General features: G+C 45.4%; 54 protein-coding genes, 1 tRNA gene and 1 riboswitch (1 of these 56 cut by a window edge). Of the genes, 43 read left to right on the top strand and 12 right to left on the bottom strand.

Annotated features, from left to right (window positions below):
- The 5 genes in view from B3L97_RS07740 to B3L97_RS07720 are tightly spaced (at most 14 nt apart) and all read left to right on the top strand, a layout consistent with a single transcriptional unit that may run on beyond the window.
- Positions 1–576: the 3' portion of a DUF917 family protein gene (locus B3L97_RS07740; RefSeq protein WP_286846907.1), read on the top strand. Its footprint begins 498 nt before the window's first position; 576 of the gene's 1,074 nt are visible here — the last part of the coding sequence; its start codon lies off the left edge, out of view; the stop codon is at positions 574–576.
- A 14-nt stretch (positions 577–590) separates the two neighbouring features.
- The gene (locus B3L97_RS07735) at positions 591–1,529 is read left to right on the top strand and encodes a DUF1177 domain-containing protein (RefSeq protein WP_286846905.1); all 939 of its coding nucleotides are present in this window, start codon (positions 591–593) and stop codon (positions 1,527–1,529) included.
- Positions 1,529–2,365 (top strand): hypothetical protein, encoded by an 837-nt coding sequence (locus B3L97_RS07730; protein WP_286934740.1) that lies wholly within the window; start codon positions 1,529–1,531, stop codon positions 2,363–2,365. The genes B3L97_RS07735 and B3L97_RS07730 overlap by 1 nt, the downstream gene beginning before the upstream one ends.
- 7 nt (positions 2,366–2,372) lie before the next feature.
- Entirely contained in the window at positions 2,373–3,044 is a 672-nt protein-coding gene (locus B3L97_RS07725) for an AroM family protein (RefSeq protein WP_286846902.1), read from the top strand.
- 12 nt (positions 3,045–3,056) lie between these two features.
- Positions 3,057–4,010, top strand: coding sequence for an aminopeptidase (locus B3L97_RS07720; protein WP_286934738.1), 954 nt, complete (start codon positions 3,057–3,059; stop codon positions 4,008–4,010).
- 384 nt (positions 4,011–4,394) lie between these two features.
- Here the strand turns inward: B3L97_RS07720 and B3L97_RS07715 are convergent, their stop codons facing one another.
- The 4 genes from B3L97_RS07715 to B3L97_RS07700 all read right to left on the bottom strand — a co-directional run bounded on the left by B3L97_RS07715 (position 4,395) and on the right by B3L97_RS07700 (position 9,661).
- Positions 4,395–4,751 (bottom strand): DUF488 domain-containing protein, encoded by a 357-nt coding sequence (locus tag B3L97_RS07715; protein ID WP_286934736.1) that lies wholly within the window; start codon positions 4,749–4,751, stop codon positions 4,395–4,397.
- 180 nt (positions 4,752–4,931) lie between these two features.
- On the bottom strand, positions 4,932–6,101 hold the full coding sequence (locus B3L97_RS07710; RefSeq protein ID WP_024821943.1) for an FprA family A-type flavoprotein: 1,170 nt from the start codon (positions 6,099–6,101) through the stop codon (positions 4,932–4,934).
- Between the two features lie 93 nt (positions 6,102–6,194).
- Positions 6,195–8,696, bottom strand: coding sequence for an ATP-binding protein (locus B3L97_RS07705; RefSeq protein ID WP_286934735.1), 2,502 nt, complete (start codon positions 8,694–8,696; stop codon positions 6,195–6,197).
- A 170-nt stretch (positions 8,697–8,866) separates the two neighbouring features.
- Positions 8,867–9,661, bottom strand: coding sequence for a potassium channel family protein (locus B3L97_RS07700; protein ID WP_024821945.1), 795 nt, complete (start codon positions 9,659–9,661; stop codon positions 8,867–8,869).
- Positions 9,662–10,224: 563 nt separating this feature from the next.
- Here B3L97_RS07700 and B3L97_RS07695 point away from each other — a divergent pair.
- The 7 genes from B3L97_RS07695 (at position 10,225) to B3L97_RS07665 (ending at position 18,737) form a co-directional block, all read left to right on the top strand.
- Positions 10,225–11,430 carry a hypothetical protein gene (locus tag B3L97_RS07695; protein WP_286934734.1) on the top strand — a complete coding sequence of 402 codons (1,206 nt, stop codon included), beginning with the start codon at positions 10,225–10,227 and terminating at the stop codon, positions 11,428–11,430.
- 16 nt (positions 11,431–11,446) lie between these two features.
- Positions 11,447–12,343 (top strand): ABC transporter ATP-binding protein, encoded by an 897-nt coding sequence (locus B3L97_RS07690; RefSeq protein ID WP_286934733.1) that lies wholly within the window; start codon positions 11,447–11,449, stop codon positions 12,341–12,343.
- Positions 12,319–13,701, top strand: a complete 1,383-nt coding sequence (locus tag B3L97_RS07685) for an ABC transporter permease (RefSeq protein WP_286934732.1) — start codon at positions 12,319–12,321, stop codon at positions 13,699–13,701. The genes B3L97_RS07690 and B3L97_RS07685 overlap by 25 nt, the downstream gene beginning before the upstream one ends.
- Positions 13,698–14,972, top strand: a complete 1,275-nt coding sequence (locus tag B3L97_RS07680) for an ABC transporter permease (RefSeq protein ID WP_286934731.1) — start codon at positions 13,698–13,700, stop codon at positions 14,970–14,972. The genes B3L97_RS07685 and B3L97_RS07680 overlap by 4 nt, the downstream gene beginning before the upstream one ends.
- A complete protein-coding gene (locus tag B3L97_RS07675; protein ID WP_286934730.1) occupies positions 14,969–16,099 on the top strand; it encodes an outer membrane lipoprotein-sorting protein in 1,131 nt (376 codons plus the stop codon). The genes B3L97_RS07680 and B3L97_RS07675 overlap by 4 nt, the downstream gene beginning before the upstream one ends.
- A 452-nt stretch (positions 16,100–16,551) precedes the next feature.
- The gene (locus tag B3L97_RS07670; RefSeq protein WP_286934729.1) at positions 16,552–16,710 is read left to right on the top strand and encodes a hypothetical protein; all 159 of its coding nucleotides are present in this window, start codon (positions 16,552–16,554) and stop codon (positions 16,708–16,710) included.
- Between the two features lie 350 nt (positions 16,711–17,060).
- Positions 17,061–18,737: a SulP family inorganic anion transporter gene (locus tag B3L97_RS07665; RefSeq protein WP_286846887.1), complete on the top strand. Its 1,677-nt coding sequence runs from the start codon at positions 17,061–17,063 to the stop codon at positions 18,735–18,737.
- Positions 18,738–18,807: 70 nt separating this feature from the next.
- Here the strand turns inward: B3L97_RS07665 and B3L97_RS07660 are convergent, their stop codons facing one another.
- Positions 18,808–20,202, bottom strand: a complete 1,395-nt coding sequence (locus B3L97_RS07660; protein WP_024821952.1) for an MATE family efflux transporter — start codon at positions 20,200–20,202, stop codon at positions 18,808–18,810.
- Between the two features lie 222 nt (positions 20,203–20,424).
- On the opposite strand from B3L97_RS07660, the gene B3L97_RS07655 reads away from it, so the two are divergent.
- Positions 20,425–20,676 carry a zinc ribbon domain-containing protein gene (locus tag B3L97_RS07655; RefSeq protein WP_024821953.1) on the top strand — a complete coding sequence of 84 codons (252 nt, stop codon included), beginning with the start codon at positions 20,425–20,427 and terminating at the stop codon, positions 20,674–20,676.
- 257 nt (positions 20,677–20,933) lie between these two features.
- On the opposite strand, the gene ribB is transcribed toward B3L97_RS07655, so the two are convergent.
- Positions 20,934–21,578: a 3,4-dihydroxy-2-butanone-4-phosphate synthase gene (gene ribB, locus B3L97_RS07650; protein WP_286934728.1), complete on the bottom strand. Its 645-nt coding sequence runs from the start codon at positions 21,576–21,578 to the stop codon at positions 20,934–20,936.
- A gap of 104 nt (positions 21,579–21,682) precedes the next feature.
- A riboswitch (FMN riboswitch) is annotated at positions 21,683–21,827 on the bottom strand.
- A gap of 214 nt (positions 21,828–22,041) precedes the next feature.
- On the opposite strand from ribB, the gene B3L97_RS07645 reads away from it, so the two are divergent.
- Positions 22,042–23,340, top strand: a complete 1,299-nt coding sequence (locus B3L97_RS07645) for a hemolysin family protein (protein WP_156923341.1) — start codon at positions 22,042–22,044, stop codon at positions 23,338–23,340.
- A 193-nt stretch (positions 23,341–23,533) separates the two neighbouring features.
- On the opposite strand, the gene B3L97_RS07640 is transcribed toward B3L97_RS07645, so the two are convergent.
- A complete protein-coding gene (locus B3L97_RS07640) occupies positions 23,534–24,982 on the bottom strand; it encodes a copper resistance protein NlpE N-terminal domain-containing protein (RefSeq protein ID WP_286934727.1) in 1,449 nt (482 codons plus the stop codon).
- A gap of 494 nt (positions 24,983–25,476) precedes the next feature.
- Between B3L97_RS07640 and B3L97_RS07635 the strand changes: the two genes are divergently transcribed.
- Entirely contained in the window at positions 25,477–26,952 is a 1,476-nt protein-coding gene (locus B3L97_RS07635; RefSeq protein WP_286846875.1) for a potassium/proton antiporter, read from the top strand.
- Positions 26,953–27,115: 163 nt separating this feature from the next.
- Here the strand turns inward: B3L97_RS07635 and B3L97_RS07630 are convergent, their stop codons facing one another.
- From B3L97_RS07630 to B3L97_RS07620, 3 genes are all read right to left on the bottom strand, one after another.
- Positions 27,116–28,567 (bottom strand): TrkH family potassium uptake protein, encoded by a 1,452-nt coding sequence (locus B3L97_RS07630; RefSeq protein ID WP_286846873.1) that lies wholly within the window; start codon positions 28,565–28,567, stop codon positions 27,116–27,118.
- Positions 28,568–28,569: 2 nt separating this feature from the next.
- Complete coding sequence (gene trkA, locus B3L97_RS07625) at positions 28,570–29,934, bottom strand: Trk system potassium transporter TrkA (protein WP_286934726.1); 1,365 nt, start codon at positions 29,932–29,934, stop codon at positions 28,570–28,572.
- A gap of 239 nt (positions 29,935–30,173) precedes the next feature.
- Complete coding sequence (locus B3L97_RS07620; RefSeq protein ID WP_286934725.1) at positions 30,174–31,223, bottom strand: hypothetical protein; 1,050 nt, start codon at positions 31,221–31,223, stop codon at positions 30,174–30,176.
- Between the two features lie 180 nt (positions 31,224–31,403).
- Here B3L97_RS07620 and B3L97_RS07615 point away from each other — a divergent pair, with 180 nt between their 5' ends.
- The 10 genes from B3L97_RS07615 (at position 31,404) to B3L97_RS07570 (ending at position 40,437) form a co-directional block, all read left to right on the top strand.
- Complete coding sequence (locus tag B3L97_RS07615; RefSeq protein ID WP_286934724.1) at positions 31,404–32,297, top strand: DMT family transporter; 894 nt, start codon at positions 31,404–31,406, stop codon at positions 32,295–32,297.
- A 139-nt stretch (positions 32,298–32,436) separates the two neighbouring features.
- On the top strand, positions 32,437–33,261 hold the full coding sequence (locus tag B3L97_RS07610; protein ID WP_286934723.1) for a UDP-2,3-diacylglucosamine diphosphatase: 825 nt from the start codon (positions 32,437–32,439) through the stop codon (positions 33,259–33,261).
- A 71-nt stretch (positions 33,262–33,332) separates the two neighbouring features.
- Entirely contained in the window at positions 33,333–33,746 is a 414-nt protein-coding gene (locus B3L97_RS07605; RefSeq protein WP_034326259.1) for a hypothetical protein, read from the top strand.
- Positions 33,747–33,762: 16 nt separating this feature from the next.
- Positions 33,763–34,293 (top strand): chromate transporter, encoded by a 531-nt coding sequence (locus B3L97_RS07600; RefSeq protein ID WP_286846865.1) that lies wholly within the window; start codon positions 33,763–33,765, stop codon positions 34,291–34,293.
- A complete protein-coding gene (locus B3L97_RS07595; RefSeq protein WP_034326260.1) occupies positions 34,293–34,817 on the top strand; it encodes a chromate transporter in 525 nt (174 codons plus the stop codon). The genes B3L97_RS07600 and B3L97_RS07595 overlap by 1 nt, the downstream gene beginning before the upstream one ends.
- Positions 34,818–34,851: 34 nt before the next feature.
- A complete protein-coding gene (gene corA, locus B3L97_RS07590; protein ID WP_024821966.1) occupies positions 34,852–35,922 on the top strand; it encodes a magnesium/cobalt transporter CorA in 1,071 nt (356 codons plus the stop codon).
- 42 nt (positions 35,923–35,964) lie between these two features.
- Positions 35,965–36,702: an SIR2 family NAD-dependent protein deacylase gene (locus B3L97_RS07585; protein WP_286934722.1), complete on the top strand. Its 738-nt coding sequence runs from the start codon at positions 35,965–35,967 to the stop codon at positions 36,700–36,702.
- A complete protein-coding gene (locus tag B3L97_RS07580; RefSeq protein ID WP_024821968.1) occupies positions 36,699–37,751 on the top strand; it encodes a hypothetical protein in 1,053 nt (350 codons plus the stop codon). Before B3L97_RS07585 ends, B3L97_RS07580 begins: the two co-directional genes overlap by 4 nt.
- 92 nt (positions 37,752–37,843) lie before the next feature.
- Positions 37,844–39,739: a YgiQ family radical SAM protein gene (locus tag B3L97_RS07575; RefSeq protein WP_286934721.1), complete on the top strand. Its 1,896-nt coding sequence runs from the start codon at positions 37,844–37,846 to the stop codon at positions 39,737–39,739.
- Positions 39,736–40,437: a hypothetical protein gene (locus tag B3L97_RS07570; protein ID WP_286934720.1), complete on the top strand. Its 702-nt coding sequence runs from the start codon at positions 39,736–39,738 to the stop codon at positions 40,435–40,437. Before B3L97_RS07575 ends, B3L97_RS07570 begins: the two co-directional genes overlap by 4 nt.
- Before the next feature lie 2 nt (positions 40,438–40,439).
- On the opposite strand, the gene B3L97_RS07565 is transcribed toward B3L97_RS07570, so the two are convergent.
- The gene (locus B3L97_RS07565) at positions 40,440–41,366 is read right to left on the bottom strand and encodes a DMT family transporter (protein WP_286846853.1); all 927 of its coding nucleotides are present in this window, start codon (positions 41,364–41,366) and stop codon (positions 40,440–40,442) included.
- Between the two features lie 424 nt (positions 41,367–41,790).
- Here B3L97_RS07565 and B3L97_RS07560 point away from each other — a divergent pair, with 424 nt between their 5' ends.
- The 14 genes from B3L97_RS07560 to B3L97_RS07495 are packed head-to-tail and all read left to right on the top strand — an operon-like array spanning position 41,791 to position 50,221.
- Entirely contained in the window at positions 41,791–42,276 is a 486-nt protein-coding gene (locus B3L97_RS07560) for a Na+/H+ antiporter subunit E (protein ID WP_024821973.1), read from the top strand.
- A 14-nt stretch (positions 42,277–42,290) separates the two neighbouring features.
- On the top strand, positions 42,291–42,533 hold the full coding sequence (locus B3L97_RS07555; protein ID WP_034326581.1) for a monovalent cation/H+ antiporter complex subunit F: 243 nt from the start codon (positions 42,291–42,293) through the stop codon (positions 42,531–42,533).
- 1 nt (position 42,534) lies between these two features.
- Entirely contained in the window at positions 42,535–42,915 is a 381-nt protein-coding gene (gene mnhG / locus B3L97_RS07550; protein ID WP_024821975.1) for a monovalent cation/H(+) antiporter subunit G, read from the top strand.
- Positions 42,908–43,171, top strand: a complete 264-nt coding sequence (locus tag B3L97_RS07545; protein WP_286934719.1) for a Na(+)/H(+) antiporter subunit B — start codon at positions 42,908–42,910, stop codon at positions 43,169–43,171. Before mnhG ends, B3L97_RS07545 begins: the two co-directional genes overlap by 8 nt.
- The gene (gene mbhE, locus B3L97_RS07540; RefSeq protein ID WP_024821977.1) at positions 43,168–43,440 is read left to right on the top strand and encodes a hydrogen gas-evolving membrane-bound hydrogenase subunit E; all 273 of its coding nucleotides are present in this window, start codon (positions 43,168–43,170) and stop codon (positions 43,438–43,440) included. Before B3L97_RS07545 ends, mbhE begins: the two co-directional genes overlap by 4 nt.
- Positions 43,437–43,919 carry an MnhB domain-containing protein gene (locus tag B3L97_RS07535; RefSeq protein WP_286934718.1) on the top strand — a complete coding sequence of 161 codons (483 nt, stop codon included), beginning with the start codon at positions 43,437–43,439 and terminating at the stop codon, positions 43,917–43,919. Before mbhE ends, B3L97_RS07535 begins: the two co-directional genes overlap by 4 nt.
- Complete coding sequence (locus tag B3L97_RS07530; RefSeq protein WP_024821979.1) at positions 43,909–44,256, top strand: sodium:proton antiporter; 348 nt, start codon at positions 43,909–43,911, stop codon at positions 44,254–44,256. The genes B3L97_RS07535 and B3L97_RS07530 overlap by 11 nt, the downstream gene beginning before the upstream one ends.
- Positions 44,253–45,818 (top strand): proton-conducting transporter membrane subunit, encoded by a 1,566-nt coding sequence (locus B3L97_RS07525; RefSeq protein ID WP_286934716.1) that lies wholly within the window; start codon positions 44,253–44,255, stop codon positions 45,816–45,818. Before B3L97_RS07530 ends, B3L97_RS07525 begins: the two co-directional genes overlap by 4 nt.
- Entirely contained in the window at positions 45,818–46,159 is a 342-nt protein-coding gene (locus B3L97_RS07520) for a hypothetical protein (RefSeq protein ID WP_024821981.1), read from the top strand. Before B3L97_RS07525 ends, B3L97_RS07520 begins: the two co-directional genes overlap by 1 nt.
- 11 nt (positions 46,160–46,170) lie before the next feature.
- Positions 46,171–46,635, top strand: coding sequence for an NADH-quinone oxidoreductase subunit B family protein (locus tag B3L97_RS07515; RefSeq protein ID WP_024821982.1), 465 nt, complete (start codon positions 46,171–46,173; stop codon positions 46,633–46,635).
- A complete protein-coding gene (locus B3L97_RS07510; protein ID WP_024821983.1) occupies positions 46,632–47,177 on the top strand; it encodes an NADH-quinone oxidoreductase subunit C in 546 nt (181 codons plus the stop codon). Before B3L97_RS07515 ends, B3L97_RS07510 begins: the two co-directional genes overlap by 4 nt.
- 11 nt (positions 47,178–47,188) lie before the next feature.
- Positions 47,189–48,427 (top strand): nickel-dependent hydrogenase large subunit, encoded by a 1,239-nt coding sequence (locus tag B3L97_RS07505; RefSeq protein WP_286934715.1) that lies wholly within the window; start codon positions 47,189–47,191, stop codon positions 48,425–48,427.
- On the top strand, positions 48,424–49,419 hold the full coding sequence (locus B3L97_RS07500) for a respiratory chain complex I subunit 1 family protein (protein ID WP_286934714.1): 996 nt from the start codon (positions 48,424–48,426) through the stop codon (positions 49,417–49,419). The genes B3L97_RS07505 and B3L97_RS07500 overlap by 4 nt, the downstream gene beginning before the upstream one ends.
- A gap of 16 nt (positions 49,420–49,435) precedes the next feature.
- Positions 49,436–50,221, top strand: a complete 786-nt coding sequence (locus tag B3L97_RS07495; protein ID WP_286934713.1) for a 4Fe-4S binding protein — start codon at positions 49,436–49,438, stop codon at positions 50,219–50,221.
- A gap of 110 nt (positions 50,222–50,331) precedes the next feature.
- Here the strand turns inward: B3L97_RS07495 and gltX are convergent, their stop codons facing one another.
- Positions 50,332–51,648, bottom strand: coding sequence for a glutamate--tRNA ligase (gene gltX, locus B3L97_RS07490; protein ID WP_024821987.1), 1,317 nt, complete (start codon positions 51,646–51,648; stop codon positions 50,332–50,334).
- Between the two features lie 317 nt (positions 51,649–51,965).
- Between gltX and B3L97_RS07485 the strand changes: the two genes are divergently transcribed.
- From B3L97_RS07485 to B3L97_RS07470, 4 genes are all read left to right on the top strand, one after another.
- Positions 51,966–53,591 carry a putative manganese-dependent inorganic diphosphatase gene (locus B3L97_RS07485; RefSeq protein WP_286934712.1) on the top strand — a complete coding sequence of 542 codons (1,626 nt, stop codon included), beginning with the start codon at positions 51,966–51,968 and terminating at the stop codon, positions 53,589–53,591.
- A 96-nt stretch (positions 53,592–53,687) separates the two neighbouring features.
- Positions 53,688–56,252: a DNA polymerase gene (locus B3L97_RS07480; protein ID WP_286934711.1), complete on the top strand. Its 2,565-nt coding sequence runs from the start codon at positions 53,688–53,690 to the stop codon at positions 56,250–56,252.
- A 103-nt stretch (positions 56,253–56,355) separates the two neighbouring features.
- Positions 56,356–57,450, top strand: coding sequence for a peptidylprolyl isomerase (locus B3L97_RS07475; protein WP_286934928.1), 1,095 nt, complete (start codon positions 56,356–56,358; stop codon positions 57,448–57,450).
- A gap of 58 nt (positions 57,451–57,508) precedes the next feature.
- Positions 57,509–57,598 (top strand) — tRNA-Ser (locus tag B3L97_RS07470).
- Positions 57,599–57,671: the final 73 nt, after the last annotated feature.

Genomic DNA, 57,671 nt, shown 5'->3' with positions numbered 1-57,671 from the left:
GGTTGTGTTTCTGGAAGTCTAACTGAAACGTCAGCCTTAGTTCGTCAAGCTGCGGTTCAGGCACAAGGTTTAGTAGGAGTGGCGCGGAATCCTGTCCCAGCATCTTACGCTAAAGCGAACGGAGCTCCAGGAGCTGTCTCTATGGCTATTGATTTGGGAATGACCATGTTACAGGCAAAAGGACAAGGAGCGGAGAAACTAGTTTCTTCTGTTATAGAGTATCTTAACGGTGAAATTGTAACGCATGGAATTGTTCAGAACCTAAGTATTGAAACATCTGGTGGTTTTGATGTGGGACATATAGAAGTAGATGGCCATGTTCTTACTTTTTGGAATGAGTATATGACTCTTGAGAAAAAAAATGGAGAGCGCATGAGTACTTTCCCAGACCTTATTATGACTATGGATGGAGAGAGTGGTATGCCCGTTACAAGCGCTGAAATACAAAAAAGCCAATCAATATACATTATTGCAGTTCCTAAAGAACATTTGCGTTTAGGGGAAGGAATGCGATGTATAGAGCTTTTGAGCGATGTGGAACGTGTTGTTCATAAAAACATCATTTCGTATTTATGAAAGAGGGTGTAGATATGTCGTTTACTCGAACACTCGAAGCGATTGATCTTCTTGATCGTTCTGATGCCAGTGGGGATTTAGTAAAAGAAGCGTTTTACAAAGCGGGGATATCTGAAGTTGTAGTAAAAGAAATTAAAGGTCCTAAGGGGCATACAGATTTTATAAAAGCTATTATTCCAGGAACTCATGGAAAACGGGCAGGGGGGGTAGCTCCTACTTTAGGTGTTATCGGTCGATTAGGGGGAATAGGAGCTCGTCCAGAGCGTATTGGGCTTGTTTCTGATGGAGATGGGGCGGTAGCTGCTGTTGCAACTGTATTAAAGTTGGCTCGTATGCTTTTAGTATATGATGTCCTTCCAGGAGATGTTATTATCGCTACTCATATTTGTCCTAACGCTCCGACACAACCTCATGAGCCGGTTGCTTTTATGGGGTCACCTGTAGACATGTCAACGATGAATCAGCAAGAAGTTGATCCAGAGATGGATGCCATTCTAATTATTGACACAACTCGCGGTAATCGCATTATTAATCATAAAGGGTTTGCTATCTCGCCAACAGTAAAAGAAGGATATATCTTGCGGGTAAGTGAAGATCTTCTTTCCATCATGGAAATAGTCACAGGAGAGCTTCCCGTTGTTTTCCCTCTTACTATGCAGGACATTACTCCGTACGGTAATGGTCTTTACCACTTAAATAGCATATTGCAACCTTCAACTGCAATAACGGTGCCTTGCGTTGGTATTGCTATTACCTCTCATTCAGCTGTTCCTGGATGTGCAACGGGAGCTACTCATGTTACTGATATCGAGCAAGTTGTTCGTTTTAATATTGAAGTGGCAAAAAGTTTTACGAGAGGGAAATGTGCTTTTTATAACGCAGAAGAGTTTAAGTTGCTTCTTGACTTATATGGACCAATGACCCATCTTCAGACACTTGGTAGAAAGCAATAATGTATAAAGCACAAATAACACTTTCTGTTCCTATGGGGAAGCGGCTGATTGCGAAGGCTATCGCCGCTCTCCCGGATGTAAAAAAAGCGTTACGGGAAGGAAATATCCTCCTAAAAGGAGGAACGACCGTTTCTGCAGTATCCGAAGAGCTCATAGGCTCCTCTTTGAGGGTGAGTGGGCGAATCACACTCCGAGGGACAGTGTCGTGTAATAAAAATATTTTGACATATCCTCATAGTATACTTGTTCATAAAGGAGAAGCTCAGAATGTCGATAGCTGTTTGCCACAGGTAGTATCAGAAATGAGGTCTTCAGATATTGCCGTATGCGGCGCCAATCTTATTGATGCTCACAGGCGAGCTGCCATGATGGCGGGATCGCCTTTAGGAGGTGCTCCGGGACAGATTGTTTCAACGCTTGAAGCAGAGGGAATTACGACATATATTGCTGTAGGGCTCGAAAAATTTGCTCCTTGTTCTTTAGATGATGCTATTCTTGAATGTGGGCGTAAAAAAATAGACACCTCTATGGGAATGTCTGTCGGGCTTATCCCTATTCCCGGTCGATTAATAAGTGAAATAGAAGCTCTTTCAATTCTTGCTCATGTGAGGGCCTGTGTTATCGGCAGGGGGGGAATCAGAGGTGGAGAAGGTTCCACTACGTTTGTAATAAGCGGGGAAAAACCAGAGGTTGAGAAAATTCTTCATCTTATCTCTACTCTGCTGATGGTTTCTGAAAGTGGAGTAGAAGAATCTCTTAATGAGTGTTCTAGTGGCGGACCTGGTTGCAAAACTCATTTAGGTTGTTGGTATCGTAACTGCTTGATGAAAGGGTGATACATAAGTGAAACGGTATTTAGGAACTGTAACCATAGGTCAAGCTCCGCGAACCGATATTATTCCAGATATTATGCCTATTCTTGGCGAGAATGTAGAAGTGGTAGAGTCTGGTGCTTTAGATGGTTTGACAAAAGATGAAGTAGCTGAAATGGCACCGAAAAAAGACGACTATGTTCTTGTGACACGGATGCAAGACGGCTCTTCTGTTACTGTTGCTGAACGTTATATTACTGCAAGAGTGGAACAAAAGATTCAAGACCATTTTGATAATGGAATTCCCGTTGTTCTCCTTCTCTGTACAGGGGAATTTCCTGCTTTCAAAGAAACAGGATTGCTTATTCGTCCCCAGAGGATTCTTTATCAAGTGGTGCGGGCGGTAGCAGAAAATAAGAAATTAGCAATTATAACTCCGTCTGAAAGTCAAATAGCGCAGTCTAAAAGAAGGTGGGGATCTGTATCAAACAAATTATCCATAGTCTCAGCCTCTCCGTATGACGATCGTTCTCTGTTTGATAATGCTATAAATAAATTAAAAGAATGTGACCTTGACGTAATTATCATGGATTGCATGGGCTATACCATAGAAATGCAACAGAAAGTAAGGGAGTGCGTTGGGAAACCTGTCTTTCTTGCCCGGAGCATTGTCGCCAGAGTTATTAAAGAAATGTTTGGATAGAAGGTGATTTTTATGGATTTCGGGAAAATGGTCGATGTATCAAAACGTTTGCTCACTGATAACATGGGACTATTGAAAGAGGAAAACCTTTTAGTTATCTGTGATTATAAAACAGTAAATATTGCTCAAAGTCTTTTTGAGGCAGGGCAATTGCTAGGGTGTGAATCTCTTTTAGTCCAAATTCAGCCCATGAAAAAAAATGGAGAAGAACCACCAGCACGAGTCCGAGAATTAATGATTGCTTCAGATGTTATTGTTATTCCTACCAGCAAGTCAATGACCCATACTCACGCTAAAAAAAACGCTTGTGTAGCAGGAGCACGCATTGCAACTATGCCTGGCATTACTGAAGATATGTATTTTAATGGTCCTATTACAGCTGATTATAAAGAAGTTGAATTTTTAACTAAAAAACTTACAGCTCTTCTAGATCAGGCGAAGCAAGCTGAGATACGGAAAGATGGTTGTTCTCTTACATTGTCTCTTGAGGGACGGAAAGGGGTTCCAAGTACTGGCGTATATAGAGAAAAAGGACAGTCTGGCAACTTACCCTCTGGAGAAGCTTTTATAGCTCCAGTAGAAGGAAGTACATCTGGTGAAATTATCATAGATGGTTCTTTTGCAGGGATAGGTGTTTTGGAGGGGCCGTTAAAGCTTTTTTTTGAAAATGGTAACCTTGTAGATGCTCAAGGGGTAGATAGTCAGAAACTTATGGAGCTTCTTGGCGAAAATCCATTAGCGCGGAATGTGGCAGAGCTTGGAATAGGAACAAATAACAAAGCTAGGGTGACAGGTGTTATTCTTGAAGATGAAAAAATATATGGAACGGTTCATATAGCTCTTGGTAGTAATGACACTTTTGGTGGAACTGTAGCGGCAGGCATTCATGTAGATGGAGTCATTCTTAATCCAGAACTTTACCTTGATGGAGAATGTATCCTTTCCCATGGAACCATAAAATTTTAAGGTGTTAAGGCGCATAAATAAAACCCATTCTTTAGGCTTTCTCTATGCGGGGTTTCCTTTCGCTATGGGGGCCTTTGAAGGTTTATATGTTATCAGGATAAAGCAACTGTGCATGAAAATGTAGCAATGAAACTAGCAACTATGTTGGGGACTAGTGCCAGTTTATGGCTTAATTTGCAAGCAAAATACAAGGAGAGATGTGAAGTTATACGATCTTTTCGAGCAGAATTTACGCCACCCAAAATGTAGTCTTTATTCACCGCCGATCGCTTTCAGCGCAGAATCTATTTGTTCGGCGTCAGGGAGTGTACGTATCTTTGTATACCCTAATATGCGTTGGCCCTCTTCCGTTGTGGCGAATACATGTTAGAGGTATGCGTGTCTTTACGTAGCCTTCATACCTTCAAGAAACTCTTTCAGCACCGTTGCGTTGTTCTGCTCATTATTCTTAGAGCTGTAGAGCAGCGTTACTTTGAGTGTTTTCGCTATCTCTGCAAGGGCTCGGAGCTCCTCAATGTGTGTTTCCAACTCTTCCTGATATTGCTTTTCGAACTCAGCCCACGAGAGTCCCCCGCCATGAAAAAGCTTTCGAAGCTCGTTTGATGGGGCAACCTCCTTCATCCATTCATCTACTTTTGCTTTCTCTTTTGATACTCCTCTGGGCCATAGACGATCGACCAAAATGCGGTGTCCATCGCTGGAATCCGCTTCATCGTAAATTCGTTTCAGCGTTATAGGCATTTTTCCCCTCCTCGTTGGCAAGAACTCTAAGCCACTGACGATTATGGCCAGGCGGGCGAACTTGATTCCTTATTGAGAAGAGGCTGCACTAACACCAGTGGCGCCTCAATTTGTAGTCTCGCCTAAGCGTGTAGCAGTGCCCCAACTCACAGCGACCCCTTCGTCTGTTCCGGCTTTAACTTAAAGGAGAGCGTGTTTCTCCTTTATCTTGTTGGCGAGCCTGTCTAATGCCTCGAAATCTTCTTTCCGAGGATATCCCTTGCACATGACCGTATCTAACACGTCAACCTTAAGGTTGGGGATGAGCCCGGCGATCTGTTCCACAGCCTTGGTTCCCCAGCCATATGACCCGATAATAGCCGCATATTTCACTTTAGGCTTGAGGGCATTGGCGAGTTGGGTTACAGAAAAGACGATGGGATGAGGCCCGAAATGGACTGTAGGTGTTCCAATGACAATGGTGGCGGCGTCAACGAGGGCCATGGCGAGTTTTCCTATATCTGTTGACGATAATTCGAACTTTTCCACCTTAATATCCCGCTCTGCCAGGGAACTGACGAGATACTCTACCATCTTTTCGGTGCTGCCATGCATTGATATGTAAGGAATCACTACTTTGTTGGCAACTGTATCTGAAATCCAGTTACGGTAGTAGTCGAGGATGCACTGAGGCTTGTTGTAGATTGGCCCGTGGCTCGGTGCGATGAGTTTAACATCGAGGTCGCCAATCTTTTCCATGTTCTTCTTGATAATCGATCTGAAGGGCATCATTATTTCCGCATAGTACCGCTTGGCAGCTTCGCACACGTAGGGATCGTCGCCAGCGTAAAGGTCTGACGTGGCAAGGTGTGATCCAAAGAAATCACAGGAGAAAAGGATGTTTTCTTCCTCCAGATAGGCCACCATCGTTTCGGGCCAGTGAACCCACGGAGTGTAAATAAAGGCGAGCGTGCAGTCTCCCAGCGAGAGTTTTTCGCCGTCATTTACAATCTTGATCCGTTCTTTCGCTACGTGGAGATGATCGATAAGCAGTTCCTGCGCTTTCTGAGAGCATATGAGTTGGGCGTGGGGATACGCCTCTAAAATTGTGGGTATAGAACCTGAATGATCCTGTTCTGCATGGAGCGATATGAGGTAGTCAATTTGCGGAATGTCACGCAGCTGTTCAAGCAAAATATCCACCTTTGCGGGGTCTACAGTGTCAATAAGAGTCGTTTTTTCGGAACCGCGCAACAGGTAGGCGTTATAACTTGTTCCGTCGGGAAGAGGAATGAGTGAGTCGAAAAGCCGCCTGTTCCAGTCAATTGCTCCCATCCATTGAACTCTCTCGCTTACTTTTCTTGGCTTCATGCGCTTTCCCTCCTTGTTGAGAAGAAGGCCGCACTGACACCGGTGGCGTCAAAACTTGCTGCCTGCACGGCCTCTGTACGTTTCATTTCGTCGTCACTCTCTGATTCTCACCGGAATCCACGCAAGACCGAAGGCCTTGATGGTAATATCCGTACTCTTAGGGCGCACCAGAGATTCCCGTGTCGCTTCTTTGTATTTCTCCATGTTTCTCGTGAGAATATCAATTTCTTCGTTGAGCCGTGTTTCGAGGTCTGTCATTTGATTCTGTAAAAATTGCAATCTCTCTTCAGCTCTTGCCACATCCATTTTTTCTTTTTTAAGTCGTCCCGCTTTGGAGAGGGCAGATCCCATTCTGTAGGTGGATGTCGCCGTGAGGCTTTTTCTGCCGAACAATGCGCTTGCTAAAGCCGATCCGAAAGAGATAACTGTCTCCATATTCCGGTGTTTCGCCTGTTCGCTTTCTCTCTCAATGGCCTGTTCCGCCGCAATGAGCTGTTTTTGCAGAGTGGCCATTTTGCTGTCGTATTTTTTCCGTATCTTTTCGATTTCAATATCTCTTTTTTCCCGCAAGGCTTCGTCAATTCGTATGGTAAAGTCGGCTTCACTTTCTTCCGGCAGGCTGACTATTTTCAAGGGTTGGTTCTTATAGATGACGAGAGGTTTGTTCTGTCTGATCCATCGTTGGAAGGCTTTCCCCCATGTAGCGTAGTTGCGTGGTTCAGCCAGAGTTTTGGGAAGTTTAAGGAAAGGTATGCCCCCAGCGGCTGTTGTTCGCAGCTCTTCTGGAGCGATGTCGAGGTCGAAACCTCTTTCCCAATCAGGGTCAAAGGTGTCAGGTGCTTCTGCCCCTAGCGTGTATGTTATGTGAGTGTCGATTTCGAGGCTGGCGCTGGAGTAGTAGATGTCGCCGATTCCTATAATAAAAGGTTTATAGACCCAGGGACCGCCTCCCGTCGGAGTATCGACGAAGAATTCGGGGATATTCGGGGATATGGCTGGTTTGATCGACGTTCGTGGCGTTGTTGGTGTTGCTGACGTTGCCGCTGGTGGTACGGATGTTGCCGAAATTTGCTCTGCTGGCCCTGTGGCAGGTTCTGTCGGAGTTGCTTCAGTCGCTGCTTTAGCTAATGTTGTCAGAGCTGGCATTGACGCCGGCTCTGACGTTTCCGCCCCCGCCCCAGATGCCGGCGCTCTTCCTTCCATAAGTATTTTAATGTGCTCCCGTGACAGAGGTCCTCGCAGGTACGACATGGCCCAGCGGGTCGTGAAGACGGAGGGGCTGTTTTCGTGGATATTATTAAGAAGGAACTCCCTCTTTTTCAGGCTTGTAATGGCCTTGTCGAGAAATTCCCGGTCACATCCTGAGGCGCTTTCGAGTCGTTCCATTCCTTCGAGAACACGGTCTTTGTCGCGCTGTGTTTGAAGGCGTCCGATAAACCACGTTCCAATATTTGAAAGGCCCTTATAGTCTAGATCTACAGGGTTTTGAGTAGCTAAAACCACGCCGATACCGAAGGCTCGAGCCTGCTTGAGAAGGGTGATGAGAGGTTTTTTAGAGGGAGGTTCTTTTACAGGAGGCATATATCCGAAGACTTCGTCGATATAAAGAATGGCTCGAAGGCTCGAGGTCCCTGTCTGCAACCTCATCCAGCTAACAATTTCGTTTAGAAGCATGGAGATAAAGAACATTCTCTCGTTATCGGAAAGGTGGGAGACGGTAAAAATAGAAGCTCGTGGTTTCCCCTCCCGAGTGTGGAGGAGGCTTCCTATTTCTAGAGGAACCCCTGTCATCCACTGGTTGAACGCTGGAGACGCGAGGATCTGGTTCAGAGCGAGAGCCAGTTTAAATCGTTCGCTCGGTGGATAAAAGGTATCGGTAGGCATAATGCCAATGTGAGGGAATGGAGGGTTCTGAATCCAGCTGATAATCAGCGGCAGATCGACATCTTTGCCTTCTCTCCAGCTTTGTTCAAATATTTTTGACAGAAGAAGGTGTTCCCGTCCAGAGAGAGGGTCAGATTCAATGTTGAGAAGAGAGAGGAGAGTGGAGGCGGTATTTTGAATCTTTTCTAAGAAAAGCTCGTTATCGCTCGTGATTCTATCCCCAGGGCATCTGAAGGAACCAAGCACGTTCACTTTCACACCTGCGCTGCTCCCAGGCGTATAGATGGTGAAGTCGACGGATTCCCTCATTTTTTTAATTCTCGCTCCGTCAATTCTCCAGTCGGCAAGCCCCTTCGCCCATTTCGCGGCTTCCAGGGAGGCATAGTCTGCGATAGAAAGTCCCTGTGCCGCTGCGTCTTCCCTGTTGATCCACGGCAAGAACTCTTCGGCCTTTTGCTCGGGGAAGGATAGAAGAAGGTTTGTAATGTCTCCTTTAGGGTCGATAGCGAGAATTGGAATGTTGTCCATAAGGGCTTCTTCCAAGAGTGCTATTCCAAGGCCCGTTTTGCCGCTTCCCGTCATTCCGATGATCATCCCATGGGTGGTCAGGTCTTTCGAGTCGTAGAGCACGAGTGTGTTGCTCTTTTTCCCTGTTGCGGGATCTATCTCGTTCCCGAGGTAAAATTTCCCCATGAGTTCGAAGTTTTCCATCATCATCCCTCCCATTGCTTAATAAATCCACGTAAAAGGAGGCCACATGGTCTTCATGGCGTATCCTGTTTTTATTCAGAATTCTTGTGGAGACCTGACTATAGTCTGAACTTTTGGCAGAGACTTTCGCTTCTATATATGTTTGCCCCAGATTTTTAGAGCTATATTTATTAACGTAGCTTATTTTTTACGACATTGGATTTTAAGCTCATTAAAACTTGGCAAATATCTTGAACTTCCCTGAGGGTTAGATTATCGAAGTTCTCGAGCTTATGTATGGTTACATTTATAAAATCATTATTCGATTCTTGCTCTTTGTCGGGAGCAATGAAAAAAGAGGCGATAGTTCCGGTAAGAATACTTATGAAGCCAATTCCCACCAACATCAATATAGTTGCTATAACTCGTCCTCCTGTAGTTGTAGGAACCATATCACCATACCCTATTGTAGTTGTAACAAAAGACCACCAGAGGGCGTCGTGGAAATTTATGTTTTCGAAATAGCGGATAGCTATCGCTCCAAATAATACCATGGAAATGGTGATGAAGAGAACGTATTGGAAGTTGTTCCGCCTCAGAAAGCGGGAAAGATAACGATGGGTTCGGCCAAAGTAGGCTAACAATTTAACAATTCTTAAAAAGAGAAAAGAGGAGGGTACACGGAAGAGTTGGAAGAGGCGAATGGCTCGAACGCCTTTGAAAAGGGCGTTAAAGGGTAAAATTGCCGTGAGTTCTATTACATGCTCTTTGACGTAGTCCTTTTTATCTTTTGTCAAAAACAAGTGGAGAAAATAATCTGCAACGAAAACACACCAGATTATGAAATCAATGTCGTCCAATAATTTTTCTTCGTGAAGGGGAAGTGTTGTTCGTTCTTGAATGATAAGCAAAACGACAGAGAGAATTGCCAGTATGCCAAGGGATATTTCGTAAATATTTACGTTATTCCTTTTGCTGTTATCCATAGTAAACGAACCGCCTATCCCGTAAAAGTTTCAATACCCTTGGAATTCGTTGCATTTGTTGCGACTGTCACATTTACTGTGTTTGTCATAATTATGGCACCTCAACTTTAAGGATACGGCTCTGGACTCGAGGCCAATTGGCCGCAAAGCAACATTCTTCGGATTCGAAACTATGTATCTTTGCCCGCGATGCCTGAATACACATCGGGACTGTGGAAAACCTTCGGATTCGAGACTATGTATCTTCGCATGTAATGCCTAAACTCTCGCTGGGATTATTGAAAGCCTTGAGATTCTAAACTACGTATCTTCGCCCTTTTTATATTTTATATTAAAACCTGAATAAGAAAAATACTATAGCTAGGAAACGTTTCGTGTTGTGTGAAAAATCTCCCCCGCCATTACGCCTGTTCGTCAAGATTTCCACCTTCTAAAATAAAAAACAAACAAAATTTGCATAAATAAATTCTCAGATGGTATTCTTATATAAACAATTTATTCATCTCGCCCAACGTTAACCTTGCGAAAAGTAGAGTTCAAGTGATAGGAGGTTAACCATAGGCATGAATATAATAATGGGCTGTCAATCCAGATGTACCCGTGAGCTGTTGTTTGCCTTTGTTTTTGTTTCTTTTGCCCTTTGCATATGGGCGCCTGTTGTGAGTTATGCCACCGTGTTCTCTCACTCGGGGCAGGTCTCTCTCTGGGGGGCATACAACGACGACACAGACAGTTCGTTGGGTATCCGATACATTCCCGAAATAACAATAAGTTTTGGCGCGGGCGCTGAAACGGGCGCTGAAACTGATACCGCCGCAGACTCCGAAACAGACTTAAACAGAGGCACGCAAACAACGCAAACAGCCCAGACCCTTGACGCTCTCGTCTCTTTCAACATCCGCACCCTCTCAACCTTCGGTTCCTTCAAAGAGTTGGAAGACAAATTCCATGCCGATTTGTATCGCTCCTGGGTGCGTCTCTCCGGCGAGAGGTATGAAGTGCGCCTCGGCCTCCAGCGAATCAATTTCGGACCGGCTCAGATCCTTCGTTCTTTAAAATGGTTCGACCAGATAGACCCCCGCGACCCTTTGAGCCTAACTGACGGGGTCAACGCCCTTCTTGGACGCTATTATTTCCCCAACAATTCGAATATATGGGTGTGGGGCTTATACGGAAATGGCGATCCGGAGTTTGGCCTACGCTACCAGTTCCCAGTAGCCAATGGGGAGATGGCCTTTACATATCACAATAGGCGTGTCGACCGGGAGTGGTGGAACTCAAACACTTTTGCTTTTCCCCGCAGAGTAACCTTGGAAGACGGTCTGGAGCAGCGTTACGCACTCGATGGAAGTTTCGACGTGGGGATCGGTCTTTGGTTTGAGTTCGTCATGAACCGCCTCAAAAAAGACTCCAAACACACTCTTTCCACCACATGTCTTACCCTTGGAGCCGACTACACCTTTGATGTTGGTTCCGGCGTCCACGTTTTGGCAGAACATTTTATACGATCGCCCGGCAGTGACATATGGAATCATGAAAATGACGATGAAATATCCGCCCTTTCCATAGACTTCAGCACTGGCATTCTCGACACCGTAACCATCCTGACATACTACGACTGGCAAAAAAAAGAATTCTACCCCAACGTAAGCTGGCAGCGCACATACGATGACTGGCTTATTAACGTAACGGCTTTTCACAACGGCGACGATGCTAACAGCGTCTATTCGGGAACCGGGGTTGTTCTCACCTTTGTGTACAACTATTAGGGAAGGGGGCCTGTTCATGTCTATCGTAACCATAAAAAATCTGACAAAAAGATATCCTATGGGCAGCCATTTCTTTACGGCGCTGAGTAATGTAACCCTCGAATTCGAGAAGGGGGAATTCTGCGGATTAATCGGTCCCAGCGGATCTGGAAAGACGACTCTTTTGAACATTATTGGGGCTCTCGACGCTCCAACGGAAGGAAATGTGGTGGTTATCAATAAAAACGTAGAGAACCTTTCTCACAAGGAATCTGCGGCGTTGCGCAACCATCATATTGGTTTTATTTTCCAGACGTACAACTTGTTTCCAGTCTATAGCGTCTACGAGAATATAGAATTTCCATTGCTGCTTTTGAAGATGCCGCCTAAAGAGAGAAGGCAGAAAGTTTACGATGCTCTAGAATGGCTGAGATTGACAGATAAGGTAAATTCCAAGCCGGCGCAGCTTTCAGGAGGAGAGTGTCAGAGGGTGGCAGTGGCCAGGGCTGTGGTGAAACGTCCGGCGTTGATTCTGGCAGACGAGCCTACGGCCAATCTTGATAGCGAGAATTCCTACAACATTCTGGAAATGATGGTGCGGCTCAACAAGGAACTTGAAACCACTTTTATTTTTGCAACTCACGACGAGAAGGTCATGAAATACTTGAGACGTAAAATTCATCTCTTTGACGGGCACGTAGCGCGAGACGAAATCATTGCCGTTTCCAGCTCTGAGGTTTCCTCGCAGAGTTCTATGTCGCTCAACACTGGCGAGGTTGTTCCCAGAGATAACCTCACGTCCCGTGATGGAGCTTTATCGGGACCCAACGTAGGATCAGCATCAGCTTCTGTGGCTTGTGATGTTTCCAATGATCACCGTGCGGCCTCGCTCCAAAGGAGAGAGCAGACATGTTTAGCGTTGGCGTTACGTTAGCCTATCGCAATATAAAGGAAGCGGGACTTCGAACATGGCTCAACGTGGCTGTGCTTGCGATGACCTTTGTTGTGATCGTCGGTTTCCAGGGGCTTTATACAGGTATGCTCGCCCAGACGTCCAGAGCGATGATTGAAGACGAAATCGCAGGCGGACAATACTGGCATAAAGATTACGACCCTTACGACGCTCTATCCATTGATAATGGACACGGTGTTATTCCAGAAAATCTGTTTTCCCTGATCGAAGAGAGAAGGGCGACACCTATTCTTATTCGCCAGGCCACAATCTACCCTGCTGGACGTGCTCAGTCTGTTCAACTTCGGGGGATCGATCCTGCCCAGACCATTCTCCATATTCCCACGCGCTATCTTCACATTTCAGTTGCTTCCGCTAGCATAAACGGCGCAGGTAGAATGAATGGCGTTACTGGTTCTGTTAGCCCAAATAATACAAATGGCTCTGATAGAGCGAGTGGCGCCGGTGGTTCTTTCAGAGTAAATACCGCCGATATTTACGAACTGCCAATCCTCATCGGAAAGAGAATGGCGAAGAGCAAAAATATCGCTATCGGCGATTATCTGACTATACGCTGGAGAGATGCTCACGGGACCTTCGATGCAACCGAGGGCCAGGTTGTTTACATTATGGATACTCGGGTTCCGTCTATCGACAACGGAATTATTTGGGTACCCCTTCAGACGTTGCAGCACATGACGGCCTTGAAAAATGAAGCGACCCTCGTGGTTGTGAGCTCCGAAGCTGTTGGGGAAGGGACCAAGTTCCCCCATAAGGAGCCACCCATCGGCGCAAGATCCCATGTTGTGAGCCCTGAAACTGAAAGTTTAGGTTCCTCTCAGGAGTGGCCTTTTAAAAGCCAGGCTTTTTTGATGAGGGACCTCACGGAAATGATAAAGACGAAGAGAATTTCAAGCGTTATTATCTATTCTATTCTCCTCTTTCTTGGCATGCTCGCCATTTTCGATACTCAGGTCCTCTCTCTCTTCAGGCGAAGAAAGGAGATTGGTACCTTGATTGCCTTGGGCATGACGAGAATGCAGGTTATTTTTGTCTTTACGCTGGAAGGTGTAATTCAGGGAGCCATGGCTATCGTCGTTGCCCTCATCTTTGGTATGCCTCTTTTAACGTATGTGTCGAAAAAGGGGATTGCCATCCCCCAGATGGTGGAGGGATACGGTTTCGCCCTTTCCGACAAGCTCTTTCCCGTGTACTCCTTAGAGCTCGTTCTCACGACGATACTCTTAATGATGGTCGTTGTCGCAGCCATTAGTTTCCTCCCTTCGAGCAAAATAGCGAAACTCCAGCCTACAGAGGCGCTGAAAGGGAAAATATCATGATCTCTTTCCTTCTAAAAGGGCTGATCCGAGATCGTTCACGTAGTCTCTTCCCCGTGCTAATGGTGAGTGCCGGCGTTTTCCTCACAGTTTTTCTTTACTGTTTCATGCAGGGAGCTATGGGCGACCTCATCAGCTCAACGGCGAAATTCGATACGGGCCATGTCAAGGTTATGACTCAGGCGTATAGAGACCTTGCCGATCAAGTTCCCAACGATTTGGCGATTATCGGGGCCGATGCGCTGCTTGTATGGTTGAAAGAGAATGAAAAAGAGATGATTTGGGCCCAACGGATACGCTTTGGCGGTCTTCTCGATGTCCCTGACGAGAGGGGAGAAACTCTGGCTCAGGCGCCTGTCATGGGCCTTGGAATTGACCTCTTTAGCGAAGATACGCCAGAAAAAAACCTCTTTAACATAGAGAAGGCCATGGTGCGGGGTTCCTACCCAAGAGGTCCGAATGAAATATTGATAAGCGATGAATTTGCTCAAAAAATGGGTCTTCATATTGGCAGCATGGTGACGCTTATTAGTTCAACCATGTATGGCGCTATGGCAACGTACAATTTTAAGATTGCCGGAACCGTCTATTTTGGCATGATTCCTATGGATAGGGGCACGATCATAGCAGATATCAGAGACGTGCAAAATGCCCTCGATATGACTGACAGCGCAGGTGAGATTGTGGGATACACCCACGACATGCTCTATTCCGGCAGACGAATGGGCAATGTTGCGCAGCGGTTCAACAAGACTTTTACAATGGCAGATGATGAGTTTTCTCCTGTGATGGTGTCTCTTGGCCAGCAGAATAATTTTGAGGAATATTTGAATTATGCTGAAGCCATGGAAGCCGTAATTGTTGGCATTTTCGTCTTGGCCATGTCCATTGTTCTCTGGAATTCAGGCTTGATGAACGGGTTGCGGCGGTACGGAGAGATAGGCGTTCGTCTTGCCATGGGGGAATCCAAGAGGCGGCTTTACCGTTCAATGATCCTTGAGTCTTTCTTTGTCGGAATTGCCGGTTCCGTCTTAGGGACCGCTTTGGGCCTCGTCGTTTCGTATTACATGCAGTACACAGGCATAAATTTTGGGGAGATGATGCCGAAATCGAGTATGCTTATCTCCAATATCATACGGGCTCAGGTTACGCCGGCAAGCTATATTATCGGTTTTTTCCCGGGAGTGTTTGCGTCGGTGACAGGGGCCATGTTTGCCGGTATTGGCATCTATAAAAGACAGACAGCCCAGCTCATTAAGGAGTTAGAAGTATGAAGAGGAAGAATATGTTTAGGGAATGGGGGATCCCCTTGGCTGAAGCTTACCCTCATAATATGGCGGTGTGTGCGGCGCTACACGTAGCGGCGGCAGGTATAGCAATGCATAAAACGGTGGGACATGTAGCTGCGAACATAGCTGCGTATAACATAGCTATGCTTATATCGGCAGTTACAGCCTTTTCGCCTGAAGGCACGTCTGTATCAGCGCTCAAGTTTGCGTCGCATTCGAGCGGCCACATCGGAAAGTTTGCGCTGGTTGCTTCGTTGAAAAGGGTGCTGATTATAGTTTTTATCGCTGTGGCGGTGCTGTTAGCAGTGTTGTCGTCTGCTCAATGTAGCGTTGTTGAGACTGTCGGTGTCGCTGCTTTTACCGACGCTAAAGATCTCCAGAGGCCCCTTCCGGACTTCATTCCCCTTACAGGCGAGGGGATTCTTGAAAAAGTTGACGAAAATTACGTTGCCAAGAATCGGAAGGTGACAAGTACTATGATTGTGAAGGGACAGCGCGGCTCCCGCACATTACAAGTGCTTTCATGGGTGCAGGGCACTGAAAAGGCCTTTAGCGAATTCCTTTCCCCTCCCCGTGAAAAAGGGACGAAAATGCTCAAACTCGAAGATGAGCTTTGGATGTACACCCCGTCAACCGATCGCATCATAAAAATAGCGGGGCATATGCTTCGGCGCTCCATGATGGGGTCTGACATATCCTACGAAGATTATATGGAAGATCCCAAACTCAGCAACATGTACAATGTGGAGCTTGTGGGGGAGGGAAAGGTGGGTAAAGAGCGAACAGGCGAAGACAAATTAGGCGAGCGAGATTGTTACCTACTTGAGCTTACGGCCAAAAAAGAAGGAGTTTCCTATTATTCGCGAAAGATGTGGGTGGATAAAGAGAACTTTCTTCCTTTACGAGAGGATCGTTTCGCCAAAAGTGGCAAGCTTTTAAAGACCTTCACCATTAACGAAATATTTCAGGTTCAAGAACGATGGTACCCTAAAAGGGCGACAGTTAAGGATGCGCTGGCTTCTGGTGAAGGCACAGAATATATTATAGATACTATCGAATTTGACGTTGAAATACCTGACTACATCTTCTCCAAAGCCTCTTTGCGCCAATAGGTTTCATATACCAGCCATATACCAACGGTACAGAATTGCTTTTACAATTGCGATTATAACGGCCCCATGGATATTTTTGTTACCGACGAAGTGGCTCTTTAAATTTCCCCTCTTGGCTTTGAGCTGGTTGGCCTCCATGTATTGATATGGGGCATTTTATCAGCGCGATGTGTGCTATATCATGTATAATAGCCCAGCTTTTCAGAAACTTTCTATTGGGATATCCAAAAATTGGAATAACTCTCTGAAGATTTATAAATTTTAATTTAGATTGTAATAATAAATTTATGTGCTATAATAACAAGGTTGTGATCGGGTGGTTTAAAAGCCATCTGGAAAAGATATAGCGTTTTTTTTGCGACACGTCCCGTCATGTAGTTAGGGCGGTACCGAAACGTCATACTTCATGTGTCGCTTTTTTCGGAATTTGTTAGGAAAGGTAAGGTAATTGTATGAGTAAGAAGCTTGTTTATGTTAATGAAGTTCCTTTCTGGATGACCCCGGAAGGTCGTTTGGAAACAGCAGAACTTCGCAACGGCTGGGCTGTAGAGCGGATTATGCTCCGTACTTCCCGCGGGCTTAAAGCCCTTCGAAGTGCCGCTTCTGTCTAGGCTCGGAAGTTGATTCAGAGAGACACTTTTGTCTCTCCCAATTACGTAAATTACAGACCTCTCTCGTGGGAGGTCTGTTTTTTTATGAGGGCGAATATTATGCCTTTGTGCCTTTCGTTTGCGTTCCTGTCATTTGCGCCTCGAAAGCGACCCTTCCATGTTTTATGCGAAGTACAATTTTTGCCTGCCCATAAATAGCATAAATAGAATATATGCGCTATAACCTTTTCGTTAATTTAAATTGATTTTCTTAAGATCAATGATAAACTAACAAGAGTTGCTTTTTAACACTCGGAGTACCCCCCATTTATCCCTAAAAATATTAAAATATTGAGCAAAGGAAGATTGATGTGTACACACCAAAGTTATTAACGGAGATCAAGGCGTATTCCCGTGAAAAAGCCCTTGCGGACCTTTTCGCTGGAATGACTGTAGGCGTTGTTGCGTTGCCACTGGCTATGGCGTTTGCGATAGCAAGTGGTCTTCCACCAGAGCGAGGTCTTTTTACTGCCATTGTTGCTGGTTTTCTGATTTCGCTTTTTGGAGGAAGTAAGGTGCAGATAGGAGGCCCGACAGGGGCTTTTGTTGTTCTTATTTCAAGCATAACACTTCAATATGGGTATTCAGGTTTGGCTTTATGTACGTTAATGGCAGGTATTATCCTTATTTTATTAGGCCTTTTTAGAATGGGCGGTCTCATCAAGTTTATTCCCTTTCCAGTCACCACTGGATTTACCACAGGCATTGCCGTTGTTATTTTTTCCACACAAATTCGCGATTTATTAGGTTTAAAAATAGAGAAAGTTCCCGCTGCCTTTCTAGAGAAATGGCAGGTCTATTTCGAGTCCCTCAATACTATGAGCTTTGGAACAGTGCTTGTGGGGATAGGAACCATAGTAGTTATCCTCTTAATACAGCGATTTTGGCCCAAACTGCCAGCTATGCTGATAGGTATGGTCGTGGCTACTCTTGTGGCTCATGTATGTGCTTTGAACGTAGAGACTATCGGAAGCACGTTCGGGGAACTTCCCCGTATGTTGCCAGCGCCGTCCTTCCCCAAAATCGAGTTCTCTCAGATAGGAGATCTCGCCAAGCCGGCCTTTACTGTGGCGCTTCTAGCGGCTATAGAATCTCTTTTGTCTGCAACTGTGGCCGATGGGATGATAGGTGATCGTCACAGACCTAACGCTGAACTTATCGCTCAGGGGATAGCAAATGTAGGAAGCGTTATTTTCGGAGGCATCCCTGCTACAGGGGCTATTGCTCGTACAGCGACGAATGTTAAGAGCGGAGCTAAAACTCCAGTTGCCGGGGTCATTCACGCAGTTGTTCTGTCTTTGTTGCTTCTACTTTTTGCACCAGTGGCAAAGCTGATACCTCTCGCCGCACTCGCAGGAATTCTTGTGGTTGTTAGCTATAACATGAGCGAATTGCACAATTTTGTGTCTATCTGTAAAGGCCCGAAAAGCGACGCGTGCGTATTAATACTGACCTTTGCTCTGACTGTCCTTGTCGACCTTACGGTAGCAGTTCAGGTTGGAGTTGTTTTAGCGGCTCTTCTTTTCATTTGGAGAATGTCGGAGAATACAGATGTCAACGTCATTACAGAAAGGGTGCAAGGGAAGACTGTTGCGGAAGAAGAGTTTTATGCTATTGCACCACGGGATGTTCCAGAAGGAGTAGAGATTTTTGAAATCAATGGGCCTTTTTTCTTCGGGATGATCCACAGATTTAAGAACGCTATCCGCAATATGGAGGAACCGGCCGCAGCTCTTATTATCAGGGCGCGAAATGTATTGGCGGTAGATGCCACCGGGATACATACTCTGAGGTCTTTATATAAGCAGTGCAGGAAAAAGGGAATTTATTTGATTTTTTCGGAAGTCCATTCCCAGCCTTTAAAGGCTTTTCAACGGTCAGGATTGATATTTGAAGTTGGGCGAGATAATTTCTGTAAAAGTATGGATGACGCATTAAAACGAGCGAAGAACCTCCTGAAGATGACGACGAAACCCCAAGAGGAATGATAGTGCGATAATTTTTATATCTTTAGGGCCTTTCCGCCAGTGAGTGATGAGGCGGAAAGGCCCTTCTTTCTTACTGATATTGGGACGAAGATATCTCTTTTTTTATAAAGAGCTCTTGTCGTTTGTAGAGGCGGTCTATCCGCACAAGCTGAAGAGGCTTGTTCGGGGCAAAGAGCTTTAGAGACATTAGAAAAGTTCCTACTTCGGCAAAGGGAATGGCCATATAAATCCCCTTCGTTCCCAAACAAAGAGGGAGCACCATCAAAAAGATAGCTGGCAGTGCAAGACTTCTCGATATGGCAACAACCGCTGAATGAAGCGGCTTTTGCATGGCCGTAAAGTATGATGAAAAAACTATATTTACGCCAATAAGCAAAAATGCCGGCCAGAAATACGCGATAAACTCCTTGGCGATACGGGTTGTTTCTCCAGCCTCTCCATTGGTAAAGAGGTCGATCATCCTATCGGGAACTAAAACGAGTAGAGCTATAATTCCGATCCCTATTAAAAAAACGGTTCCCCAGGCAACAAGGAGAAAGGAAGAGATGCGGTTTGATTTTTCTGCCCCAAAATTTTTACTGATAATAGGCTGTATAGCATCGCCAATGCCATAACAGGCCATGGAGCCCAGATAGAGTATGTAGTTTACAATAGTATAAGCAGCCACACCAGAGATTCCCATTCTCTTGATCATGATCCAGTTGAAGATAAAAGTGAGAATGCCGGCGGATATTTCGTTAGCAAACTCAGAGAAGCCGTTATATGCGGCAAAAAGAATTTCTTTCCAGGATCCACCATTTTTTTTGAACCGCAACTTTCCCTTTTTTAAAAGGAAGTGCGGCAATAATATGCTGAATAAGGCTACTTGCGACAATCCTGTGGCGAGAGCGGCCCCCTGCACGCCAGTATTAAGCTTGATAACAAAAAGCCAGTCAAGAGAGATATTAATACCGGCTCCAGTAACCATAGACGCAGCGGCAAGAAGAGGTCGTCCATCCACCCGTACAAAGTAAGAAAGGCAAATACCGCAGGTAAGAAACGGAATAAAAAGCAAAAGCATAGAAAGGTACTTTTTAACCCAGGGAGCGATTTCAGGACTTGCGCCAAGGATGGTTACCAGAGTATCTATTCCCAATCTTCCTATTACAGAGATACTTGCGGCGATAACAAAAGTAGCCAGTAACGTTTTCGTAAAGATAGAAGAAGCTGTATCAGGATCTCCTTCGCCAAGATATTTCCCACAGTTAACAGAAGCTCCTATGGCCATCATGTAGGCAATCCCTCCTGATAATATAACGAAGGGGAGAGATAAGTTAACGGTGGCCAAGGCCATTTCTCCTACTTTATTGCCAAGAAAAGCAGCATCCACAGCACTGGCTGAGGACACGGCAATCATTCCTATAACTGTTAAGAAGGAATAATAAAAGAACACAGGAAAGATATTCCCGCGCAGAGGATCTAACATGTACTTCACTTTTAATGCACCCTTTCAGGAAAAACAACAACACTTGGACAGTTACCATATTTGCGCATGTTCATTTCGTGGAAGATACTTCTATAATATAGCACAAAAAATGAATAAAAATATGTATACTTTAACGAAAATGTACTTCTATATTCCACTTCTTTTTGCTAACAAAATTTGTTATTCTTTAAAAAGATTCTGTTGGTTAAGGAGGTTTTAAAAATGCAGGAATATTGCCAGAGTTGTGGTATGCCCCTTGAAAACTCCCTTCGTGGAACAGAGGGGGATGGCACCGTATCTCACGACTATTGCATCTATTGTTATAAGAATGGTGAATTCACTCAACCTCACGTGACGATGGAAGAAATGATCAATATTTGTATTCCCCATATGCTAAAGTCAGGTTTCGATGAAGAAGAAGCCCAAAGAATGCTAAGCGAGTTCCTTCCTACATTGAAGCGATGGAAGAAGTAGAAGCGATAAAGCTAAGACGCTGACACGCAATCAAAGTGGAGAAGTCGTCTCAATTCTTTCTTCTGACGGCCTCTCCTCACAGCAAACGTTGATTGCGAGGTTTCTTAGGCCCTTCTCTGCAGTGTCTTGTATGAACAATCTCATCAGCAGATGTTCGTTGAGCGGGGTTTCTGATGGTTCCTCTCTGTATCTCCTTGATGAGCCCCGCCCTTGCTTCTATCCTTGCTATTGGCAGCACTTTGTTCCTTTGTTGCCGGCTACATTCCATTCTCTTTCCGGTACAAAATAATATCCTGTACAGTTACAATGGGGAAATTATGTTTCTTCGCAAAAGCCGCTACTTCAGGCAAACGAGCCATTGTTCCGTCGCTATTAGTGAGTTCGCATAGTACCCCGTACGGTTTCAATCCGGCGAGCCTCATAAGATCTACATTTGCCTCAGTATGCCCGTCTCGTTCCAAAACGCCTCCCTGTTGAGCCCGCAGTGGGAACATGTGGCCCGGATGTCGCAAATCACACGGTTGAGCGTCGTCAGCTATTGCGGCTTTAATCGTTCTCACTCGATCTGCGGCTGAGACGCCAGTTGTTACCCCTTCCGCAGCTTCTATGGAGATGGTGAAAGCAGTCTGGAATCGACTGGAGTTATGAGTTACCATCATGGGAAGTTCCAAGGATTGAACTTTCTCGGGGGTGAGGCAGAGACACACGATGCCGCTACATTCGCGGATAAGCATAGCCATCTGTGGCACAGTTAAACTTTCGGCAGGGAAAAAAAGGTCTCCTTCGTTTTCTCTATTCTCATTGTCTGTAACCAACACGCCACTTCCAGCACGAAGGGACTCCAACACTTTCTCCACTCGCTCAAGGGGAGAGCCATAGGTGTTAAGCAACATACTATCCATTCTCAACAAATCCTCCTAAGTAGAAAAATAGAAATAGCAGGGCGGGAACTCTATCAGCGGCCTCTTCTTTTCTCCACAAACAAGCAGAGAAGGATAGTAGATCGCCTGATCCTCTTTCATCCGGACTATTACCGTCGGCTCTGGAATTTAACCAGATCTACATTTTTCTTTCAGAAAAATGTGCGCGGGCTTTCCAGCTTGAACTGGTATACCGCCGATGGGGAATTCCACCCCGCCCTGAGAACCGGCTTTAACACTGTAGCTTCAATAAGACAAGAAGTCAATAAAATAACATCATAATACTATTTACACAAATACTCCTTGCCATCTTTTATTAATATTCTGTTATTATACTGTGTATGTTTCAAGTCTGAACATAATGGATAATGCGTCGTATAATAAATAAAAAAGAGCAACTGCGAGAGAGAAGAAGTGTTGGAGCCTAAAATGGAGGTTATTGGTAGTGATAGATAATTTTGTGGTTTTATTTGCGTTATTTTTTATTTTTATGTTCATCCTCTCGGCGTTTTTTTCGGCGAGTGAAACAGCGTACTCAAGTGTCAATAAAATACGGCTCAAACGCTTTGTAGAGGAGGGCCGGAGAGGGTCCAAACGAGCGTTGGGCTTGGCGAAGGATTTCAATAAAACCATTTCAGCCATCCTCATTGGGGGAAATATTGTCGATATTCTTATGACGTCTGCTGCTACTGGAATTCTTTCGGTCCTTTTCGGGCCTATTGGGGCTGTATATGCGACGCTCCTCATGACGGTACTCATTATTCTATTCGGTGAAATTCTTCCTAAAGCTTTTGTAAAAGACAAAGCGGAAAACTTTGCTTTAGGTGCCGCCTCTCTCGTCCATTTTTTTGTTGTCTTACTTTCACCCTTAACGTGGTTAACCACCCGTCTTTCCCAGCTTTTACGAGGGAAAGACAAACCGGCTTTTTTGCCCAGCGTTACCCACGATGAGCTATGGAGTATTGTGGAGACCATGGGGGAAGAGGGAGTTTTGCCGGAAAGCGAGAAAGATTTGATAGGGAGTTCTATCAACTTCTCTGAGATCGAAGTTTGCGAAGTCCAGACGCCGCGGGTCGATCTTTTTGCTGTGAATGTAAACGAACCTATTGAGAACGTGAAGAATTTATTGCTTAAAAATCATTATTCCCGGGTTCCCGTATATGAAGGAACCTTTGATAACATTATTGGAATCCTGAACGAAAAAGATTTTTTGAACCAGTATATTAACGAAGGGTCTGTGAATATTCGTAGTATCATGTCTCGCCCCCTCCTCATTGCGGGGAGTGCGACCCTTATGGATGCCTTGAAAATGTTACAGCAAAACAAGGCCCATCTCGCCGTTGTTTTAGATGAATATGGCGGAACGTCGGGTATTATCACACTTGAGGATATTCTTGAAGAGTTGGTAGGGGAAATTTACGACGAACATGACGATTTCAAAGAGTATTTTACTCAGGTGGAGGAAAATACATATTTAGTCAGTGGAGACGCGTATTTAGAGGATCTCTTCGAGACGTTTTTGCATTTCTCCCATACGCCGGAAAGCGAATCGAGTACTTTGAATGGTTGGCTTTTCGAACAATTTAAAACGCTCCCGGCAGTAGGAGCGACTCTGGAATGGGGGCCTCTTCGTTTTGAAGTAGTGAAGGTCACCGGACAGAGGATCCAGAAGGTCCGAATTTCTAGAGATCCCAACTACAAGGAACCAGACGAGGAAGATAAAGAGCGAGTGGTGATTTTGTAGCAGTAGCATGGTGAGACGCGCTTCATATGCGCTCGTCCTTTTCGTTGCATGAACATAGTGAGCCCTGACAGTTATGAAGCTCTTTGCAATGGGAAGTATAAGCAAATCGTTCTGGTGAGTGCTCGTCTCGTTCTAATATTATGTCCCAGTGACAGAGGGAGGAGAAAGAAAAAGGTCTCCTCCCTGCATGTTTTTACGGATTATACGGTTCAAAAACCGCTAAGAGAGCTCCATCATGATAAAGCTCCAGCCTGTTGTCTACTATTTTGAACCCGCTGACCAGCTCGAGGGATTCTAAATAGAGTTTTTCTGTCTCCATCGCCGACTCACAGTATCGTCTCGTCGCTGCTATTGGCCCCATATAAAGCTCCTTGCCTGTTCTGGAATAGGGACCGAAAAAGTTGTTGCAACCAGCGTAGCCTGTAACACGGTGAGCCTGTACATCAAATCTGAGAGTCATTGGCTGATTATCGGAAGGACTAAGCGTTGAAATTGTTTCCCCACGAAGGAGTGTGAGTTTCCACACTCTCTCTTCAAGATGAGAGAAGCTTTCCTCATCGCATGTTCGGTTTGGCTGTACCTCTATAAATCGGTCTATAACAAGCATCTCTTCTATTTCGTTGCCCTCCATGGCAGGACGCATGGCTAGATGGGCCTCGACAACGGCATATACAGGCTTGCCCGCTTCATGAGGAAGGGCGGTATATGTTTGTTCAAGGGATAAATATCCTTTTTCCATAGCTACAGGGAAAATTTTGCCAGTAAAGCAATCTGTAAAAAAGGCTGCGTCAGCCATATAGGAAAACATCCCTTTCATAGGGATAGGGGAGAGGTGTTCTTCCACTCGCGTCTTTCTAGAAAGGGTGTAATTGAGGGAGGTTACAGACCTCCTACCTTCATAATCGAGCATGGTTATTTTCTGAGGGGAATCTATGGCGAAGAGAATTGTTTCAGCGTCGCTCTCATGGAGAGTGATTATCCCTCCATCTTTGGAAAGAGACCACCAGCCTAGAGAAGCAAAGGTTTCGTCTTTTCCTTTTTCAGCCTCTATATACGTGATATCGAGTTGATAGAGCCTGTCTGGACGAACCGTTAACGTATAAACAATCCCTGGTCCGTCAGCTGCGGGAAGAAGCCCCTGATAGGTTGCGGGAAGTTTCAATAGTTCTTCTGCCTCTTTGTTGATAAGAACGGAAGGATCTTTTTTTAGGGTCCCGCCCATATCCGAAGGTATCTCTTCTTGGCTTGGCGTTAGCAGGGTCAGGTGTCCTTTAGCATTAGAGATAAAGAAAAACGAAGTATCGGGATAATCGGGGTTAAGCTGATAGACTAGAGCATCGGGATTGCTAACTGTCCCTCGAAGAGCTTCCCATTCACCACGGAGGGTGAGGGGAAGTTGTCCAGCCTGGTTTTCTAAAGAAGAGATGGTCATAACGTAGTTTTTAGCCTGCAGTGTGGATGCGTCAGAAAAAAGAGTTAAATCCACTTTGGAAGCAGTTTCATCAAGAGACAGTTTCAATTCCCCAGAGAAATGTTCTGCTTGAATGACCGGCATCTCTTCAGCTGATGCTCCTATTGTTATAGAGAGGAGAACGAAGAGAGCTATACTTAAAAAGAAAAAATTTTTTTTGGTTGTTGTCATGATGAACCTCCTCGTATGAACGTAAAAAAAGTTTAACATATTTAATGCAAAAAAAGTAGGGAAGCTAGGTGGGTAGCTTCCCTACAGGTACAGAGGAGAATCGGAGAACCAAACTTTTTTGTGCAAAAAACAAATACAGCAACAACATTTTAGACCCATAGACGTTCTCTTTACGGGGGTATGTAACACATTTTTTATAATAAGTAACACGATTATCCTAAGGAATTTCCCTCTAAATGTCAAGGGGTAAAAGATATATTTATTGCCTGAAAGATTCGCTCAGGATTTTTTTGAAAAGAGGTGAGAACACAGGTAAAAAGATGTTTATTGCCAGGCAGGCTTGTGGCGAATCTAACTCTCTAGCCATAGGTTTGCCAGACAGGTGGGATATTCCTCCTGTCCCTTGACAGGACGTATAGAGATATTATTAGATGGCACATGAAGAATACGACTGCGGTGAAGGGAAAGCGCGGTTTTAATTGAGGTGGTAGCAGGTGTTTGATCTTCCTTTAGCTTTTTTAGTTACGGCGGTTCTTCTTGTTTTAAGTATTCTTTCGAGTAAGCTCGCCGATCGTTTTGGTTTTCCCGCCCTTCTCATGTTTCTCGTAATAGGGATGTTGGCTGGGTCAGACGGTCCTGGCGGTATACAGTTTGATAACGCAGCTGCTGCCAATATGGTAGGAACTGTAGCGTTAGCTTTTATTCTCTTTGCTGGAGGGCTTGACACGAACTGGGAGAGCATTCGTCCTGTTCTGACACGGGGCATTCTTATGGCTACGGTGGGAGTTGCCCTTTCAGCCTTTTTTATGGGACTCTTTATTCATTTTGTTTTAGGATTTTCCCTCCAAGATGGGCTCTTGCTCGGTTCCATCGTTTCATCTACTGATGCTGCTGCTGTTTTTGCAGTGCTCAGATCGAGGCGCGTCAGCTTAAAAGACCATCTCAGAGCTTTTTTAGAGCTTGAGTCTGGTAGTAACGACCCTATGGCTATTTTCCTAACCCTAGGTATTTTGCAGATTATGGCAAGAGATACTCTCTCTTGGGGGGAGTTGTTGCCTCGTTTTGCCATGCAGATAACTATGGGTGTTGTAGCGGGATTCATTATAGGGAAGGGTGCGGCGTGGGTTATGAATCGAATCCGCCTAGATTACGAGGGGCTTTACCCTCTCTGGGGAGTCAGTATTGTGTTGCTTACATACGGAGTGGTAGAGAAATTGGGGGGGAACGGCTTCCTGGCGGTGTATTTATGTGGCCTTATTTTAGGAAATGGCGATTTTATTTATAAACGAAGTCTTATCCGGTTTCACGATAGCGTGGGATGGCTTATGCAAATCATCATGTTCTTAGTCTTGGGCCTTCTGGTGTTCCCCTCTCACCTTCCTGCAGTAGCGTGGGAAGGGTTGCTATGCTCTGCTTTCCTCATGTTTGTGGCTCGGCCGGTATCTTTATTTCTGACCCTTATCGGGAGTAAATTCTCTATCCAGGAGCGTATCTTATCTGCTTGGACCGGTTTACGTGGGGCTGTCCCCATTGTATTGGCAACGTTCCCTCTTTTAATGGGGCATCCTAAATCTGAGGAAATATTTAATGTAGTGTTTTTTATAGTCTTGACGTCAGTTCTATTACAGGGAAAAACGTTAATGCCCCTTGCCCGTTTCCTAAAGGTGGATAAGCCGTTAGTTCTGCGGGCACGATACCCTTTGGAATTCGATAAAACGGAAAATGATGTTCGAAGCGAGACGAGGGAGTTTGAAATTCTACCGAGTGCTGATGTGGTGGGTGAACCTTTGGAGAATCTGGGATTGCCTAAAGATGCCCTTGTTTTACTTGTGAGACGAGACAACCAGTTTCTCGTGCCGAGGGGACATACAGTATTGCAACCCTACGATACGTTGCTCGTGCTGGGGGAAAAGGAGGCTCTTCTTCAGACGAGAAAGATACTCCTCAAAACTCATGCTTCAGAGGAATAATCATAGGCAAGTGTTCCGATCTTTATGGCTTCATGCTCCTCAAAATGTACGCTTCAGAGGAATAATTGTGGAAACGCAGGAAAAAAGAAGTTTCGAGGTTTCTAGAAACTGTGTTGAGAAATAAAAATAAAGCTCTCGACATGTATGTGTCGGGAGCTTTTCTTTATTTGCGCCACGTTGCCGGAATGAGAAGGATAAGAACGGTATAAAGCTCTAATCGCCCCAAAAGCATGCAAAGAGAAAAAACCCATTTCCCTGCGGCTGGAATGGCGGCGTAATTTTTAGTAGGGCCAACCATGCCAAGGCCGGGTCCTATATTCCCCAATGTAGCAGCTACTCCAGATATGGCCGAAACCAAATCGAGCCCCAATAAGGTCATAATTAAACTTGCCAGTGTAAATAACCCTATATAAAGCAGGAAAAAAGCGGATATGGACCCCACTGTTTCCTTGGGGATAGTATGGCCAGCCACTTTCGTTTGAATAATGGCGTGGGGATGGAGAAGCCGATATAGTTCTGTACGAGCATGGCGGGCGAGGACCATAATGCGAAGATTTTTGATTCCACCGCCTGTAGACCCGGCACAGCCGCCAATGAACATTAATATAAGGAGCAAAAACTGAGTGAAAACAGGCCACAATTCATAATCAGCTGTGACAAAACCGGTGGTGGTTATAACGCTTACAACTTGAAAGGCGGCATATCGCAACGCATCAAAAATATTAGTATAGATGCTTTTTCTCAGGAGGAGAGCCGTAATGGCGAGGGTGCTTCCTGTAGTGATCCAGAAATAGAAACGAAATTCTTCATCTTTCCACCATGCATTCAATTTCCCCCGAAGAAAATGGTAATGGAGCACAAAGTTGCATCCGGCAAGGAACATAAAAATAGTAATGACCCAGTCTATGTATGGACTGTTGTAATAGCCTACACTGGAGTTTTTAGGCGAGAATCCCCCTGTGGCCATAGTGCCGAAAGTGTGGGTCAAAGCATCAAAAAGATTCATACCCCCAAAGAGGAGCAATATGGTTTGGAGGATGGAAAGAAAAACATAAACGCCCCAGAGCAGCAGGGCTGTTTGCTGTATTCGAGGTGTCATTTTCTCAGGGATGGGGCCGGGAACCTCAGCCTTGTAAAGATCCATTCCTCCTACGCCGATAAAGGGCAGAACAGCTAAGCTCAGAACGATGATTCCCATGCCTCCGAGCCAGTGAGTAAGGTCGCGCCAGAAGAGGATTCCTCGAGGTAAGGCCTCAATATCCGTAAAAATAGAAGCGCCGGTTGTTGAAAAGCCTGAAATAGCCTCGAAAAATGCGTCGGTAAATGTGGGAGCTGCCCCATAAAGATAGTAAGGAAGCCCACCAATTATGGAGGCTGTTACCCACGAAAGAGTAACAACGGCAAAGGCTTCTTTAACTCCTAAGTCCTGGTAGTTTTCTTGTTTCCCCCAGAGATGGAGAATTAATGAAATACAAAAACCTGAAACAATAGAAAACGCAAAGGCTTGTACATCTTGGCTTTTATCGAGGATAGCCCAGCTTAGCGGCCATAACATAAAAAGAGAGATCATAGCGGAAAGAAGAGCTAATACTCTTGCTACAAGGCGAAGTCGCATTCTTATTTCACTCCAAGTTTTTCCACAGCTATAGGCATAAGTTCAGATGAGGCAAAAAGAGTTACCAGGTCGTTTCCCTGGAGGGTCGTTTCTCCTTTGGGGACGAACACTTCATTTCCACGCCGGATAAGAGCTACAAGAATCCCTTTGGGAAGCCCCAATTCTGCCATGGATAGACCAACAACGGGACTTGTTTCGGGAATAATGGCTTCGAACATTTCAGCGTCTATCTTTTCGAGAAGAGAGAGTGTCCCCATCCCTGATGGGTAGCGAACGTTGCTCATAATAACTGAAGCTAACGCCTGGTTGGGATTGACCATAGCATCTACGGAAATATAGTTGTCCAGACGCATGTACATCTGTCTGCGTACAACGGCGATAGTCTTTTTGGCGCCAAGAGCTTTTCCTACCACGCCAAAAAGAATATTGGCTTCATCGCTTTCCGTAGCGGCAACTAAGCCATCAGCTCCCTCTATTCCCTCTTGACGCAGCAAAATCTCATCTGCGCCGTCTCCGCAAAGAACCAGCGTTTTCTCCAGCTCTGAAGCGATTCGTTCGCATTTCTCTCTGTTATGGTCGATAAGGCGGATATCCAGATGTTTATACTGTCTTTCCAGACGGCGGGCAACTTGATAGCCCAGTTTCCCTCCACCTATAATAATAACTCGATGAAGAGGGGTACTCTTTTCCCCTTGAACCATTTCCTCCAACCGCCATATTTGATCTTTGCGGGTGGCTATAAAGCAGAGGTCCCCTTCTTCCAAAATATTGTCTCCGTAAGGGACAAAACCACCGCCGTTTCGTTGCACATATACGATGATGGCTGTTATTTGAGGGTAATGAAAACGGAGATCCTTCAGGGGCACGCCAATGAGGGGGGAATCATGGGCTATGCGAAAGGCATAAATACCCGCTACTCCTTCAAACAGTTCTGCTGCGTCCATAGCAGAACTGACGGTTAGTAACTCTATAATCTGGCGGGCTACAGATCTTTCCGGAGAGCTCATTACGTCTATGCCCAGACTTCGAGCCCAATCAGGGCTGTCGGTGTATTCAAGGCCCCGAGCCCTTGAGATCACTCGTTTGACGCCGGCCCTTTTTGCAATCCAGCACGCCATAATGTTGACTTCATCGCGGTTCGTACACGCGACAAGAATATCGACTGAACACCCAGGGACAACCCCGGCTTCGGCAAGAACCGATGGGCGAGATCCATTTCCACGAATAGCAATAACGTCTAGTTCGTTGTCTACCTTTTGTGCCCGTTCCTCATCCTCTTCAATGACGGTAATATCATGTCCTTCAGCTGAAAGACTTTTTGCTACGTGGTAGCCAACTTCTCCTGCTCCGACGATGACAATGCGCATAATAAAATTACCCCTGCTTCCGCATTTTTATTTTCTGTTCATGTGTGTAAAACAATCATAATCCTAGCAGAGGCTCGAGGAAACGCAAGAAAAATCTGATTGCCGAAATAAAAGAATTCTTTGCCCACAACCCCTTGACGTAGACGGCATCCCTGGCAATGTGCCGACGCGACAGACACCAGCTCGCTGAGAATGGCTTACCTGACAACATGTCAACGCAGAAAACGTCCCTGTTTTTTCTACGAGGGAATAAGCCAATATGGAGATTCGGGAACCATCCCTTCAAAAACAGAGAGAACTTTTTCCGCTGCATTTCTCCCAGCATGAAGGAAGAACAACTGGGACATTTCTGAAACAGTATATCGAAGGATCTGCTCTGGATAAAGAATATTCTGGAGTCTTCTGAAGAGGAGTGCGGCAAGGCGCCCAATCCTCTCCAACGGAACTTTTCCGTAAAGAAGATATAAATTTCGCAGCGTTCCACTGAGCCACGATGGATCCTGATGTTTGGTCCCTTTCCCGATAATGCCCTCTATTAGAGTTTCTTTTTCGCTATCGAAGGGAGCCTTAAAATAGCTATGGATCTGTGGAAAGACGTGGCCAGACAAGTAGTATACCGAAGCGACAGAGAGATCTTCCATTGTGCAGTTCCGATCTTTCTTATGAGTGGTATCAAGGGTTAATCCATAAGGAATACTTTCTGTCCTTGTTGTTAAAAGAGCTTCTGATGTAAAGGCTCGGCCATGAAAAGATGCCATGTGGGCGGTAGTCCATCCAGTTTTCACCTCTCGAATGCTCCAAAACTCCCCATGCTTTTCAGGAATATCGATGTACATACTTGCATAATGTCCCCATCTCCAGCCGGGAAGAAGTTCCCATGGCAGGTGGGGAGCAGCGCTTGCAATACTAGATGTCACTACCTCCATTTGTACTATTTTCATAAACTGCCGTTCTGGAAGGGTGTCGTATAGATAGGGCAAAGCAGCCTCCCCCATAGCAGAAAGAATTTGGTGCCATCTCTGAGCTATATTTTCTCCAGTTTCGTTATTCTGTTCTGCTGCTAAAAGTGTGCTTTTATAGAGGGATACTATAAAATCTTTCCAATCAATGAAGCGATCATTGACATGAGCTATAGAGGGGATTTTTACTTCTTGGCTAAAAGAAGGGAGCCATACTGTTGGATCGTGAATTATTGAATCGAAAATATCTAACCGTAACAGGTGTTCCATATGCGAGCTGAAATTGAGAGCTTCTCGTACCAGATCCGGAGGATACTTGGAATAGAGCACTCTTTAACTCACCTCCACAACCTTGTTCTGCAAAATATCCATACTATGCCACTCTTTCTCGTTTTAGGGAAGTAAAAACTACCTAAATCGTAAAATTTACTCTCTTTTTTGAAAAAGCTCTTTTTCTATTCTTTTTATCGTGATAGGCTGTACTTAATATCAAATCACAAAGAGGGTATTATGACAATACATTTAAAAAATGAAAAACCATTCATTCCACCTTTTATTGTCTTAACGTTGGGAATAGCCGCCATATCTACAGGAGCCATTTTTGCCAGGCTAGCAGATGGCGTCCACCCTCTTGTCATCGCAGCATACCGAGTGGGGTTGGCCTCCCTTATCCTCTGTCCTCTGGCCGGGCTACGTTGTAAAAAAGAAATCTCCCTTTTACAACCAAGGGAGTGGTGGGCTCTTTGTTTGGCAGGAATATTTTTAGCGCTGCACTTTGCATTTTGGATATCATCGCTGTTTTATACTTCAGTAGCTAACTCTGTTGTTATTGTAGATACAATTCCTGTCTGGACAGCTATACTCTCTCCTATAGTGACAAAAGATTTAGTGCGCAAAAAGACAAAGATAGGCATAGCAATTGCTTTTGCAGGGGGAGTGATTATCAGTTTGGGGGATTTTTCCCTCGGCGAACAGGCCCTATGGGGCGACTTTTTAGCTCTTCTGGGGGCGTGGACGGCTACATGCTATTTTCTGTGTGGCCGGATAGCACGACGAAAAATCTCGTTGCTTACCTACACCTCTCTTTGTTATGGTATAGCTGCCCTCTGTCTCTGGAGTGTTATATGTGTGAAAGGGGTGCCGGTACGGGGTTTTGACCTCTCTGTATGGGGCGCCTTCTGGGGAATGGCTCTGATCCCCCAAATACTTGGGCATAGCAGTTATAATTGGGCTCTTCGGTATGTCAATCCTGGTGCCGTGTCTGTAGCTCTTCTTGGAGAGCCGGTGGTCAGCTCTTTCCTGGCGTGGCTGATTTGGGAAGAGGCAGTGGGAAAGGCTGTTTATAGCGGAGGAGCGTTAATTTTGCTTGGCATATATATTGTCTCTCGAAGTGAGGCCGCATAAGGAGATTTCTCGGAGCGAAGCCTCATAAGTAGGTCTCTCGGAGTGTGATGCTTCATAAGAAGTTTTCTCGGAAGCGAGGCTTTAGAAGAGGGATGAGCTTGCCTTTTTATTCCGGACGAAAAGGAGAAGATGAGACATTATGGAATACCGCTCTGTTTTTATTTCAGACGCACATTTGGGAAGCAGATGGAGCAAAGTTGAAGAATTGGCCTCTTTCCTTTCTTCTATTATTTGTGAACGTCTCTATTTAGTGGGGGACATTCTCGATGGATGGAAATTTAAACACGACGCTCTGAAGAGTCGCTCGGCTTATTACATCCTTCAGCTGCTTTTAAAGTTGTCAGAAAAGATGGAGATCATCTATATTCCCGGCAATCATGACGATTTCCTTGACCAATATGAAGGAACAACTTTGGGCGGAATACACATACGCAGAGAGGTTGTGCATATTGCTGCTGATGGTCGGAAATATTTGGTTGTGCATGGAGATGAATATGATGGCGTGTCCAGTCATACTCATTGGCTTGCCAGAGCGGGAAATGTCGCATATGAAGCGACGTTATGGTTTAACGAAGGGATTAGCGGACTCTTTTCTTTTGCAGGGAAAAGACCTCGCTGGTCATTTTCTCGATGCCTCAAACGGGGAGTGAAATCCATAGTGAAACGTATGAGCGGCTACGAGAACAAAGTTTTGAGAGCAGCAGAGCTGCGAGGGTTAGATGGCATTATTTGCGGGCATATTCATTATCCTGCCATGAGGCGGATCAAAGACATTTTATACTGCAACACGGGAGATTGGCTTGAAAGTTGTTCTGCCGTCGTGGAAGATCGAAGCGGAGCCTTAAGATCTTTTTATTGGCGTCCATTTTTTACTCCAGTCCAACAGGCGTTGGATCTTCCTAAAATAACAAGCCTTTTCCCGTTGTCAGAGATACCGTTACCTTTCCTCAGCTGCAAAAGTTAATACTATTATGTAAAATTGCTTTGTATATTAACGAGAGGATGTAATAATATCTCTGCCGAGGGTAAAGAAAAATGAAGACGTCTTATTTTGCTCATAAAAATATTATTGCGAATCCTCATGCAGTGGCGATTTGTCGCGGAGTTCCCAAATGGTTTCATGGAAGAATCTACTCACCATTGGCCCCCTCTTGGGATTTACTCCTCTATTGCAAAAAAAATGCGCTATCACCCCTTCTTTGCGCGCGAAGCTATTTTAAGGAAGTGCTTTACGCACTTGATCCATGGACCGTCTACAATGAAATAGGTGCTGAAGCTATCCTTTTATGCTGGGAAAAACCTGGCGAGTTTTGTCACCGTCGCATTGTGGCGGCTTGGTTCGAGTGGCACTTGAAGGTGAACGTCCCCGAACTAGGGTATGAAAACCTTTTGTTTGAAGATAATACAATAGACATGGAAAGCATCATGAACGATAGGAGTCATCTTTAGAAGGAGCTGACGTATTATGACGCCCTGGCAACTCTTTAAAATGTTTTTCAAAATAAGCTCAGTCACCTTTGGGGGCGGAGTTGTAATCTTGGGAATGGCTGAAACGGAAATACGGAAACGAGGGGATATGGACGAAAAAACCTTGCTCGACATTGTTAGCCTTTCTGCCGCCATGCCTGGACCTATCGCTGTTTCCTCCTCTTTCCTTATAGGGAAACATTATTGTGGAATTTCAGGGGCTGTAATGGCGATTCTAGGAGTGTTGGTCCCCCCTTTTACTGTAATTCTTCTGCTCTCTAATTTCGTTCTTGCCCATCAGCATTCCCCGGCTCTAAAAGCTTTTTTCCTTGGAGTTATCTGTGCCGTGGCCGCTCTGATTTTTAATGTGGTGGCGCGCCAGTTAAAAAATATAATTTTCCCCGATATAGTAAATTTACTTCCATATGCTCTCGTTATCCTTCTCATTACGTACCTCCATGTTCACCCTCTCTTTGCCATTGCCGCAGGAGTGGCTGTCCAATGGTTTAGGAAGGAGGGGAAGGCATAATGAAGCTTCTGTTATTGGCTTTAGCCTTTGCTCGCATTGGAGTGGGGGCTTTTGGCGGAGGGATCTCTACTATCCCCCTTATCGAACACGAGCTTGTGGTCAATTATGGCTGGCTTTCCCCTAGCGAATTTAGCCAGGTTCTAGCGTTAGCCCAGGTTACTCCAGGTCCAATAGCTATTAATGCGGCGACCTTCGTGGGGGTTCAGCAGGCAGGGATTATAGGAGCTTTTGTTGCAACTCTCTCTGTGGTTTTAGCGCCATTGACAATATTGCTCATAGTGCTTCTTATTATGAAGAAGAGCTCAGATCGGGGCGTTGAACATTTTAAGGCTTCTTTGCGGCCGGCAGTAGGGGCTCTTTTGACGTTAGCCGTTATTCCCCTTATGAAAACCGCTTTATCTCAGTGGAAAGGCGCCGTTCTTTTCGCAGTAGGCCTTGCGCTTTTTCAGACGAAGTTCTTTAAAGACCGCCCCCCGTTGATGTTCGTACTTTTCGGCCTTATAGGCTTGGTTGTTTTTCGATAGGATCAAATCCATATTCAGGCTAAGGAGGAGGGTTATGACCGTAAAAGGGAAACACAACCCCAGAACTGCAAAGACAGGGCTTCCGCCAGGAAGCCTCGTACATGTAGGTGAGCAGAAAACGAGACAGACGTCGTTGCGTTTCATGCAGTATAGCGAAAATATATTTACAGAAAAATCTTTATCCAGCCTTGATGAATTTGATAAAAATGTCGTAGAAGACACAGAGGTATGGCTCGATATAATGGGAATACATGATATTCCAGTTGTGGAATCTATTGGCGAAAGGTTTTCCATTCACCATCTTGTGTTAGAAGACATTCTAAACACGGAGCAGCGCCCTAAAGCCGAAGATCATGACGCATTCGTATATGTCATCCTTAAAATGCTCGATATAGACCCTGTCTCTTTGAAAATACGAGTTGAGCAGGTCAGCCTTATTCTGGGAAATAACCTCATCCTATCTTTTCAGGAAGAGCCAGGAGATGTTTTTGATCCTGTCCGAGAGCGAATTCGCAGTGCTGCTGGACGGTTTAGGCGTCTTGGCGCAGATTACCTCCTTTACGCTCTTATGGACGCTATTGTCGATAGATATTTTGTTATTCTGGAGTGCATAGGGGAGAGTATAGAGGAGATAGAAGAGGCTTTGCTCGAAAATCCTGACGCCCATTCCATACACGACCTCTATCTGAGGAAGAGAGAGCTTCTGACGTTGCGACATGCCGTATGGCCATTGAGAGAGGCGGTCAATTCGCTGCGAAAAACAGACAATCGTTTGATACAACCAGAAACGTTGGCCTATTTCGAAGACCTTTACGATCATGTTATTCAAGTTATAGACACGGTGGAAACATTTCGGGAAACAATTGCCAGTATGCTTGATCTCTACCTCTCTTCTTTAAGCAACCGAATGAACGAAGTGATGCGCGTTTTAACAGTCATCTCCACACTTTTTATCCCCCTAACCTTTATAGTAGGTGTATATGGCATGAATTTTAAATATATGCCGGAACTCGATTGGAAGTGGGGATACATATTTGTTTGGTTGCTTATGGGCCTTATTATAAGTGGGATGGGTATGTGGTTTAAGCGCAAAAAGTGGTTTTAACTTCTGAAGGGGCTGTTTGTTTTTAGGGAGGTGTCAGTAAACATGTACGGGAATTTAGCTGATACCATCAGCTCAGCGCGTTCCCTTGTGGCCTTCTCCGGGGCAGGAATGAGTACGGAGTCGGGGCTTCCTGATTTCAGGTCTTCCAAAGGGCTCTGGGCACAGTACGACCCAATGGCGCTTGCATCTGTCCATGCAATGGAAAACAATCCTGGAGCGTTCCTCGACTTTTATCGTTGCAGAATCAAGGCTTTAAAGAAAGCGGCGCCTAATTATGCTCATTATGTGCTGGCAGACTGGGAGAAAAGAGGACTTTTGAAGGCGGTCATTACGCAAAATGTAGATGGCCTCCATCAGGAAGCCGGCTCGAAAGCGGTAGCGGAGCTTCATGGAAGTCTGCGTCGAGCTAGGTGCCGAAAGTGTTCTCATGAGGGCTCTTCCGATCTTTTGTTGCACGAAAAATCGTGCCCCCTTTGCGGAGGGTTTCTTCGCCCAAGCGTTGTCCTTTTTGGAGAAGCTTTGCCTGAAGAACCTTTAAATGAAGCTCAGAAACTTACTGCCACTAGCGATGTCTTTATCGTTCTCGGCTCTTCTCTCAACGTGTCGCCTGCCAACCTGTTCCCTGTGGAGGCGGTTCGACATAAAGCGACGCTTATTATTATTAATCAGGAACCGACTCTCTATGACGACGTGGCTTCTTTTGTAGTGCGGGAAAATCTTGTGGAAGTATTAGTCCATCTCCACAGAATTATTTTTAGAGAAAGAGGGGGCGCTCTATGATTAACCTCATTCGGAAAGGGGCTCCCGTCCTGATCTTAAAAGGGGATAAAGATCGGATTATAACGTGGCTTCAGAAGCGTTTTGGCACCGCTATACTTTCTTTGCAGAATATGTCTTTTGAAGAGACTGTTGCTTTCGTGAAGCAAGAAGAAACGGCTCTTTATGTAAGCAATAGTCGTGATACCTCGAGAACTCTTCCTACCATCCTCGTTACGACAAGTCACCCAGATAAAATCTTAGAGCGCATTATCAACGAAAATGCTACCGAAATGATCGAATGCGTGGAGAGGCTCCCGCGAGTCATCTTTTTTCGGGTCTTTGGGGACTATCGCACTGTCATTAAAGAGATACAAAATGATTTTGGCGGACGTTTAGGGAAAATTGGGCCGGAACTGCTTTTTGTGTCGGAGAATAGTGGAGTCCCTGTCTGTTTTACAGAAAAATCCTTGAAAAAGAGCATTGCATTAACGAAGGGGGATGTTTTTGAAGACATACTTTATATAGATATGCCTTTTGAAGAACTCTTCCGCAGATTGAATAATAGGGCTCTCCACTATTTCAATGCAGGTTTGGGATACCGGGATTGGAACGTAATGGAAATTCGTCTCTACGATGCAGACCTGCAATATTGGCTCCATAGCCGCCGGCTCAGATTGGCTCTTGAAGCTTTGGAAATAGGCATGATTATTGGGGAAGGATGGGGAAAAGACTACGCCCACATCCTTATGCCCGTTTCTGTCTACTGTATCCGCATTCTGACTTTTTGGGAACCTAAAATTGTAAAGCGGGCTTTAATGGGTCTCGAATATACAGAGGCTGGCAAGCGTTTTGTAGACCTTGATCTTTACTATAACCGTAAAAAGTTTTCCTGGGGAGAAGTTCCAGGGGGAGAGATAATGCCGAGAAGTGAGCGGGAACGGCCTCGAACAACACTGTCTATGGCTTTTCGTAAAGAGATCATGCAGACGATCCTTCCAGAGGAACGGCAGGAAATAGAAAATATTGAACGGGCGATTCTTGAAAAAATTCCTAAGAGAAACGATGTTTAGTATACCCTGTCTCGTATGTCAAGGTAGAGAAAAGTCTGTGGTAGAATACGCTTACTACTTTTTTGTTTCTATGTTTGAAAGGAGAAACTTTTTTGACTCAGACTTTTTTGCCAGTATCCAAGAAGGATATGCGGGCCCGGGGTTGGGATGAACTGGATTTCCTTTTCATCAGCGGTGATGCATACGTAGATGATCCAAGCTTTGGTCATGCCATTATAACCAGGATTCTTGAGAGAGAGGGGTATCGTGTAGGAATTATCCCTCAACCAGATTGGCATAATGTAAAAGATTTCGAGCGTCTCGGCCGTCCTCGCCTCGGCGTTATGGTTTCGGCAGGGAACCTCGACTCTATGCTCAATAAGCTGACAGCCTCGAAAAAGAGCAGGAGTACAGATAGCTATTCTCCTGGCGGGAAACGGGGATACCGACCGGACCGGGCTACAATCGTATATTGCAACCGCATCCGCGAGCTCTGGGGTGATATTCCTATTGTTATAGGGGGTATCGAGGCAAGTTTGCGGCGATTTGCCCATTATGATTATTGGTCTGATATTGTTCGCCGCTCAATCCTGATCGATAGTCAAGCAGACATTTTAGTGTACGGCATGGGTGAAAAGCAGATAATCCAGGTAGCATCCCTCCTTGAAAAGGGATTGCCTGTATCTGAAATACAAGATATAGCCGGGACATGCTATAAAACTCGTACTCTTGAGCGGCTCTGGGATTATGAAGAGTGTCCATCCTTTGAGGACGTGTTTCGAGATAAAAAAGCTTTTGCCGATGCGTTTCGTATCCAATATCTGGAGCAAGATCCTATTCGCGGAAAGATTGTCGTTCAACGTCACGAGACTTTTTATGTGGTACAGAATCCGCCGGTGTTACCTATGACGACGCAAGAATTAGACGAAGTATATGAGCTTCCTTATATGCGCACGTGGCATCCTATGTACGCTAAAGACGGGGGAGTTCCTGCCATTCAGGAGGTACGGTTCAGTATCACAACTCATCGCGGTTGTTTTGGGGACTGTGCTTTTTGTGCTATAGCGTCTCATCAAGGAAGAATGATACAAAGTCGCTCGGAGGAGTCTGTTTTGCGAGAGGCGAAATTATTGACCACTCTTCCGGATTTTAAAGGATATATCCATGACGTAGGCGGCCCTACAGCAAATTTCAACTCTCCATCATGTCAGAGCCAGATGGAGCGGGGCACATGTAAAAATAAGCAGTGTCTTTTCCCTGAACCGTGTAAAAACATGAAGGCAGATCATGAGGGGTATATCCATCTTCTGCGTCAGATACGAGCCCTTCCCCGAGTGAAAAAAGTCTTTATTCGGTCGGGAATACGTTTCGATTATTTATTGGCGGATAAAAAAGGAAACTTTTTGGAAGAGCTTTGTCGGTATCACGTTAGCGGGCAGCTGAAAGTTGCGCCAGAACATATATCAGATACAGTGCTTCGTCTTATGAGAAAATCTAGCGGGAATGTCTATAAAAAGTTCATGAATCAATATGAGGCCATGAACAAAAAGTTGGGAAAGAAGCAGTACCTTGTTCCGTACTTTATATCGAGTCATCCAGGGGCGGGCTTGAAAGAGGCTATTGAACTTGCCGAGTTCGTGCGAGATCTTGATTTTATGCCAGAACAGGTACAGGATTTTATACCGACGCCCGGGAGCCTCTCTACATGTATGTATTACACGGGTATAGACCCATTAACGGGGGAAGAGGTGTACGTCTCCCGAACAAATGAAGAAAGAAAAATGCAGCGTGCCCTTTTGCAGTACCGGAAGCCATCAAATCACCGACTTGTTCGCGAGGCCTTAGCGATCGCGCACCGGGAAGACCTGATAGGGTGGGGAAAAAATTGTTTAGTTCCTCCCGAAGATCATGCACAGCCTAAAACTCCCGTTACGTCCTCTCGATCTTCGAAAGGGGCTAAGAATGTCCGCCGCCAGAGGCGTGGTGATAGGAGGCGCAGGAAACCATGAGAAAGCCTTTAAAAACCTATCGCTTTGTGTTGATATGTATAGGAGTGCTTAGTATTTCTTTATGTGGAAGTTTATGGTATCTGGCTACTCAGGGGGACGTTGGTGAATCTTTTTCTGAGGAGGCCCCTCCTATTTCTCCTCCTCAGCATTCTGTTAAGCCACCTGTTGTAGAGATGGGTTTAGACGAAAATGGAACGAATACCCAACACGATGCTCTTCAGGTGGCTCCTGCAACGCCTGCATTACCTACACCATCAGCACCGACGCCCACCTCGCTGGAAGATATAGAAAACGCCATTGTATCTCCGTCAGATTCTCCGTTGCTCCCTCGACAAAAAACACGGGAAGAAGAGTTGAGAGAGCTAAAAAACTATATACGTCCCAAAGAGGCATCAAAGGAAAACATGGTTTCTATTCCTGTAGCTGATAGTGTCATTAAGAAGGGGAAGGAACTTAAAGAATCTATAGAGGGAGAGGCAAAAGATGCTATGCAAGAAACGTTTGACGTTCTCCCAGGCATTGCTGCAGAAGTAGAGGAAGCGGAACTAGGCGTGCAGGGCAATAAAGTGACTATAAAATTCTCTATGCCGGCAGATAGAGTTAAGATATTTGGCGAGCTACCGTCGGAGCCCCCTAAAAAGAAGCACATAACCTCAGACGACGTGTCGTCCGACGATGTGCATGCTGGCAAAGAATAGCATTAGCTTTTCGCTGTTTCCTTTCCTGAGGCAGCGATAAAACGTTGAAATATGAGAGGGGCCGCTTCAGTGAGAAGTACGGCTATAAAAATAAGGACACAGCCGGCAGTCATGTGAGCTGTAAAGGTTTCGTTCAAAAGCAAAATGCCTGCAAGAGCTCCAAAAACAGATTCAAGGCTCAGTAAAATAGCAGCGTGAGACGAGGGGGTAAATTGCTGAGCCGCGTTTTGCACAGATAGGGCGAAGACAGTACAAAGAAGCACAGTGAAAGCAATGTCTCCCCAAGCGCTTGGGGCTATAGCTACAGGCCAAGTCTCGAAAAAGAGGGCGCAAAAGATACTCAATACGGCTGTCGTCCCGATTTGAAGGGCGGTTAGAGCGAGAGGGTCAATGGAGGCTGCAAAATATTCAATGGCCAGAATATGGCAGGCAAAGAAAAATGCACAAGCTATGGTAAGGAGGTCTCCCCTGTTAAGATTTAAAAGAGCCTCCCCATCTCCTTGAAGTGAGAGGAGTCCCATTCCTACGAGACAGATGAACGAAGAGACAAAAGTTAGAGTTCCGGGGAAGATTTTTCGTATCGCCCATGAAAGAAAAGGTACCATAACAACATAGGTAGAGGTGATGAAAGCCTGTTTTCCCGCTGTAGTATACTCTAGCCCTATAGTTTGAGTCACGAACCCCAGGAAGAGAAAAACGCCTACGAGGAGGCCGGAACGAATCTGTTTTATTGTGAGCGTTTCAAGTCTCTTGCGAAAAAGAAGGGCTAAAATGAAAAAAGAGGCTGTGAAACGCACAGAGAGAAGGTAAAATGGAGGGAAGCTGTCTAAGGCACCTTTCATTGCCACAAAACCAACGCCCCAAAAGAGGGCAATGAGAACCAGTGCGCTATCAGCAAATAAAACTTTATATCGAGTTAATAAAGACATACATGTCACTCCTCATCTATTTTAAACGAAAAATACGAGTCGCATCTTTTGAGTTTGTAGGCACAACGTAAAACTGACAAGAAAAAACATAGGATAAGTGAACTAAAGTTTCAAAAACAAAATCTTGATACATTATCTCATGTTTAGTGTTGATAATAAAGGGTTACATGCCAGTACGTAAGGTGTTTGAGTGCGGTTCCACGCAGGTAATAGTAAGAAGTGAGGGAAATGGTGTTGAGCTTGAGCTGCTCCTCCTACATGTCCGTTGTTATATGCTAGTGTTGGCGAGGAATGAGGGGGATAGAGGGGATAAACTTTTATTTACAAAGAAAAGTTTCACGGAGTATAATGTATGCGCGAAATATATCAATCTTGAGACAGGGAAGAAACTGTTCTCCATCGAGTAAAAGGGGGGTTGTCATAGGTGTTTATTTTTATAGCTTCCTTTCTGATGTATTTGCTGCTCGTGTGGTCTGGTGGAAGCATTAGTTTAGTTGAGATAGGGATTGGTGCGATTCTGGCGACGATCCTCGCTTTTGCGTCTCACACGTGGAGCCCTTCTAAGCCGCTCAGTTTTAAAGCGCTGAATCCTCTAAAATGGTTAACCTTTCTTTATTATCTTTTAGTTCCTTTTGCCATAGGGCTCATTAAGGCTAATATCGACGTGGCGACTCGAGTTATAACAGGAGATATACATCCCGGGATCGTGAAACTAAACCCAGGGCTGAAGAGCGACGTGGCCAAAACCATTCTGGCTGATTCCATAACGTTAACTCCAGGAACATTAACGGTGGATGTAGATGATGATGGGGCTTATTACATCCATTGGATTAATGTATTGGATGTTTCTCCAGAGGAGGAACAAGTGTACGGTTCTTTCGCTCGGTGGGCAAGGAGGTTGGCGGATTGAGTATCCAGCTATTAATGTGGGGAGCTATGGTGCTCGGAATTCTTGCTATTGTTATTTTCGGTCGTCTTATCGCTGGTCCGACGATTCCAGACAGAGCTGTTGCCCTCGATACGGTGAACACTCTCGTTGTGGCCATTATGATCTTGCTGTCAGCTGTTTTCGATTCAGTAGTAATGATAGATGTGGCCATCGTTTATGCAGCTCTTTCCTTCGTGGGAACGATGTTTATTGCCCGTTTCATAGAAGGAGGGATGTAGTGTGCTGGAGAAATACCTCGTTGGAATTTTTATTACTATCGGGCTTTTTTTTAATACGCTAGGGGCTATTTCGCTCTATAGATTTCCAGATGTATATACGAGACTTCATGGAGCGACGAAGTGCACGACCTTTGGAAGCATTTTTACGTCGTTGGCCGTTATAGCGTATGCTGCTTTCCGTATACACCAAGGTGGGGGGAGTCGGTTTACAGTTTTGATCATCCACGCCGTAGTGGCGGTGATGGTTCTGCTCATAACGAATGCTACAGGAGCCCATGCCATTGCCCGGGCTGCGCACAGAAGTGGAATTGTCCCCAAAATGGCAGTGGTTGATCGTCTTGCGGAAGAAGAAGAACGTAAAGGTGGTGTTGTCAGTGAGTGAGATTTTCCATCTTGCCGTCCTTGTACTGCTCACTTTATCCGCTTTTTTCGCCGTATGGTTTCGAGATCTTCTCTCTTCTGTCATCTCTTTAGGCGTTTTTAGTCTGGTCATGGCTGTAGAGTTTTATCTTCTGCATGCGCCAGATGTGGCCATTGCCGAAGCGGCTATTGGTGCCGGCCTGAATACGGCAATTTATATCATTGCATTGAGAGGGTGCGGAAAAGCGCGGAGCGAAACCGGAGGTGACATCCGGTGAAAAAAACTCTTTTTATAGTTGCGGCATTGATTCTCGGCGGGCTTGTTTGGGGAGGCCTGGATTCCATCCATCCCTTCGGTGATCCAGGACAGGTGGCTATGGACAATTATTTTATTGACCATGCTCTTGTTGATCGATCGGCCGAGAACGTGGTTACCTCCATAGTCTTCGATTTTCGAGGCTTTGATACTATCGGAGAAGCAGCCGTTCTTTTTACAGCTGTGTGCTCAGTTACCGCCTTGTTCAGGGAAGGGGGCAAAAAGAAATGAAGCCTCTCTCTGTTGTTGTTCGGACTGGATGTGATTTATTCGCCTGGTTTATGGTGATCTTCGGTGCGTACGTTATCATACATGGTGATGTAACGCCTGGGGGCGGATTCCAGGGAGGAGCTGTGGTGGCCACATTCCTTGCGTTTTTACTCGTGGCTTATGGCTGGAATACACTTAAACTCTGGCTTCAGGAGAGCGTTTACAATGCTATGCTTGGCTTCGGCCTCTTGTGTTTTTTAGTGTTGGGATTTATGGGAATGCCCGCCTCCTTCTTTTATAACTTTGTAGCGATTCCCGCTGCTGAAGTTGCGAAGAGCGGACACTGCATTATCCCTCCTTCGGGAACTATTGCCTTAATGGATATAGCTGTAGGTATAGAGGTGACAGGAGGGCTTTCCTTGATTCTCGTCTACATGTTTAAAGGAATTCACCTGTTCGATAACTACGAGATAGGAGAGGAGAGCGGCCATGATCGGTAATGCCCCATTCCTCATAGTAGGAGTTCTCTTCCTTATGGGTCTGATAGCCGTGCTGACGGAGAAGAACCTTGTGAAAATTGCTATCGGTATAAGCATTATTGAATCAGCAACGAATATGTTCCTTATAGTTTTGGGATACCGCACTGGTGGCACAGTTCCTGTGAGGTTTTTAGCAGCAGGTGAGGGCGTTATGGTTCTTCCTACACCTCAGGCTCTTACGTTGACAGCAATTGTTATTGCCTTGGCGACAACGGCGTTGATGCTCTCTTTGATCATGCTGTTATATCGCCATTATGGGACGTTGAATATTGACGAGATACGGAGGTTGCGAGGATGAGTTGGCAAGAACACCTTCCAGCAATGATCCTGGCCATTCCCCTTCTTGGAGCCTTTGCAACGCCTCTGTTTTCTTTAGGCGGGAAGACCCTGCGGAACGTTTGGATGGTCAGTATTTCGTTTATCACAATGATCGTGGCTTTCCTGATTTGGAGGACTGTAACGGTTAATGGCGTTCTGGTATACGTCATGGGTGCTGAGACGGCTGCGTTGGCCTTACCTTCCGGAATGGCCTACCCAGTTAGAATTATTCTGGAGATAGATGCTTTCAGCGCCTTCATGGCCCTTGCCGGGTCTATTGCCTCTTTTGCGGGGGCTATGTACTCGATCCATTTCATGGATCGCTTCTCTGGCCTGAGCCGTTTTACATCTCTTTATTTCCTTCAAACAGCAGGAATGCTCGGGATGATGGTTACCGGCGACCTCTTCAACTTCTTTGTCTTTTTGGAGATATCGTCAGTGGCATCCTTTGGCTTGGTGGCTTTTTGGAGAGACCGTCCGGAATCAGTGGAAGCCAGCTTTAAATATATGTTAGTATCCCAGCTTTCCGCTATGATGGTTCTCATCGCCATAGGCTCTCTTTATGGTCGTTACAATGCCCTTAATATGGCTGGTATCGCTAGTATGCTCCATCTTGGAGTGGTGGAAAAATTAGTTCTGGCTTTTCTCGTTGTAGCCTTAGCCATGAAGTGTGGTGCCTTCCCCATGCATATGTGGATGCCAGACGCATATGCGGAGGCTCCGGCAGGCGTAACGTGCCTTTTAGTGGCGGTGAGCCAGGCCTCTCTCTATGGATTGATGCGTGTTTGTTATACCCTCTATGGAACCACCATGGGAAGCTCTTTTGTACCGTGGGTCATTATTGTTCTCGGAATGGCGTCCATGTTCTTTGGGGTCTCCATGGCTGTGGTACAACACGAAGTCAAGCGACTTATGGGATATCATTCCATTTCCCAGGTAGGGTACATGCTTCTGGCTCTCGGTGTGGGCTTATTATCTCTCGGCAATCCCCAGACTATGGCAGACTACGGTTTTATGGCAATGAAGGGTGGCATCTACCACATCTTCAACTACACAATGTATAAAGGATTGCTCTTCCTTACCGCCGGATCTCTTTATTACGCTACGGGAACCCGAGATTTGGATAAACTTGGGGGCTTGGCCAGGCGGATGCCCTATACCACCTTCATGTTTGTTATAGCGGCGGCAGCGATTTCGGGCCTACCGCCCTTCAACGGTTTTGTGTCAAAGTTGCTGATCTACGAGTCAACATTTGCGCTCCATCCTTTCCTTGCCGTAGCGGCTCTTGTAACGTCTGTCCTTACTCTTGCTTCTTTTGTTAAGGTCTTTCAAACTGCCTTCCTGGGACCGGAGAAAAAATGTTATGCTTCGGTTTCTGAAGTGCCTGCGAGTATGCTTATGGGCATGGCTCTCTTGACCATCGTTATTCTTGGGCTTTCTCTCTTCCCGTCCTGGGTACTCTCCAACTTGGTTGAACCGGCAGCGAAAGCCTTGGTGGATCAGAGCGGGTATATAGGCGCTATTATGGGAGGTGGGCTATAGTGTGGAGTAAAGTCTATTCAGGATTTGGATACTGGGACGTGATCTCTTGGCTCATCTTCTTCTTAATCGCGTCTTTCTTCGCCCTTTGGCTTCGCTCTCTTGGAAGGCGGGATTATAAAGAAGGAACGGAACAAGATGAGATTTATTGGTCCGGGAACCCAGTTCCGGAAGACGGATCTGAGATTACGGTACCGGCAAGTTCTGCCTATTGGGGATTTAGGAAAGCTCTTGAATCCTATTATTCGATTTTAACGAACATTCACAGTGGTCACATGAGAGACTATGTAGGGTACTTTGTAATAACAGCTGCTGTGATTGCTGCGTTGATCCTCATAGTGTAGGAGGCGGGAAAATGAGGCTGGATAAATATCTGGAAGTACTGCCTAAATCTCTGTGGGTTATGACCTGCAACTCAGGTTCATGTAATGGCTGTGATATAGAGATAGTGGCGACCATTAGTCCACGTTACGATATAGAGCGTTTCGGCATGAAGCTGGTGGGAACGCCGCGCCATGCCGACGTTTTGCTTGTAACTGGTCCTGTTACAAAGTACATGAAAGATCGCTTGCTTCGAATTTATCACCAGATGCCCGACCCGAAAGTGGTTATAGTGGTGGGCAACTGCGGTGCGTCAGGGGACGTTTTCTATAAATCCTATAACCTTGAAGGCCCCGTGGATAATGTTCTTCCCGTAGATGTGTATGTTCACGGATGTCCGCCTCGCCCGGAAGCCATTATTGAAGGTGTGACAAAAGCTGTTTTAAAGCTTGAGGCGAAGCGTGAAGAGTTGCTGAAGGCAGGTGTGGAAAAACCATGAAGATCCCTCATGATTACGTGCAAAATAGCATAACAACTGAAGAGGTTGTAGCCTCTCTTCGAAAAAACTTCGGCGACGGTGTGGTTGTAGATGTGCGGGAACATCGGGCAGGGAAAGATCAGGCCCTCTCTTTTTCGCAGTTATGGCTTGCCATTGATCGTGATAAGTTCCTTGATCTTGTTGAAACTCTTTTTACATTCGACTTCCTGCATTTCCATATCATCTCTGGCAACGATGATGGTGATGTCATCACTTTGAACTATCATTTCACTCTTTTCCGCAGTGCGGGCCGTGGAAAACGCCTCGGCGTAACAGTGAGCGTGTCTGTTCCTAAAAATGATCTCACCATGCCATCTTTATACAACCAAATTCCTGGAGTGGAATATAGCGAGCGGGAGATGCGAGAAATGCTCGGCGTTGATTTCGACGGTCTTCAGAATAAGGCCTTGATCTTTTTACCTGAAGATTGGGATGAATCTATTAAACCGTGGCGTCGAGATGAAACGGGACCACAGCCTGAAGATATTCGTGAGCTCTCGTAGGAGGATAAATCATGGCGAAGGAGAAAGTCCATACATATAAAGTACCTATCGGACCAGTGCATGTGGGATTAAAAGAACCGATCACGGCCTGGCTTGATCTTGATGGAGAAAAAATTATAGACGCCCGGGTTCGGCCGGGGGCCATTCATCGTGGCATTGAATATATGGCAAGAGACCGAAACCCCATTCAGGTAATATATCTCGCTGAGAGGATTTGTGGCATCTGTTCTTTCAGCCATATAACGGCTTTTCTTAGAGCGGTGGAAGACGCGGCGAACATACAAGTTCCTCCAAGAGCTCAATATATTCGCTCTCTTGTTCTTGAACTTGAAAGAATCCACTCCCACACATTATGGGCTGGAGTGGCCTGTTATTCCATAGGTTTCGACTCGGCCTTCCATTTAGGAATGCTTTTGAGAGAGAAGGTCATGGATGTTTTAGAGTGTTACACCGGAAATAGAGTGAACTATGGGGTAGGGACGGTAGGGGGGGTACGTTGGGACATAACGCCCGACGTGGTAAAAGTAATAAAGGAGATGGTGGCATACTACCGCAATGAACTTGGGGCTTTTTACGATGTAGTAACAGAAGACCCTGTGGCTAAGGCACGTATGAGACATGTGGGGGTTCTTACATACGAAGAAGCTATGCGCTACTGTGCGCTAGGCCCTACCGCTCGAGCCAGTGGTGTCAGATGTGACCTTCGTTGGTCTGCCCCCTACGAAGCATACGCAGATCTAGATGTGGTGCCTATCGTTCCTCAAGATTATTTTGGAGAAGTTCATGGAGATGTTTTTGATCGTTTCCTTGTTCGAGTGCTGGAGCTCTACCAATCTTTGGACATTATAGAAAAAATTATTGACGGACTCCCTGAGGGAGATATTGTTTTTGAGAAGAACTTAGTAAAAGTCCTCAATATTTTGAAAGCGGCGGATGGTATTGGCTGGAGTTGCATCGAAGCTCCTCGTGGTGATGATACCCACGTTATCAGCCTTAAAGGCGGAGATGAGCATGTTTTTTGGTGGAAAGTTCGAGCTCCTACCTACGCTAATGCCGTCTCATGGCCTCTCATGTTCCGAGGTAATGAATTAGCCGATGCTCCTCTCATTATCAATAGTGTCGATCCTTGTATTTCCTGCATGGAACGGACCCTTGTAACTGGTTGTAGTCATAAGGCGGGACAGGTCTACTCGAAAAATCAGCTTTTGGAAATGTGCAGAGATAAGACGAGGAGGCTGAGGATGGCATGATTATCAACTTTGTTATGAAGCTTGTAGCAGGCATGGCTCTCATGTTGCTCGTTTCGGTGGTAGCCATTTTATTTGATGGAGCAGACCGAGTGATTCATGCTCGTATGCAACGTCGCTGGGGGCCGCCCCTCTTTCAGCCTTTTTACGATATTTTGAAGTTGCTGGGAAAAGAGAACATCGTTCCACGCAGAGCGGTGAAGTGGGCTTTTAACGGCGCACCGTGGTTTGCCGTGGCTACTATGTTACTGATATTTCTTTACATTCCTATAGGTTCGCTGCCTCCTATCCTGGGAACAGAAGGGGATATGATCCTCGTTATCTATCTTCTCAGTCTTTCGGGAGTTGCCATGGCCGTAGGCGGCTTCGCCAGTGGAAACCCTATAGCTAACGTAGGGGCTCAACGCGAAATGATCCTCATGATGAGCTACGAGCTTCCCTTGGCAGTAGTGGCGACAACCATGGCATGGGTTGCGTATAAACATGGGGTCCCTGGTCAGCCATTTAGCTTGGAAACGTTTATAGGAGTGCCCATGTGGGGAATTGTAGGGAAGATGGGCTTGCTGGGCCTCCTCTGTCTGCTTGTTGCCTTGACACTGGTTGTGCCTGGCGAAACAGGCAAGGGTTTCATGGACATTCCGGAAGCGAAAACTGAAATATTGGAAGGGCTTATTATTGAATATTCCGGAACGAATTTGGCATTGCTCAAAATAACCTTTGCTTTAAGAGCATTGGCATTGTCGGCTATTATTGTATCTCTGTTCTTGCCATGGTCTGTGGGGCGTCTTGTGAATCTCTCTGGTCCCACCCTTTTCATTGTGGATTTCCTGTGTTTCTGGGTAAAGGTTTTCGTTGTCCAGGTTTTGGGAGTCACCTTTATTCGCACAGCTTTCGGACGGCTCAAAATATGGCAGGCTTCACGATTTTATTGGATAAATGTAGCGGGGTTGTCTTTGGCAGGAATGGTTCTTGTGTCCATTGACGTGATACTTTAGGGGAGGGAGCCATTTTATGTTGAACAGAATGTCTTTACAACTTTTGCGGCAATGGGTCGATCGTATTTTTACGAACCCCTTCCCCCTCTCGTCTATGCCAGATTCTCTTTCAGAAACTATGAAAGAAGTAGAGACGGGGAAGGTCTCCATCCATCCACCAATAGAGCCGAAAGGGTATTTTAGAGGTCGGCTGGACTACGATAAAGCTCGTTGTATCGGGTGCAGGCTTTGTGTGCGAGTATGCCCGGCAAATGCCACCGAGTTTTTACCAGACGAGAAAAAAATACAGATACATACTGACCGTTGTTGTTTTTGCGCTCAATGTACGGAAATTTGTCCGGTAAAATGTCTGTCTATGTCGAGGGAGTTCTTAATCTCTTCATACGATCGAAAAGAACAAATAGTAGTGGATTCCGGCTCGCCTCAGAAGGAAGAGAAGGTTGAGGCTGAAAAAAGGCAGGCAGATCAGCGGGAAGAAGCGAAGCAATCGAAGCAGCAGGAACAGCCAGAACAGCCAGAACAGCCAGAACAGCCATCTCAATCGAAGCAGCCAGAATTGCCAGAATCAGCCCGGCAGGAACAGTCTATGCCGCCAAAACAATTGGAGCAATCAGGGCAAGGCCAGCCGGAACGGCCTGAAGAATTACTGGAAGAAGATCCACCTACACCTTCTGCGAAGGAAGAACTTTCTCCGAAGGGCAAAAAACAGGATATTCGGTCTGGGGCTTCTTTTGAAAATAAGGACAGTAAGAAGAAAAGAAAAAGAAAGAATAACAATCATAATAGCAACAATAATAAATAAACAGAAAGGGGCTCTGCTTAAAGTGCATCTCCAAACGCTGGATTTCCCCCCAGCTTTTAGGATGCTGTACAGCTTTGCAAAAGAGAGTCCCTTTCTTTATGGTCTATATTCTATTCTACGAGATCGTAGTGAGCGAGGCGTCGCTGGACCTCGTCTTTCCCAAGATGCCGGGCTACCTCGAAAATGCCGGGGCTCACCTTTACGCCAGTGAGAACCCATCGTAAGGGCATAGCCAAAATCTTCATCTTTACGTTTTTCTCTTCAGACCATTTCCTGGCAAATTCTTCCATAGCTTCATCTGTCCATGGTTCTAAGGTAAGAAGATCGCTATAAAAAACTTTAAGAAGTGCCTTATGCTCTTCCGTAAGATCGCTTCCATCATAACGAGCTTTTACAGGCTCGAAGGAAACAAAATAATCGGAATACTCAGCAAGCTCTTTTGTGGTGCGGCCCCGCCCCCCCATAAGTTCCAGGGCTTCAGCGAGGTATTTCTTGTCATGGCTATCCACTGGCAATCCAGCCTCTCGCCAGAAAGGTTCCACCATTTCGAGGCGTACCATGGGATCCAGCTCTTTAAGATGTTCCTGATTAATAAAGTTCAGCTTATCCATATCAAAAACAGCGGCCCGTTTGTTCACTCGTGAGAGATCAAAGGCGTCTATAGCTTCTTGTCGAGAGAAAACCTCTTTATCGTCGCCTACAGACCACCCAAGAAGAGCAAGAAAATTGAAGACGGAGTTAGGCATATATCCCATGTCTCTGTACTCATAAACACTTGTGGCGCCATGGCGTTTAGAGAGTTTTTTCTTGTCTTTTCCCAAAATCATAGGGAGGTGTGCAAACTGAGGTTCTTCCCATCCAAGAGCCTTATAGATAAGAAGCTGCTTGGGAGTGTTAGAGATATGATCTTCTCCGCGAATGACATAATTAATGCCCATAGTATAGTCGTCAACAACAACAGCGTAGTTATAGGTGGGCATGCCGTCACTTTTTATCATGACAATATCTTTTAGAGTTTCACTTCTCACTTCAATATGACCATATACAATATCGTTAAATGTGAGAGTTAAACCCTCTGGGACTTTATAAATAACAGCCGGGCCATCAGTGTATGCTTTCCCTTCATCGAGAAGTTGCTGGGCATATTTATTGTATATTTCAAGGCGTTCCGATTGCCGATAAGGTCCACAGGGCCCTCCAATATCTGGGCCTTCGTCCCAATCGAGGCCGAGCCATTTCATTCCAGCCATAATAGTATCTTCATACTCTTTCGTGGAACGTTCTCGGTCAGTATCTTCGATACGGAGAATGAATTTTCCTCCTGTATGTCTGGCCCAGAGCCAGTTAAACAATGCCGTATGTCCCCCTCCTATATGGAGTGCTCCAGTAGGGCTGGGGGCAAAACGGACACGAACCTCTTTATCCATTTTCAGGATTCCTCCTTGTGTCTAATGTCCATTAACGCAGCTATTATACATGTTCTGGAATGAAATAGGGGAGAGAAGCATGCCATAAGGTTGGTATCTTTCTTTAGTAGTGTCGCTACGTGTCGCCGAAGACGCCTAATGCCGCCGACGATGTCTCCATGAGGTCGGCATCTCTCTTTAGCAGTCTTGCTTCATCTCTATAAAGCTCCTTCTAATTTCCATGAAAGTTATTTGGATTATAAGGTATTATAACTATAAGAAAGTACGATTACAGATGATTATTCGAAAGAAATATTTATGCAGGGGGCTTTCGTACGATGAAACCGATTTATGTGTTGGGGCATCAAAACCCCGATACAGACTCTATCTGTTCCGCCATAGCGTATAGCTATTATAAAAATACACTCACTTCTCAAGAGAGCTGCTATGAACCAGTGAGGCTTGGACCTATTAATAATGAAACCCGATTTGTTCTCAATCACTTTAACATGCCGGTCCCGGCTCTTTTAGAGAATGTTTATGCCCAGCTTTCTGATATAGCCTACGACACTCCTTTGAATATAAGAGAGAGCGCTCCGTTGTCGGAAGTATGGCATATTATGATGGAGAATAATATAAAGACAGTTAATATCGTGGATGAAGATTTTTCCTTCGTGGGGCTCGTAACGTTAGGGGATATAGCGAAGGCAAGCCTGGAAATTTCTCACGATTTCTCAGAGTTCAATGTCCCTTTACAAAATATAGTGGAAACCCTCAGTGGCGAAGTAATCTATGATTCCGGCAATAATTTTTGTGGCAACGTTTCCGTAGCGGCCATGAAAATTGAGGATGTGGAGACTCGCTTGATAAAAGGGAGCCTGATTATAGTGGGGAGCCGAAAGGATGTGCAATTACTAGCTCTCCAAAAAGGGGTCAATACTCTTGTCTTGACAGGCGATGCTCTCGTGACGGAAGAGGTTTTGGAGCTGGCTCGGGCGAATAACGTGAATCTTGTAAAAGTGCCTCACGATACCTTTACAGCCGCCAAGCTTTTAAATTTGAGCGTTCCTGTTCATTATGTAGCAAAAACTAAGGGGTTAGTGACTTTTAATATTGATGACTACGTTGATGACGTAAAAGAGGCTCTGTTGAAATATAAATATCGTTACTTTCCCGTGCTGAGCAACAAGAAAACGGTTGGGATGCTTGCCCGCCGGCATATATTGGAGTTTGTCGGAAAAAATGTTGTTCTTGTAGATCATAACGAAACAGCTCAATCTGTAGAGGGGCTTGAGCAAGCGCAAATATTAGAAATTATAGATCATCATAGAATAGGCAGTATAGAGACAGCACAGCCTATCATTTTTGTAAATCGTCCGGTAGGGTGTACTGCCACTATTATCTATAATTTGTATAAAGAAAATAACATCCCTATCCTCCCAAATATTGCAGGTCTTATGTGTGCTGCCATCCTATCTGATACGTTGATGTTTAAATCCCCCACCTGTACTTCTGAGGATGTTCGTTCAGCTCAGGAACTTGCTCAAATCGCTGGTATTGAACTCGAGGATTTTGCTCGGTCCATGTTTGTGGCGGGAACATCTCTTGAGGGAAAGACAGCGAAAGAAATTTTTTATACAGACTTCAAGAGTTTCCCGGTAGGGGATTATAAAATTGGCGTAAGTCAAGTGAATATATATAACACAAAACTGGGCTCCTTAAAGGACGACATCATCGCTTTTATGCAAGAGCTCCAGGTAGAGGGGGACTACGACATCCTTCTATTAATGTTGACTGATGTCCTTAACGAAGGATCAGAGTTTTTGTACGTAGGAAGTCATGTGGAGGTCCTTTCCAGGGCTTTCGGTATCCCTATTGCGGGGGAGAGTTTCTTTCTTCCCCATGTGGTTTCGAGAAAAAAGCAAGTTATACCCCAGCTTATATCGGCTCTTCGTTCCTTGTAGAAAAAGATATCCCATGGTGCTTCATTATTAATGGCGAGAGTAACAATAATTCATTCCTTTGAGTTATTATAAAAGACGTGGTAGAAAAAGAAGGAGTTGAATACCCTGAAAAAAAGATCGATACTTCTTGTTGATGGGCATGCATTGGCATTTAGAGCGTTCTATGCCTTGCCAGAATTGAATGCCCCAGATGGTACACCTACAAACGCTATTTTAGGTTTTGTCAATATGCTCTTTAAAACAATTGACGAATGTAAACCGGATATGACGGCTGTTGTATTCGATGCCCCTGGCAAAACTTTCCGTCACATAGCATACCCTGAATATAAAATGGGTCGGAAACCAACGCCGGAAGAATATAAAGTTCAAGTTCCACTCCTTCAGGAACTCATGGAATCTATGGGGATTCGGATTGTAGTCAAGGATGGGGTGGAGGCCGACGATGTTATAGCTTCCGCGGCATGTAGTGCTGCTCGTCTGGGGGTTGACGTTATAGCCTTGACCTCAGATAAAGACATTCTTCAGGTTCTTCAGCCCGGCGTAAGAATTATCAGGCCCATACGGGGCGTTTCCGAGTTTAAAGATTACGACGAAAAAAATTTTGAAGCAGAATGGGGATTTCCTCCCTCCGCCATGCCAGACTACCTGGCCATGTTGGGAGACTCTGTAGACAATATTCCGGGGGTTCCTGGAGTTGGAGAGAAAACGGCGAAAAAGTTGCTCTCCCAATATGTGTCCCTTGAAGATATTTACGATCACTTGAAAGATCTGAAGCCAGGACTACAAAAAAAGTTTGAAAACACGAAAGAGCAGGCCTTTAAGAGTCGGGAGCTTATTCGCTTAAAGTGCGATGTTCCTGTCACTGCCGAGGAGTTTAGGCAGACAGACGTACAGTTCGAGAAATTCGAAGAGCTATGTCAACACCTCGGACTTTCAAAAATATACCAAAGGGTTAAGGAAGAACAGTCTCCCTCCCTTGAGCTTCAGCAAGAAGAGCTTATTATTGGCGATGCCGTTGAGGGAAATTTGGACGAAGTCCTCGCAGGCGATACGTTGGCTCTTTTTTGTCAGGTTGAAGGAAGCTATCCTGTAGGTCTTTCAAAAGCCAGACTCGTTGTTCGCTCTCAGGACGGAGCCTTTTGGCATGGAGTAGTACAAAGTACCGATGTTCCTCAGCCTCTAAAAAAATGGCTTCGTCATGGTCATGTTATTACATCGGATTATAAAATGTTGCAGGCCTTCCTGAAAGAAGATGCCCCAGCTCCGGAAAGAGTATGGGATGTTCAGGTAGCTCATTATCTGCTGCACCCCGACGCGAAGGCTCATAGTCCCTTGGAATGGTCGGGATCGGAAATATTCGATCCGATAGAAGGGGCTGGGTTGCTTTGGAAAACTAAAAATGAACTTGGAGAGCAGCTCGCTCGTTACGAAGGTCTTGTTGATGTAATGGATAAGATAGACCTTCCCTTGGTTCCTGTGTTGTGGAAGATGGAGAGTTGGGGGGTAGGCCTGGATACAAACTCCTTTGAAGCTCTGGAGAGAGACCTACAGGAACGGATTGGAGAGATAGAGGAGCGAATAGCTGACAAAGGGAATGAACGTATCAACCTTAATTCTCCAAAACAGGTTGCCTGGCTTCTCTTTGAAAAATTGCAGCTTCCTCCTATAAAAGAGACAAAAACAGGCTATTCTACAGACGTTACTGTGCTGGAAGAGCTCGTTAAAATGGATCTGCCTGAAAGCGAAGTACCGAAACTATTGCTGGAGCATCGCGAGTTATCTAAAATTCAGTCAGGTTTTGTCCATCCCTTGATGAGCGCTGTAAACCCAGAAACAGGGTTCATCCATGGAACTTTTGAATCCACGTCTACTGGAACAGGTCGCCTAAGCAGCAGAGATCCTAACTTGCAGAATCTCCCCGCCTACGGCCATTGGTCGAATCGTTTGAAGGAGGGTCTTGTCCCGCACGCGAATGGCAATATATATGTAGGTGCCGACTATTCCCAAGTGGAGCTCAGGGTTCTTGCCCATCTTTGCGACGAAAAAAGGCTGAAAACGGCTTTTGAAGCTCAGCGCGATATACATACAGAAACAGCTTCATGGGTATTTAACATAGAGTCTGCGTTAGTGACCCCAGAACTTCGTCGTTTCGCAAAAGTGATTAATTTTGGAATTCTCTACGGCATGAGTTCCTACGGTTTGGCGAGTCGATTAGGTATAGGCCAACAAGAGGCAGGGGATATTATTAACCGATACTTTAAAGCCTTCCCGAAAGTAAGAGAATATGTGGAGGAAAGTTATAGAACGGCGAGAAAACGCGGGTATACTGTGACGGAGTTTGGCCGCATTCGCCCCCTTGATGAGGTATCGGTAAATCCTCGAGATCGGGGAGCCCTTAAAAGAATAGCGGTGAACACTCCTATTCAGGGGACAGCTGCTGACATAGCTCGGATAGCCATGGTGAATTTTAATCGTCATTTTAAAGATCAAGAGAAGGTCCATCTCGTTTTACAAATACACGACTCTCTTGTGTGTGAGTGTCCTGCTGAAGAGCGGGAATCTATAGAGAAAGAATTGGCTGAGGTCATGGAATCTGCTGTAAAGCTTTCTGTTCCCTTGAAAGTAGAAACAAAATGGGGGAAATCCTTAGCAGAAGTCTAGGTTTTTACGTAGCCTTTCAGTAGTAAACTATGATAAAATACGCCGTTGGCATTAGATGTTATTAGCTACGGTTTATGTCAAGGGAGGCAGATTTGCTTTGATAATGCGCTCGTTAAGAGAAAATGTTCGCTGGATTATGTTGGTTATTGTTGTTGTTTTCGTTCTATCTATTTTTGGTATGTATGGCTTTGGCGGTCGTCGTTCCGCTCCACAGCAGGAGGGTATGAGAGATTATCCAGTAGCTCAAATAGATGGGAAAAAGATAATGCGCTCATCTCTTGAGAACAACGTTCGTGATTACGTTGATCGGAATAATCTGAAGGATGTTACGTCGGAAGATTTGGCAGCTCTTCGGCAGGGTGTTCTCGACAATATGGTTATTCAAAATGAGCTTGCGAAAGCAGTTCAGAAGTCTGGAATAAAAGCTTCTGATGAGGAGATAGATGAGGTTGTAAAGCAGATTAGCTCTCAGTTCCCCACGAAAGAGGCTTTCCAGAAATATCTCAACGATAGTGGAATTAAGATGGAAAACCTGAGGGCCAATATTGGAACACAGCTCGCTCAGCAAAAGTTGATAGAACAGTCAGCTGGTTCCGTGGTTGTTACATCAGATGATGTGCGAGAATTTTATGATAAGGGGAAGAATGTCTTCTTCCGTCAGCCAGCAGGCCGAAAAGTGGTTTTTGCGCGATTTATCAATCAGGATGTTGCAGCAGCCATGAGTATGGCAGTGAAGAAAGATAACTCCCAATGGGATGCCCTTCTAAAAAATGCCGCTTCTGGCGATGTGAAAGAAAGCATTTCTTACGACAAGCCTATTTTTATCGCTGAATCTGGCTTGCAAGATAAGTTTGCGTCTTTGAAAGAGCTTCCTATTGGTGGCGTTTCATCTCCTATAGAAATAGCGAGTAACGACTATATGGTTATTCTGAATCGCGAAAATGTGGAAGAAAAGATTTTGTCTTTCGACGAAGTGAGCGGCGATATTAAGACGTTGCTTACAAATCAGAAAAACCAGGAAGCACAGCGCCAATATATTAGTGGTTTGAAGGAAGAAGCGAAGATTGAGATTCTTGATACAACCATCTTTCCACAGCCAGTAGAGGCTGTTAAGCCAGCGGAAGCTAACTCTCAACCTGTTGCTTCTGGTGATCAAGAGCCAGTTTCCAGTGAGCCAGCGAGCGGAGATAAGAAATAAGTAAAGAGCTTGACAGAACCGGGTTCCCTTAATAGAATAGACCCCGCAGTCTATTGGAGGAGAGATGGCCGAGTGGTCGAAGGCGCTCGCCTGCTAAGTGAGTGAGGCTTTACCGCCTCCGAGGGTTCAAATCCCTCTCTCTCCGCCATATACATGCGCCAGTAGCTCAATTAGATAGAGCGTCTGACTACGGATCAGAAGGTTGTGGATTCGATCTCTGC

Source organism: Aminobacterium sp. UBA4834 (genome assembly GCF_002400205.1).
GTDB lineage: Bacteria > Synergistota > Synergistia > Synergistales > Aminobacteriaceae > Aminobacterium > Aminobacterium mobile.
Note: the sequence above shows the minus strand (reverse complement) of the source record. Positions and strands in the feature narration are given on the sequence as shown.

Excerpts from the sequence above, each read along its gene's own strand:
- B3L97_RS07735 (WP_286846905.1), top strand. The coding sequence starts at position 591 with ATGTCGTTTACTCGAACACTCGAAGCGATTGATCTTCTTGATCGTTCT.
- B3L97_RS07730 (WP_286934740.1), top strand. The coding sequence starts at position 1,529 with ATGTATAAAGCACAAATAACACTTTCTGTTCCTATGGGGAAGCGGCTG.
- B3L97_RS07720 (WP_286934738.1), top strand. The coding sequence starts at position 3,057 with ATGGATTTCGGGAAAATGGTCGATGTATCAAAACGTTTGCTCACTGAT.
- B3L97_RS07715 (WP_286934736.1), bottom strand. The coding sequence starts at position 4,751 with ATGCCTATAACGCTGAAACGAATTTACGATGAAGCGGATTCCAGCGAT.
- B3L97_RS07710 (WP_024821943.1), bottom strand. The coding sequence starts at position 6,101 with ATGAAGCCAAGAAAAGTAAGCGAGAGAGTTCAATGGATGGGAGCAATT.
- B3L97_RS07705 (WP_286934735.1), bottom strand. The coding sequence starts at position 8,696 with ATGGAAAACTTCGAACTCATGGGGAAATTTTACCTCGGGAACGAGATA.
- B3L97_RS07700 (WP_024821945.1), bottom strand. The coding sequence starts at position 9,661 with ATGGATAACAGCAAAAGGAATAACGTAAATATTTACGAAATATCCCTT.
- B3L97_RS07695 (WP_286934734.1), top strand. The coding sequence starts at position 10,225 with ATGAATATAATAATGGGCTGTCAATCCAGATGTACCCGTGAGCTGTTG.
- B3L97_RS07690 (WP_286934733.1), top strand. The coding sequence starts at position 11,447 with ATGTCTATCGTAACCATAAAAAATCTGACAAAAAGATATCCTATGGGC.
- B3L97_RS07685 (WP_286934732.1), top strand. The coding sequence starts at position 12,319 with ATGTTTAGCGTTGGCGTTACGTTAGCCTATCGCAATATAAAGGAAGCG.
- B3L97_RS07680 (WP_286934731.1), top strand. The coding sequence starts at position 13,698 with ATGATCTCTTTCCTTCTAAAAGGGCTGATCCGAGATCGTTCACGTAGT.
- B3L97_RS07675 (WP_286934730.1), top strand. The coding sequence starts at position 14,969 with ATGAAGAGGAAGAATATGTTTAGGGAATGGGGGATCCCCTTGGCTGAA.
- B3L97_RS07670 (WP_286934729.1), top strand. The coding sequence starts at position 16,552 with ATGAGTAAGAAGCTTGTTTATGTTAATGAAGTTCCTTTCTGGATGACC.
- B3L97_RS07660 (WP_024821952.1), bottom strand. The coding sequence starts at position 20,202 with ATGTTAGATCCTCTGCGCGGGAATATCTTTCCTGTGTTCTTTTATTAT.
- B3L97_RS07655 (WP_024821953.1), top strand. The coding sequence starts at position 20,425 with ATGCAGGAATATTGCCAGAGTTGTGGTATGCCCCTTGAAAACTCCCTT.
- ribB (WP_286934728.1), bottom strand. The coding sequence starts at position 21,578 with ATGGATAGTATGTTGCTTAACACCTATGGCTCTCCCCTTGAGCGAGTG.
- B3L97_RS07640 (WP_286934727.1), bottom strand. The coding sequence starts at position 24,982 with ATGACAACAACCAAAAAAAATTTTTTCTTTTTAAGTATAGCTCTCTTC.
- B3L97_RS07630 (WP_286846873.1), bottom strand. The coding sequence starts at position 28,567 with ATGCGACTTCGCCTTGTAGCAAGAGTATTAGCTCTTCTTTCCGCTATG.
- trkA (WP_286934726.1), bottom strand. The coding sequence starts at position 29,934 with ATGCGCATTGTCATCGTCGGAGCAGGAGAAGTTGGCTACCACGTAGCA.
- B3L97_RS07615 (WP_286934724.1), top strand. The coding sequence starts at position 31,404 with ATGACAATACATTTAAAAAATGAAAAACCATTCATTCCACCTTTTATT.
- B3L97_RS07610 (WP_286934723.1), top strand. The coding sequence starts at position 32,437 with ATGGAATACCGCTCTGTTTTTATTTCAGACGCACATTTGGGAAGCAGA.
- B3L97_RS07605 (WP_034326259.1), top strand. The coding sequence starts at position 33,333 with ATGAAGACGTCTTATTTTGCTCATAAAAATATTATTGCGAATCCTCAT.
- B3L97_RS07600 (WP_286846865.1), top strand. The coding sequence starts at position 33,763 with ATGACGCCCTGGCAACTCTTTAAAATGTTTTTCAAAATAAGCTCAGTC.
- B3L97_RS07595 (WP_034326260.1), top strand. The coding sequence starts at position 34,293 with ATGAAGCTTCTGTTATTGGCTTTAGCCTTTGCTCGCATTGGAGTGGGG.
- corA (WP_024821966.1), top strand. The coding sequence starts at position 34,852 with ATGACCGTAAAAGGGAAACACAACCCCAGAACTGCAAAGACAGGGCTT.
- B3L97_RS07585 (WP_286934722.1), top strand. The coding sequence starts at position 35,965 with ATGTACGGGAATTTAGCTGATACCATCAGCTCAGCGCGTTCCCTTGTG.
- B3L97_RS07580 (WP_024821968.1), top strand. The coding sequence starts at position 36,699 with ATGATTAACCTCATTCGGAAAGGGGCTCCCGTCCTGATCTTAAAAGGG.
- B3L97_RS07570 (WP_286934720.1), top strand. The coding sequence starts at position 39,736 with ATGAGAAAGCCTTTAAAAACCTATCGCTTTGTGTTGATATGTATAGGA.
- B3L97_RS07565 (WP_286846853.1), bottom strand. The coding sequence starts at position 41,366 with ATGTCTTTATTAACTCGATATAAAGTTTTATTTGCTGATAGCGCACTG.
- B3L97_RS07555 (WP_034326581.1), top strand. The coding sequence starts at position 42,291 with ATGTGGGGAGCTATGGTGCTCGGAATTCTTGCTATTGTTATTTTCGGT.
- B3L97_RS07535 (WP_286934718.1), top strand. The coding sequence starts at position 43,437 with ATGAAGCCTCTCTCTGTTGTTGTTCGGACTGGATGTGATTTATTCGCC.
- B3L97_RS07530 (WP_024821979.1), top strand. The coding sequence starts at position 43,909 with ATGATCGGTAATGCCCCATTCCTCATAGTAGGAGTTCTCTTCCTTATG.
- B3L97_RS07525 (WP_286934716.1), top strand. The coding sequence starts at position 44,253 with ATGAGTTGGCAAGAACACCTTCCAGCAATGATCCTGGCCATTCCCCTT.
- B3L97_RS07515 (WP_024821982.1), top strand. The coding sequence starts at position 46,171 with ATGAGGCTGGATAAATATCTGGAAGTACTGCCTAAATCTCTGTGGGTT.
- B3L97_RS07510 (WP_024821983.1), top strand. The coding sequence starts at position 46,632 with ATGAAGATCCCTCATGATTACGTGCAAAATAGCATAACAACTGAAGAG.
- B3L97_RS07505 (WP_286934715.1), top strand. The coding sequence starts at position 47,189 with ATGGCGAAGGAGAAAGTCCATACATATAAAGTACCTATCGGACCAGTG.
- B3L97_RS07500 (WP_286934714.1), top strand. The coding sequence starts at position 48,424 with ATGATTATCAACTTTGTTATGAAGCTTGTAGCAGGCATGGCTCTCATG.
- B3L97_RS07495 (WP_286934713.1), top strand. The coding sequence starts at position 49,436 with ATGTTGAACAGAATGTCTTTACAACTTTTGCGGCAATGGGTCGATCGT.
- gltX (WP_024821987.1), bottom strand. The coding sequence starts at position 51,648 with ATGGATAAAGAGGTTCGTGTCCGTTTTGCCCCCAGCCCTACTGGAGCA.
- B3L97_RS07485 (WP_286934712.1), top strand. The coding sequence starts at position 51,966 with ATGAAACCGATTTATGTGTTGGGGCATCAAAACCCCGATACAGACTCT.
- B3L97_RS07475 (WP_286934928.1), top strand. The coding sequence starts at position 56,356 with ATGCGCTCGTTAAGAGAAAATGTTCGCTGGATTATGTTGGTTATTGTT.